At 71.1% G+C, this 57,671-nt stretch carries 50 protein-coding genes and 1 rRNA gene (1 of these 51 running past the window's edge); 16 read left to right on the forward strand and 35 right to left on the reverse strand.

The genetic code is table 11. From position 1 onward, the window contains the following. From FCN18_RS26950 to argC, 11 genes are all read right to left on the reverse strand, one after another. Window positions 1–297, reverse strand: a 16S ribosomal RNA gene (locus FCN18_RS26950); the annotation flags it as partial. 394 nt (window positions 298–691) lie between these two features. Further along, complete coding sequence (tyrS, locus tag FCN18_RS26955; protein ID WP_137096430.1) at window positions 692–1,966, reverse strand: tyrosine--tRNA ligase; 1,275 nt, start codon at window positions 1,964–1,966, stop codon at window positions 692–694. Window positions 1,967–1,993: 27 nt separating this feature from the next. After that, window positions 1,994–2,620, reverse strand: a complete 627-nt coding sequence (locus tag FCN18_RS26960; RefSeq protein WP_112272123.1) for a DNA-3-methyladenine glycosylase — start codon at window positions 2,618–2,620, stop codon at window positions 1,994–1,996. A gap of 97 nt (window positions 2,621–2,717) precedes the next feature. Beyond that, the gene (gene argH, locus FCN18_RS26965; protein WP_206077993.1) at window positions 2,718–4,115 is read right to left on the reverse strand and encodes an argininosuccinate lyase; all 1,398 of its coding nucleotides are present in this window, start codon (window positions 4,113–4,115) and stop codon (window positions 2,718–2,720) included. A gap of 51 nt (window positions 4,116–4,166) precedes the next feature. Next, window positions 4,167–5,369, reverse strand: coding sequence for an argininosuccinate synthase (locus FCN18_RS26970; RefSeq protein WP_112272127.1), 1,203 nt, complete (start codon window positions 5,367–5,369; stop codon window positions 4,167–4,169). Continuing rightward, entirely contained in the window at window positions 5,362–5,880 is a 519-nt protein-coding gene (locus FCN18_RS26975) for an arginine repressor (protein ID WP_110339725.1), read from the reverse strand. Before FCN18_RS26975 ends, FCN18_RS26970 begins: the two co-directional genes overlap by 8 nt. Next, entirely contained in the window at window positions 5,877–6,806 is a 930-nt protein-coding gene (argF, locus tag FCN18_RS26980; RefSeq protein WP_112272129.1) for an ornithine carbamoyltransferase, read from the reverse strand. The genes FCN18_RS26975 and argF overlap by 4 nt, the downstream gene beginning before the upstream one ends. 1 nt (window position 6,807) lies before the next feature. Next, complete coding sequence (locus FCN18_RS26985) at window positions 6,808–8,001, reverse strand: acetylornithine transaminase (protein WP_112272131.1); 1,194 nt, start codon at window positions 7,999–8,001, stop codon at window positions 6,808–6,810. Next, on the reverse strand, window positions 8,001–8,933 hold the full coding sequence (gene argB / locus FCN18_RS26990) for an acetylglutamate kinase (RefSeq protein ID WP_112272133.1): 933 nt from the start codon (window positions 8,931–8,933) through the stop codon (window positions 8,001–8,003). Before argB ends, FCN18_RS26985 begins: the two co-directional genes overlap by 1 nt. Then, window positions 8,930–10,081, reverse strand: a complete 1,152-nt coding sequence (gene argJ / locus FCN18_RS26995; RefSeq protein ID WP_137096432.1) for a bifunctional glutamate N-acetyltransferase/amino-acid acetyltransferase ArgJ — start codon at window positions 10,079–10,081, stop codon at window positions 8,930–8,932. Before argJ ends, argB begins: the two co-directional genes overlap by 4 nt. Next, entirely contained in the window at window positions 10,078–11,106 is a 1,029-nt protein-coding gene (gene argC / locus FCN18_RS27000) for an N-acetyl-gamma-glutamyl-phosphate reductase (RefSeq protein ID WP_113642630.1), read from the reverse strand. Before argC ends, argJ begins: the two co-directional genes overlap by 4 nt. Before the next feature lie 205 nt (window positions 11,107–11,311). On the opposite strand from argC, the gene FCN18_RS27005 reads away from it, so the two are divergent. Next, window positions 11,312–12,004 carry a DNA alkylation repair protein gene (locus tag FCN18_RS27005; protein ID WP_112272136.1) on the forward strand — a complete coding sequence of 231 codons (693 nt, stop codon included), beginning with the start codon at window positions 11,312–11,314 and terminating at the stop codon, window positions 12,002–12,004. A 255-nt stretch (window positions 12,005–12,259) separates the two neighbouring features. Here FCN18_RS27005 and pheT read toward each other — a convergent pair whose 3' ends face one another. From pheT to infC, 6 genes are all read right to left on the reverse strand, one after another. Next, complete coding sequence (gene pheT, locus FCN18_RS27010; protein ID WP_137096433.1) at window positions 12,260–14,833, reverse strand: phenylalanine--tRNA ligase subunit beta; 2,574 nt, start codon at window positions 14,831–14,833, stop codon at window positions 12,260–12,262. A gap of 71 nt (window positions 14,834–14,904) precedes the next feature. Continuing rightward, window positions 14,905–15,972, reverse strand: a complete 1,068-nt coding sequence (gene pheS, locus FCN18_RS27015; RefSeq protein ID WP_112272138.1) for a phenylalanine--tRNA ligase subunit alpha — start codon at window positions 15,970–15,972, stop codon at window positions 14,905–14,907. 116 nt (window positions 15,973–16,088) lie between these two features. Further along, window positions 16,089–16,862: a TrmH family RNA methyltransferase gene (locus tag FCN18_RS27020; RefSeq protein ID WP_199542819.1), complete on the reverse strand. Its 774-nt coding sequence runs from the start codon at window positions 16,860–16,862 to the stop codon at window positions 16,089–16,091. A gap of 32 nt (window positions 16,863–16,894) precedes the next feature. After that, complete coding sequence (gene rplT / locus FCN18_RS27025; RefSeq protein WP_110339742.1) at window positions 16,895–17,272, reverse strand: 50S ribosomal protein L20; 378 nt, start codon at window positions 17,270–17,272, stop codon at window positions 16,895–16,897. 67 nt (window positions 17,273–17,339) lie between these two features. Then, window positions 17,340–17,534, reverse strand: a complete 195-nt coding sequence (gene rpmI / locus FCN18_RS27030) for a 50S ribosomal protein L35 (protein ID WP_110339744.1) — start codon at window positions 17,532–17,534, stop codon at window positions 17,340–17,342. A 73-nt stretch (window positions 17,535–17,607) separates the two neighbouring features. Then, window positions 17,608–18,222, reverse strand: coding sequence for a translation initiation factor IF-3 (gene infC, locus FCN18_RS27035; RefSeq protein WP_112272140.1), 615 nt, complete (start codon window positions 18,220–18,222; stop codon window positions 17,608–17,610). A gap of 231 nt (window positions 18,223–18,453) precedes the next feature. Between infC and FCN18_RS27040 the strand changes: the two genes are divergently transcribed. Then, window positions 18,454–18,813, forward strand: coding sequence for a DUF1844 domain-containing protein (locus FCN18_RS27040; protein WP_112272142.1), 360 nt, complete (start codon window positions 18,454–18,456; stop codon window positions 18,811–18,813). Window position 18,814: 1 nt separating this feature from the next. Here FCN18_RS27040 and FCN18_RS27045 read toward each other — a convergent pair whose 3' ends face one another. From FCN18_RS27045 to FCN18_RS27055, 3 genes are read right to left on the reverse strand one after another with little or no spacing between them, the layout of a single operon-like run. Further along, a complete protein-coding gene (locus tag FCN18_RS27045; protein ID WP_112272144.1) occupies window positions 18,815–19,198 on the reverse strand; it encodes a RidA family protein in 384 nt (127 codons plus the stop codon). Beyond that, on the reverse strand, window positions 19,195–19,962 hold the full coding sequence (locus FCN18_RS27050; RefSeq protein ID WP_112272146.1) for an IclR family transcriptional regulator: 768 nt from the start codon (window positions 19,960–19,962) through the stop codon (window positions 19,195–19,197). The genes FCN18_RS27045 and FCN18_RS27050 overlap by 4 nt, the downstream gene beginning before the upstream one ends. Next, window positions 19,959–20,927, reverse strand: a complete 969-nt coding sequence (locus FCN18_RS27055; RefSeq protein WP_267285375.1) for a sugar kinase — start codon at window positions 20,925–20,927, stop codon at window positions 19,959–19,961. The genes FCN18_RS27050 and FCN18_RS27055 overlap by 4 nt, the downstream gene beginning before the upstream one ends. An 88-nt stretch (window positions 20,928–21,015) precedes the next feature. On the opposite strand from FCN18_RS27055, the gene FCN18_RS27060 reads away from it, so the two are divergent. The 3 genes from FCN18_RS27060 to FCN18_RS27070 are packed head-to-tail and all read left to right on the forward strand — an operon-like array spanning window position 21,016 to window position 25,331. Next, window positions 21,016–22,323, forward strand: a complete 1,308-nt coding sequence (locus tag FCN18_RS27060) for an amino acid deaminase (RefSeq protein WP_137096434.1) — start codon at window positions 21,016–21,018, stop codon at window positions 22,321–22,323. A 9-nt stretch (window positions 22,324–22,332) separates the two neighbouring features. Continuing rightward, window positions 22,333–23,928: an N-acyl-D-amino-acid deacylase family protein gene (locus FCN18_RS27065; RefSeq protein WP_137096435.1), complete on the forward strand. Its 1,596-nt coding sequence runs from the start codon at window positions 22,333–22,335 to the stop codon at window positions 23,926–23,928. Then, entirely contained in the window at window positions 23,925–25,331 is a 1,407-nt protein-coding gene (locus FCN18_RS27070) for a GntP family permease (protein ID WP_137096436.1), read from the forward strand. Before FCN18_RS27065 ends, FCN18_RS27070 begins: the two co-directional genes overlap by 4 nt. Window positions 25,332–25,335: 4 nt before the next feature. Here the strand turns inward: FCN18_RS27070 and FCN18_RS27075 are convergent, their stop codons facing one another. Next, the gene (locus FCN18_RS27075; RefSeq protein WP_112272153.1) at window positions 25,336–26,010 is read right to left on the reverse strand and encodes a response regulator; all 675 of its coding nucleotides are present in this window, start codon (window positions 26,008–26,010) and stop codon (window positions 25,336–25,338) included. 37 nt (window positions 26,011–26,047) lie between these two features. After that, a complete protein-coding gene (locus tag FCN18_RS27080) occupies window positions 26,048–27,655 on the reverse strand; it encodes an ATP-binding protein (RefSeq protein WP_407675793.1) in 1,608 nt (535 codons plus the stop codon). Between the two features lie 163 nt (window positions 27,656–27,818). Here FCN18_RS27080 and FCN18_RS27085 point away from each other — a divergent pair, with 163 nt between their 5' ends. Further along, window positions 27,819–29,135, forward strand: coding sequence for a cation:dicarboxylate symporter family transporter (locus FCN18_RS27085; protein WP_112273157.1), 1,317 nt, complete (start codon window positions 27,819–27,821; stop codon window positions 29,133–29,135). A 136-nt stretch (window positions 29,136–29,271) separates the two neighbouring features. On the opposite strand, the gene FCN18_RS27090 is transcribed toward FCN18_RS27085, so the two are convergent. From FCN18_RS27090 to FCN18_RS27100, 3 genes are all read right to left on the reverse strand, one after another. Continuing rightward, a complete protein-coding gene (locus FCN18_RS27090) occupies window positions 29,272–29,715 on the reverse strand; it encodes an SRPBCC family protein (RefSeq protein ID WP_112272155.1) in 444 nt (147 codons plus the stop codon). Between the two features lie 40 nt (window positions 29,716–29,755). Further along, window positions 29,756–32,611: an excinuclease ABC subunit UvrA gene (uvrA, locus tag FCN18_RS27095; protein ID WP_113642615.1), complete on the reverse strand. Its 2,856-nt coding sequence runs from the start codon at window positions 32,609–32,611 to the stop codon at window positions 29,756–29,758. A 65-nt stretch (window positions 32,612–32,676) separates the two neighbouring features. Continuing rightward, a complete protein-coding gene (locus tag FCN18_RS27100; RefSeq protein ID WP_112272159.1) occupies window positions 32,677–33,876 on the reverse strand; it encodes an acyltransferase family protein in 1,200 nt (399 codons plus the stop codon). 98 nt (window positions 33,877–33,974) lie between these two features. On the opposite strand from FCN18_RS27100, the gene FCN18_RS27105 reads away from it, so the two are divergent. Further along, entirely contained in the window at window positions 33,975–34,652 is a 678-nt protein-coding gene (locus FCN18_RS27105; protein ID WP_112272161.1) for an MBL fold metallo-hydrolase, read from the forward strand. Window positions 34,653–35,141: 489 nt separating this feature from the next. Here the strand turns inward: FCN18_RS27105 and FCN18_RS27115 are convergent, their stop codons facing one another. Both FCN18_RS27115 and FCN18_RS27120 read right to left on the reverse strand, forming a co-directional pair. After that, a complete protein-coding gene (locus FCN18_RS27115) occupies window positions 35,142–35,402 on the reverse strand; it encodes a hypothetical protein (RefSeq protein ID WP_206077990.1) in 261 nt (86 codons plus the stop codon). Between the two features lie 9 nt (window positions 35,403–35,411). Beyond that, window positions 35,412–37,628: a terpene synthase family protein gene (locus tag FCN18_RS27120; protein ID WP_137096437.1), complete on the reverse strand. Its 2,217-nt coding sequence runs from the start codon at window positions 37,626–37,628 to the stop codon at window positions 35,412–35,414. Between the two features lie 211 nt (window positions 37,629–37,839). Between FCN18_RS27120 and FCN18_RS27125 the strand changes: the two genes are divergently transcribed. After that, window positions 37,840–39,072 (forward strand): M14 family metallopeptidase, encoded by a 1,233-nt coding sequence (locus tag FCN18_RS27125; RefSeq protein ID WP_137096438.1) that lies wholly within the window; start codon window positions 37,840–37,842, stop codon window positions 39,070–39,072. Window positions 39,073–39,075: 3 nt separating this feature from the next. Here FCN18_RS27125 and FCN18_RS27130 read toward each other — a convergent pair whose 3' ends face one another. The 4 genes from FCN18_RS27130 to FCN18_RS27150 all read right to left on the reverse strand — a co-directional run bounded on the left by FCN18_RS27130 (window position 39,076) and on the right by FCN18_RS27150 (window position 42,636). Beyond that, window positions 39,076–39,498 (reverse strand): pyridoxamine 5'-phosphate oxidase family protein, encoded by a 423-nt coding sequence (locus FCN18_RS27130; RefSeq protein WP_206077991.1) that lies wholly within the window; start codon window positions 39,496–39,498, stop codon window positions 39,076–39,078. Window positions 39,499–39,581: 83 nt separating this feature from the next. Further along, complete coding sequence (locus tag FCN18_RS40305; RefSeq protein WP_228714151.1) at window positions 39,582–41,438, reverse strand: SRPBCC domain-containing protein; 1,857 nt, start codon at window positions 41,436–41,438, stop codon at window positions 39,582–39,584. Then, complete coding sequence (locus FCN18_RS27145; protein ID WP_112272168.1) at window positions 41,435–41,764, reverse strand: ArsR/SmtB family transcription factor; 330 nt, start codon at window positions 41,762–41,764, stop codon at window positions 41,435–41,437. The genes FCN18_RS40305 and FCN18_RS27145 overlap by 4 nt, the downstream gene beginning before the upstream one ends. 116 nt (window positions 41,765–41,880) lie before the next feature. Further along, window positions 41,881–42,636 carry an ABC transporter permease gene (locus FCN18_RS27150; RefSeq protein ID WP_112272170.1) on the reverse strand — a complete coding sequence of 252 codons (756 nt, stop codon included), beginning with the start codon at window positions 42,634–42,636 and terminating at the stop codon, window positions 41,881–41,883. Window positions 42,637–42,676: 40 nt separating this feature from the next. On the opposite strand from FCN18_RS27150, the gene FCN18_RS27155 reads away from it, so the two are divergent. Continuing rightward, window positions 42,677–43,351: a histidine phosphatase family protein gene (locus tag FCN18_RS27155; protein ID WP_112272172.1), complete on the forward strand. Its 675-nt coding sequence runs from the start codon at window positions 42,677–42,679 to the stop codon at window positions 43,349–43,351. A 191-nt stretch (window positions 43,352–43,542) separates the two neighbouring features. Here the strand turns inward: FCN18_RS27155 and FCN18_RS27160 are convergent, their stop codons facing one another. Next, a complete protein-coding gene (locus FCN18_RS27160; RefSeq protein ID WP_137096440.1) occupies window positions 43,543–44,799 on the reverse strand; it encodes a dihydrolipoamide acetyltransferase family protein in 1,257 nt (418 codons plus the stop codon). Window positions 44,800–44,835: 36 nt separating this feature from the next. Further along, window positions 44,836–47,013 carry an alpha-ketoacid dehydrogenase subunit alpha/beta gene (locus tag FCN18_RS27165; RefSeq protein WP_137096441.1) on the reverse strand — a complete coding sequence of 726 codons (2,178 nt, stop codon included), beginning with the start codon at window positions 47,011–47,013 and terminating at the stop codon, window positions 44,836–44,838. A gap of 164 nt (window positions 47,014–47,177) precedes the next feature. Between FCN18_RS27165 and FCN18_RS27170 the strand changes: the two genes are divergently transcribed. From FCN18_RS27170 to FCN18_RS27185, 4 genes are all read left to right on the forward strand, one after another. Then, a complete protein-coding gene (locus FCN18_RS27170; RefSeq protein ID WP_137096442.1) occupies window positions 47,178–47,873 on the forward strand; it encodes an AraC family transcriptional regulator in 696 nt (231 codons plus the stop codon). A 47-nt stretch (window positions 47,874–47,920) separates the two neighbouring features. Beyond that, window positions 47,921–48,817: a hypothetical protein gene (locus tag FCN18_RS27175; RefSeq protein WP_137096443.1), complete on the forward strand. Its 897-nt coding sequence runs from the start codon at window positions 47,921–47,923 to the stop codon at window positions 48,815–48,817. Between the two features lie 159 nt (window positions 48,818–48,976). Continuing rightward, complete coding sequence (locus tag FCN18_RS27180) at window positions 48,977–49,561, forward strand: MerR family transcriptional regulator (RefSeq protein WP_112273160.1); 585 nt, start codon at window positions 48,977–48,979, stop codon at window positions 49,559–49,561. Between the two features lie 40 nt (window positions 49,562–49,601). After that, window positions 49,602–50,255: an RES family NAD+ phosphorylase gene (locus FCN18_RS27185; protein ID WP_112272182.1), complete on the forward strand. Its 654-nt coding sequence runs from the start codon at window positions 49,602–49,604 to the stop codon at window positions 50,253–50,255. On the opposite strand, the gene FCN18_RS27190 is transcribed toward FCN18_RS27185, so the two are convergent. After that, window positions 50,248–52,185, reverse strand: coding sequence for a S9 family peptidase (locus FCN18_RS27190; protein ID WP_137096444.1), 1,938 nt, complete (start codon window positions 52,183–52,185; stop codon window positions 50,248–50,250). The genes FCN18_RS27185 and FCN18_RS27190 overlap by 8 nt on opposite strands. Before the next feature lie 37 nt (window positions 52,186–52,222). After that, the gene (locus FCN18_RS27195) at window positions 52,223–53,290 is read right to left on the reverse strand and encodes a TerC family protein (protein ID WP_112272186.1); all 1,068 of its coding nucleotides are present in this window, start codon (window positions 53,288–53,290) and stop codon (window positions 52,223–52,225) included. Window positions 53,291–53,541: 251 nt separating this feature from the next. Here FCN18_RS27195 and FCN18_RS27200 point away from each other — a divergent pair, with 251 nt between their 5' ends. The 3 genes in view from FCN18_RS27200 to FCN18_RS27210 are tightly spaced (at most 9 nt apart) and all read left to right on the forward strand, a layout consistent with a single transcriptional unit that may run on beyond the window. Then, on the forward strand, window positions 53,542–56,478 hold the full coding sequence (locus tag FCN18_RS27200) for an alpha/beta fold hydrolase (RefSeq protein WP_206077992.1): 2,937 nt from the start codon (window positions 53,542–53,544) through the stop codon (window positions 56,476–56,478). Next, window positions 56,475–57,437 carry an ABC transporter permease gene (locus FCN18_RS27205; protein ID WP_113641369.1) on the forward strand — a complete coding sequence of 321 codons (963 nt, stop codon included), beginning with the start codon at window positions 56,475–56,477 and terminating at the stop codon, window positions 57,435–57,437. The genes FCN18_RS27200 and FCN18_RS27205 overlap by 4 nt, the downstream gene beginning before the upstream one ends. A gap of 9 nt (window positions 57,438–57,446) precedes the next feature. Continuing rightward, window positions 57,447–57,671 carry the start of an enoyl-CoA hydratase/isomerase family protein gene (locus tag FCN18_RS27210; protein ID WP_112272190.1) on the forward strand. The gene runs 534 nt beyond the window's last position, so 225 of the gene's 759 nt are visible here — the first part of the coding sequence; its start codon is at window positions 57,447–57,449; its stop codon lies beyond the right edge, outside the window.

Here is a 57,671-nt window from a genome sequence, read left to right on the forward strand (position 1 = left end):
CTCTCAGGCCGGCTACCCGTCACCGCCTTGGTAGGCCATCACCCCACCAACAAGCTGATAGGCCGCGGGCCCATCCCATACCGCCAAAGCTTTCCACCACCACAGATGCCTGCAATGGTCCTATCCGGTATTAGACCCAGTTTCCCAGGCTTATCCCAGAGTACAGGGCAGATTACCCACGTGTTACTCACCCGTTCGCCACTCATCCACCCAGCAAGCTGAGCTTCAGCGTTCGACTTGCATGTGTTAAGCACGCCGCCAGCGTTCGTCCTGAGCCAGGATCAAACTCTCCAACAATGCTGTCAAAGAAACCTGGCTATCAAACAACAATAGCCTCAAAGAAACCCACAAAAAAAGGGGCAAAACTATCAAAGACTACAAGCTCACAAACACACTGTTGAGTTCTCAAACAACACGATGTTGTATTTCCAGCTGTCCGGAGCATAAACAAACCCCGCCGTAAACCTTGCGGTTCATCTTGGGGGCTTGTCGCTCCGATCGAGGAACACCCACTCTACCACAACAGCGGGAGCTTGGTTCGTATTCCCCGGCCTGGTAACCCGCGCCCTGTGGTCTCCCACCGGCCCGGTCTCCCCGGCAACGAAGAAAAGATTACACCCCCCGGAACACCCCTCGAACAGGGGGGTCCCTGAACCGCGTATTCGCAGCTCAGGGACCCCCCTGGCCCGGCTCAGCGCAGGACGCGCACGCCGGCGAGGTTCCGCTTGCCCCGGCGCACCACGAGCCAGCGCCCGTGCAACGCGTCCGACCCACCGGGCCGCCAGTCCTCGGCGGTGATCTTGGTGTTGTTCACGTACGCGCCGCCCTCCTTCACCGTGCGGCGCGCGGCGCCCTTGCTGTCCACCAGGCCGCCCGCCACGAGCAGGTCGACGATCGTCGGCTCTTCCGCGAGCTTGACCTCCCCGGTGGGGATCTCGGCCAGCGCGGCGTTGAGCGTCGGCTCGTCCAGCTCGCCGAGCTCGCCCCTGCCGAAGAGAGCCTGGCTCGCCGCGATCACCTGACGCGTCTGCTCCTCGCCGTGCACGAGGTCCGTCAGCTCCTGCGCCAGCCTGCGCTGGGCGAGGCGAGCGGCCGGACGCTCAGCGGTGGCCGTCTCCAGCTCCGCGATCTCGTCCCTGCTCAGGAACGTCAGCAGCTTGAGGTACTCCACGACGCTCGCGTCGGGCAGGTTGAGGAAGTACTGGTACCAGGCGTACGGAGTGGTCATCTCCGGATCCAGCCAGACGTTGCCGCCGCCGGTGGACTTCCCCAGCTTGCGCCCCTCGGAGTCGGTCACCAGCGGAGTGGTCACCGCGTGCACCTGCGCGCCGTGCACCCGTCGCACCAGGTCGACCCCCGCGACGATGTTGCCCCACTGGTCGGATCCGCCGATCTGCAGTTTGACCCCGTGCCGCTCGTACAGCTCCCGGTAGTCGGTCGCCTGCAGCAACATGTAGCTGAACTCCGTGTAGGAGATCCCGTCGCCCTCGAGCCTGCGCTTGACGGTCTCGCGCGCCAGCATCGTGTTGACGGAGAAGTGCTTGCCGACGTCACGCAGGAACACGGGCACCGACATCGCGCCGAGCCAGTCGAGGTTGTTGACCTCGATGGGCGGCAGGTCCGCGTGGCCGAAGTCCACGAACTTCGCGAGCTGCCCGCGCAGCCGCTCGGCCCACTCCCGGACCGTCTCCTCGGAGTTCAGCGTGCGCTCACCGACATCGCGGGGGTCGCCGATCAGCCCGGTGCCCCCGCCCGCGAGCAGCACCGGCCGGTGCCCGGCGTTCTGGAAACGCCGCAGCACCAGCATCTGCACGAGGTGGCCGGCGTGCAGGCTCGGGGCGGTCGGGTCGAACCCGATATAGACCGCCAGCGGACCCGCGTCGAGATCGCGCCGCAGCGCGCCGAGGTCGGTGGACTGCGTGATCAGCCCTCGCCAGGCCAGCTCGTCAAGAATGTGCTCACTCACGCACCGGATTTTCCCCCACGCCCCGGTTCACCCCTCAGCCCGGGCACGAACCCGGCCGCCCCGCCGGTAGGTGCTGACCGCGGGCGACCCGTCGATCCAGAACCGCCAGGGGATGTCCATCGCCGCGGCCACCCCCACCCGGGGGCCGGTGCGGATCCGCTCCGGTGGCACGCGCGGACCGTCGAGCAGGCGCACGGACGCCTCCGGATCGGTGAGGTCGATACCGTTGTGGGCCCGGTCGACACCGAGCACGGACGTGAGCACAGCGGGGCCTTTCGCGACGGCCCCGTTGCCCCTCGCGGTCGGGCGGCGCGCCCTGGCCAGCTCGGTGCCCTCCAGCACTTCTCCGGCCCGCAGCAGCACCGCACCCGGCTGCCCGTCGGTGAGCCCGACGATGTTGGCGCAGAAGTGCATGCCGTAGACGAAGTACACGTACAGGTGCCCCGCCGGACCCCACATCACGTCGTTGCGCGGCGTGCGGCCCCGATAGCAGTGCGAGGCCGGGTCGTCGAGCCCGCGGTATGCCTCGACCTCGGCCAGCCGCACCCGCACGGTGCCCTGCTCGCCACGCGACTCCAGCACGCAGCCCAGCAGCCGCCGGGCGAGGTCGACGGGATCGATGGCGAGCTCGTCGCGCGTGAGCTGACGGCTCATCGCGGCACGGGCCCACGGGTCGGGAACGGCACGACTCCCCCAGCAGTGTCGGTCGGAAAGGCCAACCACCACTCTAGGAGCCCGCCGAGGTGGTCGATCACCCTGTCGCCCACGCCCGGTGCCCGGCCAGCCGCGCGACGAGCCGGTCGCGCTGCTCGGCGACCCGCGCCGGCGCCGTGCCGCCACGGGCGTCCCGCGAGGCCACGGAGCCCTCGACGGTAAGGACCTCGCGCACACTCGGCGTGAGAGCCGGGTGGATCTTCGCCAGCTCGTCGTCGGTCAGCTCGTCGAGTCCGGCGTCACGGCCCTCCGCGACCCGCACACACTCGCCCGCCACCTCGTGCGCGTCGCGGAACGGCACGCCCTGCCGCACGAGCCACTCGGCGATGTCAGTGGCGAGCGTGAACCCGGCCGGTGCCAGCTCGGCCAGGCGCTCGGTGTGGAAGGTGAGCGTGCCGAGCATCCCGGCGATCGCGGGGAACAGCAGCTCGAGCTGCTCGACGGAGTCGAAGACCGGCTCCTTGTCCTCCTGCAGGTCCCGGTTGTAGGCGAGCGGTTGCGCCTTGAGCGTCGCGAGCAGCCCGGTGAGGTTGCCGATCAGCCTGCCCGACTTGCCCCTCGTCAACTCCGCGACGTCCGGGTTCTTCTTCTGCGGCATGATCGAGCTGCCCGTGGCCCACGCGTCGTCGAGCGTGACGTAGCCGAACTCGGCCGTGTTCCAGATGATGACCTCCTCGGCGATCCGCGAGAGGTTCACCGAGAGCATCGCCACCGCGAACGCGAACTCGGCGGCGAAGTCGCGCGAGGCGGTGCCGTCGATCGAGTTCTCCACCGACGTGGTGAAACCCAGCTCCTCGGCCACGGCGTCGGGGTCGAGACCGAGCGAGGAGCCCGCCAGCGCGCCGGAGCCGTACGGCGACTCCGCGGCGCGGACGTCCCAGTCACGCAGCCTGCCGACATCGCGCAGCAGCGACTGCGCGTGGGCCAGCAGGTGGTGCGCCAGCAGAACGGGCTGCGCGTGCTGAAGGTGCGTACGGCCCGGCAGGACCGCGTCCGGGTACCGGTCCGCCTGCGCGACCAGCGCGTCGACGACGTCGAGCGTGCCCGTGACCACGCGGCGTGCCGCGTCCCGCAGCCACATCCGGAACAGCGTGGCCACCTGGTCGTTGCGCGAGCGGCCGGCGCGCAGCTTGCCGCCGAGCTCCGCGCCGGCGCGTTCCAGCAGACCGCGTTCGAGGGCCGTGTGCACGTCCTCGTCCGCGATGGTCGGCGTGAACGCGCCGGACGCGACGTCGTCGGCCAGCGTGCCGAGCGCGGCGAGCATCGCTTCCAGCTCGTCGCCGGTGAGCAGCCCCGCCCGGTGCAGCACGCGGGCGTGCGCCCGGGAGCCGGCGATGTCGTAGGGCGCCAGTCGCCAGTCGAAGTGGGTCGAGGCGGAGAGCGCCGCCATCGCTTCGGCAGGGCCGCTCGCGAACCGCCCGCCCCACAGGGCCACCGGCTGTCCGCTGTCCTTCTCGGTCACGCTGTCACTCTCTGTCGGAAACGGTCAGTTCTTGCTCTGCTGGCGCTTCGCCGCGATCTTGCTGGGCAGGCCCCACAGCTGCACGAAACCCTTCGCCAGCGACTGGTCGAAGGTGTCGCCCTCGTCGTAGGTCGCCAGGTTGAAGTCGTACAGCGACTCGTCGCTGCGCCGACCCGTCACGGTCGCGGTGCCGCCGTGCAGCACCATGCGGATCTCACCGGTCACGTGCTCCTGCGTCTTCGCGACGAAGCCGTCCAGCGCGTCCTTCAGCGGCGAGAACCACAGGCCGTCGTACACCAGCTCGCCCCAGCGCTGCTCGACCTGCCGCTTGAACCGGGCCAGGTCGCGCTCGACGGTGACGTTCTCCAGCTCCTGGTGCGCGGTGATCAGCGCGATCGCGCCCGGCGCCTCGTACACCTCGCGGCTCTTGATGCCCACCAGCCGGTCCTCGACCATGTCGAGCCTGCCGATGCCGTGCGCGCCGGCGCGGGTGTTGAGCTCCTTGATGGCCTCGAGCATCGTGACCGGCTTGCCGTCGATGGCCACCGGCACGCCCTTGTCGAACGTGATCACCAGCTCGTCGGGCGCCTGGAAGTGGACCGTCGGGTCCTGGGTGTAGGAGTAGACCTCCTTCGGCGGCGCGTTCCACAGGTCCTCGAGGATGCCCGTCTCCACCGCGCGGCCCCACACGTTCTGGTCGATCGAGAACGGCGACTTCTTGGTGACGTCGATGGGCAGGTCGCGCTCCTCGGCGTAGGCGATCGCCTTCTCCCGCGTCCACGCGAAGTCCCGCACCGGGGCGAGCACGTCGAGGTCCGGCGCGAGCGCGCCGATGCCGACCTCGAATCGCACCTGGTCGTTGCCCTTGCCGGTGCAGCCATGCGCGACGGTGGTGGCGCCGTGGTACTTGGCGGCCTCGGCGAGGTGCTTGACGATCACCGGCCGCGACAACGCCGACACCAGCGGGTACCGGTCCATGTACAGCGCGTTGGCCTGCAGCGCGGGCAGGCAGTACTGGTCGGCGAACTCGTCGCGCGCGTCGGCGACGACGGCCTCGACGGCGCCGCAGTCCAGCGCCCGCTTGCGAATGGTCTCGAGGTCCTCGCCGCCCTGGCCGAGGTCGACGGCCACCGCCACCACCTCGGCGCCGGTCTCCTCGGCGATCCAGCCGATCGCCACCGAGGTGTCGAGCCCGCCCGAGTACGCGAGCACCACCCGGTCAGTCATGGTTGTTCTCCTCACTACCGTTTACGTCCGAAGTAGACGATCGCTGCGCCATCGCGGCGAAGCGGCCTGCCAGGTCCTTGCCCGACAGCGGTTCCCTGGCGATCACCGCCACCGTGTCGTCGCCCGCGATCGAGCCGACGACCTCCTCCAACGCCGCCCTGTCGATCGCGCTGGCCAGGAACTGCGCGGCCCCCGGCGGGGTCCGCAGCACCATGAGGTTGCCCGAGGCGTCCACCGAGACCATCAGCTCGGCCAGCAGCCGCGACAACCGGGACGTACCGCCCTGCACGCCCCGCACCGGGCTGCCGTCCTCGGGGATCACGTACACCGGCGCACCGGAGTCCGCACCCCTCAGCTTCACCGCACCCAGCTCGTCGAGGTCCCTGGACAAGGTAGCCTGCGTGACCTCGATGCCCTCGGCGGCCAGCAGTTTCGCGAGCTCTGTCTGGCTGCGGATGGCCATCGTGGACACCAGCTCGGTGATCCTGGCCTGGCGCGCCGCTCGACTCATCGTCGGTCCACCTGGTCGAGCAGCCAGACGAGCAGCGCCTTCTGCGCGTGCAGGCGGTTCTCCGCCTCGTCCCACACCGCGCTCGCCGGGCCGTCGAGCACCTCGTCGGTGATCTCCCAGCCCCGGTGAGCGGGCAGGTCGTGCAACACGATCGTGTCCTCGCCGGTACGGGCCAGTAGCTCGGCGTTGACCTGGTACGGCCGGAACGGCAGCACCCGGTCCTTCCCGTCGTTCTCCTGGCCCATCGACGTCCACGCGTCCGTGGTCACCACGTCGGCGCCGTCCACCGCGGCGTGCGGGTCGGTGAACACCTTCGCGCTGCCGCCCGTCTCCGCCGCCCGCTTGGCCACCGCGTCGAGCACCCACGGCGCCGGATGGAAGCCCTCCGGCGCCGCGACCCGCACGTGCAGCCCCGCCGTGACACCGCCGAGCAGCAGCGAGTGGGCCATGTTGTTGGCCGCGTCACCGAGGTAGGTCAGGGTCAGCCCGGCGAGGGTGCCCTTGCGCTCCCGGATCGTCTGCAGGTCGGCGAGGATCTGGCACGGGTGGAACTCGTCGGTGAGCGCGTTGACCACCGGCACGCTCGCCACCGACGCGAAGGAGTCGATGCGGGCCTGCGCGAACGTGCGCCACACCACCACGTCGACGTAGCGCGACAGCACCCGCGCGGTGTCCTCGATGGTCTCCTCGCGGCCGAGCTGCATGCTCCGCCCGTCGACCACCACCGGGTGCCCGCCGAGCTGCGCGATGCCGACCTCGAACGAGAACCGGGTCCGCGTCGAGTTCTTCTCGAAGATCACGGCGACGGCCTTCGGGCCCGCCAAAGTGTCCCGGTAGGGCTGCTTCTTCAGCTCGTCGGCGAGGTCGAGAACCTGGAGCTGTTCCTCGGGGCTCAGGTCGTCGTCGCGGAGGAAGTGGCGAGGCATGTCAGTCGGTGTCCTTCGTGGTGGTGGAGTCGAGCGCGCCGGGCAGCGCGGCCAGGAACTCGTCGGCCTGCTCGTTGCTGAAGATCAGTGGTGGGGCGAGCCGGATGACGTCGGGCTGGATCGGGTTGATCAGCAGGCCCGCCCGCTGCGCCGCGGCGGCGACCTTGGCCGACACCTGCTCGCGCAGCAGGATACCGATCAGCAGGCCCGAGCCCCGGACCCCGCCGATCAGCGGATGGCCGAGCTTCTCGACGCCGGCCGCGATCTCCTTGCCGAGGCCGGATGCGTGTTCGAGCAGCCCGTCGGCGGCGATCGTGTCCAGCACCGCGAGCCCGGCAGCGCAGCACACCGGGTTGCCGCCGAACGTCGTGCCGTGCTGACCCGGCTCGAACAGCGACGCGGCCTGCCCGACGGCGATGCACGCGCCCAGCGGCAGGCCGCCGCCGAGGCCCTTCGCCAGCGTGATGACGTCCGGGACGATGCCGGCCCGGTGGAACGCGAACCAGCTGCCCAGCCTGCCGATGCCCGTCTGCACCTCGTCCACCACCAGCAGCGCGCCGTGCTTCGCCGTGATCGCACGGGCGGCCTGCAGGTAGCCCTCCGGAGGGACGACAACGCCGTTCTCCCCCTGGACGGGCTCGACGACGAACGCGGCGGTCTCACCGTCGACGGCGGCCTCCAGCGCGGCGACGTCACCGAAGGGAATGTGCTCGACGCCCGGCACCAGCGGCTCGAACGGCGTGCGCTTGCCAGGCTGGCCGGTGAGCGACAACGCGCCCATCGTCCGGCCGTGGAAGCCGCCCTCGGTGGCGATCACCTTCGTACGGCCGGTGCGCCGGGTCAGTTTGAGCGCGGCCTCGACCGCCTCCGCCCCGGAGTTGCAGAACAGCACCCGGCCGTCACCGTCCACACCGGACAGATCGAGCAGCCGCTCGGCCAGCTTGAGCGCGGGCTCGTTGATGTAGAGATTGGATGTGTGACCGATCGTGGAGATCTGCCGCGTCACGGCCTCCACCACCGCGGGGTGCGCGTGGCCGAGCGCGTTCACGGCGATGCCGGTGAGCAGGTCGAGGTAGCGGTTGCCGTCGGCGTCCCACACCACGGCGCCCTCACCGCGCTCCAGCGACAGTTGCGGGGTGCCGTAGTTGTTCATCATCGCGGCCTGCCACCGCTGCTGCTTGTCCTGGTTGGACACTACGCTCCCCCTGTCTCCTGCGGCAGGACCATCGTGCCGATGCCCCGCGACGTGAAAACTTCGAGCAGTACCGAGTGCGCGATCCGCCCGTCGATCACGTGCGCCCTGCGGACACCGCCGTTGATCGCCCGCAGGCACGCCTCCATCTTCGGGATCATCCCGCTCGCGAGGCTCGGCAGCATTTCCTTGAGCCGGTCGGCCTCGATGCGGTCGATCAGCGACGAGCGGTCGGGCCAGTTGGCGTAGAGGCCCTCGACGTCGGTGAGCACCACGAGCTTCTCCGCGCCGAGCGCCGCCGCGAGCGCACCCGCGGCCGTGTCGGCGTTGACGTTGTGCACCACGCCGTCGACGTCCGGCGCCACGGTGGACACCACCGGGATGCGGCCCGCGTTCACGATGTCGAGCACGGCGTCCGGGTTGACGCTCGCGACCTCGCCAACGAGCCCGACGTCCACCTGCTCGCCGTCGACCGTTGCGTGCTTGCGCTCGGCGGTGAACAACCTGCCGTCCTCGCCGGAGATGCCGACCGCGTACGGCCCGTGCGCGTTGATGAGGCCCACCAGCTCGCGGCTGACCTGGCCCACCAGCACCATCCGGACCACGTCCATCGTCTCGGGGGTGGTGACGCGCAGGCCGCCCTTGAACTCGCCCTCGATACCCAGCCTGCCGAGCATCGCGGTGATCTGCGGGCCACCGCCGTGCACGACCACCGGCCGCAGCCCGGCGATGCGCAGGAACACCATGTCCTGCGCGAACGCCCGCTTGAGGTCGTCGTCGATCATGGCGTTGCCGCCGTACTTGATCACCACGGTCGCGCCGTGGAACCGCTGCAGCCACGGCAGCGCCTCGATCAGCACGCCGGCCTTCTCGGCCGCCGTCGCCAGCCGCTCGTCGGCGGGGACCAGTGATTCCGCGCTGTTGCCGCCCGTCATGTCGAGTACGCCGAGTTCTCGTGCACGTACGCGTGCGTCAGGTCGTTGGTCCAGATCGTCGCCTTCTCGGTGCCCGCCTTGAGGTCGACGACCACGCTCACCTCGCGCCCGGTCAGGTCGACCTTGTCGCGGGGCTCGCCCGGCTGGCCGTCCTTGCAGATCCACACGCCGTTGAACGCCACGTCGAGCGCGTCGGGCTCGAAGGCCGCGCTGGTGGTGCCGACGGAGGCGAGGATGCGGCCCCAGTTCGGGTCCTTGCCGAAGACGGCGGTCTTGAAGAGGTTGCTGCGCGCGATGGCGCGGCCCACCTCGACGGCGTCGTCCTCGGTCGCGGCGTTGACGACCTCGATGGCGATGTCGTGATCGGCGCCCTCGGCGTCGCCGAGCAGCTGCTGGGCGAGGTCGTGGCAGACCTCGGTGAGCCGTGCGGTGAACTCGGCCTCGTCCGGCGACGCCCCGGAGGCGCCACTGCACATGAGCAGCACGGTGTCGTTGGTGGACATGCAGCCGTCGGAGTCGAGCCGGTCGAAGGTCACCCGCGTGGCGGCTCGCAGCGCGCGGTCGGCTGTGTCGGCCTCCACCTGCGCGTCGGTGGTGACGACCACGAGCATCGTGGCGAGCGCGGGCGCGAGCATGCCTGCGCCCTTCGCCATGCCGCCGATGCTCCAGCCGCCGCCCTCGCGCAGGGCCTCCTTGCTGCGGGTGTCGGTGGTCATGATCGCCTCGGCCGCGGCGGGTCCTCCCGCCGCGGAGAGCCCGGCTGCGGCCTCGGTGATGCCGGCCATGAGCTTGTCGGCCTGCAGCTGCTCGCCGATGAGGCCGGTGGAGCACACGACGACGTCGATCGCGCCGATGCCGAGCTTGTCGGCCACCAGCTCCGCCGAGGCGTGCGTGTTCTGGAAGCCTTCGGGGCCGGTGTAGCAGTTGGCTCCGCCTGAGTTGAGGACGACAGCCCTGGCCTTGCGGCCCTGCATCACCTGTTCGCTCCAGAGCACCGGGTTGGCCTTGCAGCGGTTGGTGGTGAACACGGCGGCGGCGACGTCGGAGGGTCCGTCGTTGACGACGAGGGCGACGTCGGGCTTGCCGCTGGCCTTGAGGCCCGCGGTGACCCCGGCGGCACGGAAGCCCTGGGGGGAGGTGATCGTCATGGCGCGACTCCTACGGCCGGAAGTCCCGTGGTCTCGGGCAGCCCGAGCGCGATGTTCATGGACTGGACGGCACCGCCCGCGGTGCCCTTGGTGAGGTTGTCTATGGCGGCAACCACGACGAGGCGGCCCGCGTCGGCGTCGACGGCCACCTGCAGCTGCACGTTGTTGGAGCCGACCGTCGCCGCGGTGGTGGGCCAGCTTCCCTCGGGCAGCAGCTGCACGAACGGCTCGGCGTCGTACGCCTTCTCGTAGGCGGCCCTGACGGCGGCGAGGTCGGTGTCGGCCGTGAGCGGGGCGCTCGCGGTGGTGAGGATGCCGCGCGGCATGGGCGCGAGCACCGGCGTGAACGACACGGTCACGCGCTCACCCGCGACGAGGCCGAGGTTCTGGGCGAACTCCGGGGTGTGCCGGTGGGCGCCGCCGACACCGTAGGCGCTGGCCGAGCCCATCACCTCGGAGCCGAGCAGGTGCGGCTTGAGGCTCTTGCCAGCGCCCGACGTGCCGGTGACGGCGACGACCGTGACCTCGGGCTTGACGAGCCCCTCCGCGAACGCGGGCACGAGGGCGAGCGTGCCGCCGGTCGGGAAGCACCCGGGGACGGCGACGCGCTTGGCTCCCTGGAGCTTCTCGCGGGCGCCGGGCAGCTCGGGCAGGCCGTAGGGCCACGTGCCCGCGTGGTCTCCGCCGTACCAGCGCTGCCAGTCGGCCGCCTCGGTGAGGCGGTGGTCGGCGCCGAGGTCCACCACGAGCACGTCCGGACCGAGCTGGGCCGCGAGCTGGGCTGAGTGCCCGTGCGGCAGCGCGAGGAAGACCACGTCGTGGCCGGCGAGCTTCTCGGGGGTCGTCTCAGCGACGACCCGGTCCGCGAGCGGCACCAGGTGCGGCTGATGCCCCCGCAGCGGCGTGCCCGCACTGCTCGCGGCGGTCAGTGCGCCGATCTCGATGTCCGGGTGGGCGAGCAGCAGGCGGAGGAGCTCCCCGCCCGCGTATCCGGTGGCACCGGCCACCGCAACCTTCACCGTCATGCGAATGATTATGCATGATGACGCAATATCAATCAAACGGGTTCCCGTGAGCCCGCGGTGACGGCTCCGTTCGCGCCGGTTCGCGGCAGAGGGGCCGTTCTTGTCGGTGCCCGGTCCTACGGTCGCAGGAGATCAACGGCAACGACAGGTGGGGGCATGATGACCGGGCACGCGGACCGAAGCCGGTGGGAGAGGCGGGCTGACGATGACGCATCCGTTGGTACGAGCCGTGCGGGACGGGCTAGCCGAGCTGGCCGACCCTGCCAAGGCTCCCGACATGCGGCGGTACATGAAGTCGGAGCTGCCGTTCCGTGGGGTGCCCAAGCCCGCCAGGGAGATCCTCGGGCGCAGGCTGTTCGCGGAGCATCCACTGCCCGACGTGCCGGTGTGGGAGTCGGTGGTCCGGCAGCTGTGGGACGAGGCGGCACACCGGGAGGAGCGGTACCTGGCCATCGACCTCACGGGGCACCGCGCCTACGCCCGCTGGCAGACGCCGGAGCGGCTGCCGCTGTACGAGCACCTGATCGTCACCGGGGCGTGGTGGGACTACGTGGACGAGATCGCGATCCGCCGCGTCGGTCCCATCCTGCGGGCCGACCCGGCGACGGTGTCACCGCTGATGCGCGCGTGGGCCCACGACGGCGACCGGTGGAAGCGCCGCACCGCGGTGATCTGCCAGGTGGGGTCCAAGGAGGCCACCGACCCGGACCTGCTCGCGCACTGCGCGGAGGCAAACGTGGGTGACCCGGACTTCTTCCTGCGCAAGGGCATCGGGTGGGCGCTCCGCCAGTACGCCCGCACCGACCCGGACTGGGTCCGCGCGTTCGTCGCCGACCATCCGGGGCTGTCCCCACTCTCGCGGAAGGAGGCACTCAAGCATCTGAGCACCACCGCGTAGCGGCACGAGCCCCGGCGACCGCCTCGCCGCGGGCGCGGCCTCAGCCGCGGGCGCGGCCTCAGCCGCAGGCGCGGCGTCAGCCGCAGGCACGGCACCAACCACGGGCGCGGCACCAACCGCAGGCGCGGCGTCGGCCGCAGGCACGGCACCAACCACGGGCGCGGCCTCAACCGCAGGCACGGCACCAACCACGGGCGCGGCACCAACCGCAGGCACGGCGTCAACCACGGGGGCGGCGTCAGCCGCCGTGCCCACTCAGCCGCGGAGGACGGCGCCGAACCGCTCCGCCGCGGCGGCGACGGCGGCATCGCGGGCTTGCGTCGCCTCCTCGACGGTGAGGGTCCGGTCGGGTGCGCGGAAGCGCAGCTTGTACGCCAGCGAGCGCTTGCCCTCGCCCACCTGCTCGCCCGTGTAGGTGTCGAACAGGGTGACGTCCTCGATCAGCTCGCCCGCGCCCTCGCGCAGCGAGGCGGCCAGGTCGGCGGACGGCACCTCGGCGTCGGTCACCAGCGCCACGTCCAGCAGCACGGGTGGGAACGGCGAGATCGACGGCGCGGGCCGTGAGTCCCGCAGCGGCACGGCGTCGAGGTCGAGCTCCATGGCCACGGTGCGCTTGGGCAGGCCGAGCGCCTCGACGACCTTGGGGTGCAGCTCACCGGCGTGGCCGACCGCGACGTCGCCGACCAGGAGGCGGGCGCAGCGGCCCGGGTGCCACGGCGGCAGGTCGGCGGCCTCGGTATGCAGCTCGACACCGCCCGCCTCGGCGATGGTGCGGGCGGCCTGCACGGCGTCGGCCCAGTTCGCGGTCTCGCCGTCGCCCCACCAGCCGGAGCGGCGGCGCTGGCCGGTGAGCACCACGGCGACGTGCTGGGGCTGGTCGGGCACGGCCCGCTCCAGCGCGGCCAGGTCCTCATCGCTGGGGCGAGCCGCGACGCCGGGGTCGGGCGCGGCGGCGCGGCCCTCGCCGGGCAGCACCACCTGGCCGATGTGGAAGAGCGCGAGGTCACGGAACCCGCGGGAGATGTTGCGCTGCAGCGTCTCCAGCAGACCGGGCAGAAGGGAGGTCGCCAGCTGGTTCTTGTCCGCCTCGAGCGGGTTGCGAACGGTCAGGCCGCGCCTGCGAGCGTCGTCGGCGGGCAGCCCGAACGCGTCCCAGACCGAGGCCGGGACGAAGGGGAAGGGCAGCACCTCGACATAGCCTGCCTCGGCGAGCGCACGGGACACCGTTCGACGGCGCCGCTGCGTCTCGGTGAGGCCACGGCCCGCGGGTGCGGGCGGCAGCGTGGACGGGATGCTGTCGTAGCCCTCGAGCCGCAGCACCTCCTCCACGAGGTCGGCGGGCTGCGCCAGGTCGCCGCGCCAGCTCGGCGGCACGGCCGTGACGAGCGCGGTGCCGTCGTCGCCGGTGCCGACGGCCACCTTGCAGCCGATCTGCGTGAGGCGGCTGACGGTCACGCCGCGCTCGTAGCGCACGCCGGCGACCCGGTCGGGCAGGTTGATCGGCATCGTGATGGCCGGCGTCGGCGGGACCTCGCCCACGTCGGTGCGGCCGGGCCGGATGCTGCCTTCGCCGTACTGGCGCAGCAGCCGGGCGGCGCGCTCCACGGCGACCGCGCACAGCTGCGGGTCGGTGAAGCGCTCGAACCGCTTCGCCGCCTCGGAGAAGAGCTTGTGCCTGCGCGCGGTGCGGCTGATCGACGGCGGGTCCCAGTGCGCGGCCTCGAGCAGCACGTCGGTGCTGTCCGTGCTGATCTCGGTGCTCGCGCCGCCCATGGTGCCCGCCAGCGAGATGACGCCGCTGTCGTCGGCGATCACCACGTCATCGGGGTCCAGCGCGCGCTCGGCGTCGTCCAGCGTGACGAGCTTCTCGCCCTGCCGGGCCCTGCGCACCACCAGGTCGCCCTTGATGGAGCCGGTGTCGAACGCGTGCAGCGGGTGGCCCAGCTCGAGCATCACGTAGTTGGTGACGTCGACGGCCAGTGAGATGGAGCGCATGCCGGACAGCAGCAGCCTGCGCCGCATCCACCACGGCGTCGGGGCGCCGGCGTCGAGACCCGTCACGCGGCGCAGCACGAAACGGCGGCAGCCCTCCGGATCCTCGATGTGCACGGGCCAGGCCTCGCCCTCGGCCTCGGGCACCTCGATCTTGGCGGGGTCACCGAGCGGCACGTCGAGCGCACAGGCCAGCTCGCGGGACAGTCCGCGGATCGACAGCGCGTAGCCGCGGTCCGGCGTCGGAGCCAGCTCCAGGACGGTGTCGTCGAGGTCGAGCACCTCGCGGGCGTCGTCGCCGGGGCTCGCGGTGCCCGAGGGCAGCACGAGAATGCCGGTGTGGTCCTCGCCGAGGCCCAGCTCCCTGGCCGAGCAGATCATGCCCTCGCTGACGCGGCCGTAGGTCTTGCGTGCCGAGATCGTGAAGTCGCCGGGCAGCACGGCACCCGGGAGCGCGACCACCACGAGATCGCCCTCGGCGAAGTTGCTGGCTCCGCAGATGATCCCGTTGGTGCGCGGGCGGGTCGGGTCGACCTCCTCGGCGTCCTCACCGGCGGCGGCGTCAGCGGTGTCGTCGTCGGAGTCGGCGTCGTCGTCCGCCTCGTCCAGGTCTGCGTCACCGACCTCCACCCGGCAGTACCGGATGGGCTTCTTGAACTCGGTGAGCTCCTCGATCTCGACCACGCGGCCGATCACGAGCGGACCGGTGACCGTGCCGAGCGGCTCGACGCCCTCGACCTCGATGCCGATGCGCACAAACGCGTCGACCAGCGCCTCGGTGGTCACGTCGTCGCTGAGCTCGAGGTGCTCCTTCAGCCAGCTGACGGGGACTCGCACTACGCCACTCCTTCTTGCGGGACACCGGCACCCGGTCGGCGCGCATGACCGGCTTCGCGATTGTCAGCCATTCACGCCTCCGTCCCGAAGGGAAGGGTGAACCGCACGTCGCCCTCCACCATGTCGCGCATGTCGGGGATGCCGTTGCGGAACTGCAGCGTCCGCTCGAGGCCCATCCCGAACGCGAAGCCCGAGTACACCTCCGGATCGACGCCACAGGCACGCAGCACGTTGGGGTTGACCATGCCGCAGCCGCCCCACTCGACCCAGCCCGCGCCGCCCTTCTTCTCCGGGAACCACACGTCCACCTCGGCCGAGGGCTCCGTGAACGGGAAGAAGTGCGGGCGGAACCGCGTGCCGGACTCCTCACCGAAGATCGCCCTCGCGAACGCGTCGAGCGTGCCCTTGAGGTGTGCCATCGTGATGCCCTTGTCCACGGCTAGCCCCTCGACCTGATGGAAGACGGGAGTGTGCGTGGAATCGAGCTCGTCGGTGCGGAACGTCCGGCCGGGGCAGACGATGTAGACCGGCAGGTCACGGTGCAGCAGCGCCCTCGCCTGCACGGGCGAGGTGTGCGTGCGCAGCACGAGGTTCGAGTCGTCGTCGCCGACGTAGAACGTGTCCTGCAGCTGCCGCGCGGGGTGGTCCTTGCCGAAGTTCAGCGCGTCGAAGTTGAACCACTCGGCCTCGAGCTCTGGGCCTTCGGCGACCTCGTAGCCCATTCCGACGAAGACGTCCGCGACGCGCTCGGCGATGGTGGTGATCGGGTGCCGGGCACCCCGGGGCACCCGGTCCCACGGCAGGGTGACGTCGACGGCTTCGTCCCGCAGCACGCGCTCGTCCCGCTCGGCCTGCAGCGCGGCGAGCCGGGCGTCGTAGGCGGCCTGGACGGTCTGCCTGGCCTCGTTCACCCGCTTGCCTGCCTCGGCTTTCCGCTCCTTGGGCAGCGAACCGATCTCGCGGCGGGCGAGCGACAGCGGCGCCTGGTCGCCCAGGTGGGCCGGCTTCACCCCGGCCAGCGCGTCCAGGTCCGCGGCGGCGGCGAACTCCTCCTCGGCCGCCTTGACGGCGGCATCGAGCTTCTCGGAGGCGAGCGGGTCCACCTGCGGGGACTCTTGCTTGTCGAAGGCTTCGGACATGGCTCCTCGGCGTCCGCAGACGGTTCTGGAAGCACCACGCAGGCGCGAGCGAACGTGGGCAGAAGGACGTTAAGATTCTAGGTGATCCGGGTTGGCGGCCCGGCGGTCACCCTCGGTCAGGGCTCGTTCCGCAACGCGCTCGCGTAGAGACAGACGGCGGCCGCGGTGGCCAGGTTGAGGCTCTCGGCCTTGCCGTAGATCGGCACCTTCACGACGGCGTCGGCCGAGGCCAGCACGTCCTCGGGCAGCCCGTGCGCCTCGTTGCCGAACAGCCACGCCGTCGGCGCGGCCAGGCCAGGCGCCGAGCGCAGGTCGTGGTCCGCGTAGCCGTGCGCGGCGACGGTGCGCAGCCCCGCCCGTGAGCACGCGGCCAGCACTGCGGCGACGTCGCGGTCCCTGGCGACAGGGAGGTGGAAGAGGCTGCCGGTGGAGGCGCGGACGCACTTGCCGTTGTGCACGTCCACCGCGTCGCCCGCGAAGATCACCGCGTCGGCGCCCGCCGCGTCCGCGGCGCGGAGCACGGTGCCCGCGTTGCCGGGGTCGGCGATGCCGACCAGCACGGCGACCAGGCGTGGCGTCCCGGCCAGCGCGATGTCCACTCCGACGGTGACGGTGTCGCACACGGCCACGAGGCCCTGCGGCGACACGGTCTCCGACAGCAGCTCGGCCGCCCGCTGGTTGATCGGCGACACCCGGGGTGCCTGTTCGAGCAGGTCCGGGTGCCTGGCCGCGGCGGCCTCCGTGGCGAACAGCTCGTGCACCCGCCCGTACCGCAGCGCCTCGCGAACGGACTGTGCGCCCTCGGCGAGGAAGCGGCCCGCCTCTTCGCGGCCGGACCGGGTCGTCAGGCGCCGAGCGGCAACGACCCGGGGCGTCCGGTGCGTGAACACCGTGACCTCCCCGGGTCGGTCGTCACCGGCGATCAGGCCGACTTCTTCTCTTCGGTGTTGACGTTCTGCTTCGCGAGCTCGGCGAGCGAGGCGAACGCAGCGGCGTCGTTGACGGCGAGCTCGGCCAGGATCTTGCGGTCGACCTCGACACCGGCGGCCTTGAGGCCCTGGATGAACCGGTTGTAGGTGATGCCGTTCTGCCTGGCGGCGGCGTTGATGCGGGTGATCCACAGCTGCCGGAAGTCGCCCTTGCGGGCACGACGGTCCCGGTAGGCGTAGTTGAGCGAGTGGAGCGTCTGCTCCTTGGCCTTGCGGTACAGCCGCGAACGCTGACCGCGGTAGCCGCTGGCCAGTTCGAGAGTTGCGCGACGCTTCTTCTGGGCGTTCACCGCCCGCTTGACGCGTGCCACGGGTCCATCCTGTCGTTCAGGGGGCGCGCCCGGGCGCCCCGGTGGTTACGGCGGGTTCGTCGGGAGGTCAGCGACCGAGCAGCTTCTTGATGCGCTTGACGTCGGCGGCGGCGACCTCCGTGGTGCCCTCGAGACGGCGCGTGACCCGGCTGGACTTCTTCTCCATCAGGTGGCGACGGCCCGCCTTCTGGCGGCGGATCTTGCCGGTGCCCGTGACCCGGACACGCTTCGACATCCCGCTGTGAGTCTTGTTCTTCGGCATTCTTTCCTCTTTCAGACGGCAGCACACCGAGAACCGGTGTGCTGCTGTGCGTGCTCTCGGCCGACGCTGGCCGTCACGACTCGGCGGACTCGGTCTCCTTGGCCGCCTTCGACTTTGCCTTAGCGTTCTTGTGCGGCGCCAGCACCATGATCATGTTGCGGCCGTCCTGCTTCGGCGACGACTCCACGAAGCCCAGCTCGGCGACATCGTCGGCGAGCTTCTGCAGGAGCCGGAATCCCAGCTCGGGCCGCGACTGCTCCCGTCCGCGGAACATGATCGTCACCTTGACCTTGTTGCCGGCCGCGAGGAAGCGGGACACGTGGCCCTTCTTCGTCTCGTAGTCGTGCTGGTCGATCTTGGGACGCAGCTTCTGTTCCTTGATGACAGTCAGCTGCTGGTTCCGGCGGGACTCGCGGGCCTTCTGCGCGCTCTCGTACTTGAACTTGCCGAAGTCCATGAGCTTGGCCACTGGCGGCCGTGCCTGCGGGGCCACCTCGACGAGGTCGAGGTCGGCCTCCTGGGCGAGCCGCAGCGCGTCCTCGATGCGGACGATGCCGACCTGCTCACCGTTCGGTCCCACGAGGCGAACCTCGGGAACACGGATGCGCTCGTTGATGCGCGTCTCGGAGCTGATGGGGCCTCCTTGGTCCAAATGTCGCTGTTCTCGTTTCGACCCTGGTGCCCACATACCACGGGCCCCGGTCACACGTACTCTTCGTACTGGTGTGCGGGGCCCTCGATCCGATCGGTGCCTGGTCGTACCAGGCGTTCCGCCTGCGCCGATACGGATGAACCGCTCGTACGCCGCGGGACCGGACCCGGCCGCCTCGTCGTGCTGGCGGCGACTCGGGTGGGAGCGGGGCTCCACTTGCGGCCCCCGATCGCTCGGAGGCTGGTCGCTCGTGGAAGGGTACCAGACGTGGTGGACAACGCTTCTCAGCAGCCCGAAAATTCCCCGGAGGACCGCGAGCTCCGGGACATCCCGAGCGTCGAGGTCATCAGCAGGGCCGCCGTCATGCTGCTCTCCGCCGCCGCCGAACGGCTCGGTCTCGCCGACCCCGACCCCGAAACGAGCCCGCACCGCGACCTCGACGAGGCCCGGAGGCTGATCACCGCCCTGGCCGGGCTGGTCACCGCCTCCGGCGAGTACCTCGGCCTGCACGCCGCGCCGCTGCGCGACGGCCTGCAGTCCCTCCAGAAGGCGTTCCGGGAGGCCTCCGCGGTGCCGGACGCACCTGGCCAGGGTCCGGGCGAGAAGTACACCGGCCCGGTTTACTGAACTACCCGTCGAGCACGGCCAGCGCGTCGATCTCCACGAGCAGGCCCTCGGGCAGGCCCACGTACACGGTCGTGCGGGCGGGGTACGGCTCGGGGATGAGCGCGTTGTACGTCTCGTTCAGCTCGGCGAAGTGCGCGGTGTCGGTGAGGTAGACGCGCATCATCACGACGTCGGTCATGCTCGCGCCCGCCTCGGCGAGCACAGCCTCGAGGTTGGCGAACACCTGCCGGGTCTGCTCGGCGACGCCGCCGGGCACGACCGTCCCGGTGGCCGGGTCGATGCCCACCTGACCCGCGAGCTGCAGGATGTTGCCCTTGCGCTTCGCCTGCGAGTACGCGGCGACGGGCTTGGGGGCGGCATCCGTGCTGATCGCACCGTTCGTCATCGGCTGGTTCCTCCCTGTTCGTTCCTCGACCATCCACATCGGATGGACGCTTCCTCCGCGGCCGCCAGCAGGTCGGGGACCAGTGCCAGCAGGCCGTCGATGTCGAGCAGCACCGTGGGCACGGACAGCGACAGCGCGGCGAGCACCTCGCCGCGGGCTCCGCGCACCGGTGCCGCGATGCAGTGGATGAAGTCCTCGTGCTCGGTGGCGTCGAGGGCGTACCCACGTTCGGCCACGCGCTCCAGCTCGGCGAGGTAGGAGTCGGCGTCGGTGATGGTGTTCGCCGTGAGCGCCGGGTAGCCGAGCGAGCGGGCGAGCTCGTCGCGCCGGGCCGGGGGCAGCGCGGCGGCCAGCACTTTGCCGACAGCCGTGCAGTGCAGCGGCGCGCGCTTGCCGACGCGCGAGTACATGCGCACCGCGTGGTGTCCCTCGAACTTGTCGATGTAGACGACCTCGCCGTCCTCGAAGCTCGCGAGGTGCACGGTGTGGCCGGTGCGCTCGTTGAGCGCGGCCAGTGCGGGTTCGGCGCCGCGCCGCACGTCGCGCTGTTCGAGCGACCGGTTGGCGAGGTCGAACAGCGCGCTGCCGAGCCGGTAGTGCCGCGCGCCCTCGCGGTGCACGAAATGGTGCGACTCGAGCGTGCGCAGCAGCCGCAGGACGGTGGACTTGTGCACACCGATCTCCTCTGCGAGCTGGTCGAGCGTCTTCGGCTCGCCGGCCAGGGCGGCGACGAGCGTGAGCGCGCGGTCGAGGCTCTGGCTCATCCGCGCACCTCCCCGACGGTCAGCCGCGCCGCCGCCCACTCCGGCTCGGCGGCGCGCAGCAGCGTGGCCACGACGTCGGGGGGCAGCGGCGTGCTCACGTCGTCCCTGGTCAGCAGGGTCGCTGCGGCCTGGAGGTGCCCGGCGCGCAGACTGGTGCGGGCATCCTCGCCGCGGAGTGTGGCCGCGAGGAAGCCCGCCGCGAAGGCGTCGCCGGCACCGACGGGCTCCACCACGTCGACGGCGAGAGCGGGCTCGAACACCGGCGCCCGCCCGCGTTCCAGCAGCGTGGCGCCGCGCTCGCCGTGCTTGACCACCACCGTGGCCGGCTCGGGCAGCAGCGCGCGCAGGCGCGCGGGCTCACCGGTCCCCCACACCTGCTCGGCCTCGTCCTCGCCGGTCAGCACGAGGTCGGCGAGCGCGGCGAGGCCGGCGACCTCGCCGGGATCGCGGCCCGCCCACAGCGTCGGCCGCCAGTTGACGTCGAACGACACCAGGCGGTTTCCGCGCGGCGCTTCGAGAAGCGCGCGGACGAGCTCGTGGCAGGCGGGTGAGAGGGCCGGGGTGATGCCGGAGAGATGCACCAGCCGCACGACGGAAAGGTCCACTGTGGACAGCAATTCGGGACCCATCGCGGACGCGGCCGAGCCCGCGCGGTAGTAGCGCATGACGGTGCCGGAGTCGCCGTTCTCCTTGACGTAGAGGCCGGTCCGGCGCGCGGGATCGGTGCGGACGCGGCTGACGTCGACCCCCTCGGCGGCGAGCTCCGCGAGTAGCGCCCTGCCGAAGGCGTCGTCGCCGACCGCTCCCGCGAAGGCGCTCGGCACACCCAGCGCGGCCAGCGCGCGGGCCACGTTGGACTCGGCGCCGCCGACGGTCCGGCGCCACGTGCGCACCTCGTGGGCGGGCCCCGGCTCGGCGGGCACGAACACCGCCATCGCCTCGCCGACGCACAGCACCTCGACCACGTGTCCCCTCCGAATCCGGCCGTTGACCCCGCTGCGGGAGCGATGCTACACCTTTCGAATGCGTTCTACGCAATGAGCATTGCACATTATGCAACATGAGCCTGCGACGCTGGACACCTCCGCACTGCGCGCCCTCGGCGAGGAGCCGCTCGGCTGGCGGTTCAAGGCGCTGCCCTCGGCGTGGGAGGGCCGCCCGCTCGCCGAGGCCGCCGCGAGCGGTGCGAGGCTGTTCGACGACGGGTTCGTCGGCCCGATCGTGGTGCTCGACGCGGCGGCGCTGGAGCACAACATGCGCGCGATGGCGGACTGGTGCGCCACGCACGGCGTCGCGCTCGCCCCGCACGGCAAGACCACGATGGCGCCGCAGCTGTTCGCCCGGCAGCTGGAGCACGGCGCGTGGGGTATCACCGCCGCCAACGCCAGTCAGCTGCGTGTCTACCGCGCGTTCGGCGTCTCGCGGGTGCTGCTGGCCAACCAGCTCGTGGACCCGGCCGCCCTGCGCTGGCTGGCCGCGGAGCTCGACCGCGACCCGGGGTTCGAGTTCTGTTGCTGGGCCGATTCCGTGCGCGGCGTCCAGCTGATGACCGAGGCGCTGGCCGGCACCCCCCGGCCCGTCGACGTGCTCGTGGAGCTGGGCGCGAGCGGCGGGCGCACCGGCGTGCGCGACCGGGAGACCGCGCTCGCCGTCGCCGCGGCGGTGCGCGACAGCCCGGTGCTGCGGCTGCGCGGCGCGGGTGGCTACGAGGGCGCGCTCGCCCACGACACCGGCGCGGAGGCGCTGGCCCGCATCACGTCCTATGTGGACGATCTGCGCGCGCTGACCGCCTCGCTCGCCGAGGGCGGCTACACCACCGAGGACGAACCGCTGATCGTCACGGCGGGCGGCAGCGCCTACTTCGATCTCGTGGCCGAAGGACTCGCCAGCGGCTGGGGATCAGGCCTCTCCGTGCTACCCATCCTGCGCAGCGGCGCCTACCTCACCCACGACGACGGCTTCTACCGCACGATGTCGCCGCTCGGCGCCGCGCCACGGGTCGAGGGCACACCCTTCAGGCCGGCGCTCCGGGCCTGGGCGCAGGTGACGTCCCGGCCCGAACCGGATCTGGCCCTGCTGACCCTCGGCAAACGCGACGCGTCGTTCGACGAGGGCCTGCCCGAGCCACAGCTGCACCGTCCGCGCGGCGGCGGCCTGCGGGAGCTGACCGGCCACCCGGTGAGCAAGCTCAACGACCAGCACGCGTTCGTGGCGCTGCCGCCGGGCTCACCGTTGGAGGTCGGCGACTGGGTGGGGCTCGGGCTCTCGCATCCCTGCACGGTGTTCGACAAGTGGCCGGTAGTCCCCGTGGTCGGCGAGGACGGAGAGACCGTGGTCGACCTGGTCCGCACCTACTTCTAGGAGGCCGAGATGGACACCGTCCTTCGTGGCGCGCGCATCGCCGACGGCACCGGCGGCGAACCGTACGAGGGCGACGTCGGCATCGCCGAGGGCCGCGTCGCCGCACTCGGCGAGCCGGGGTCGCTCACCGGTTCCCGCGTGATCGACGGCACCGGGCTGGTGCTGGCGCCCGGGTTCATCGACATGCACGCGCACTCCGACCTCCAGGTGCTCGCCGAGCCGGGACACCTCGCCAAGATCTCGCAGGGCGTCACCACGGAGGTGCTCGGGCAGGACGGGCTCTCCTACGCTCCCGTCGACGACTCGACACTCGCCGCGCTGCGCGCCCAGCTGGCCGGGTGGAACGACGACCCGCCCGGCTTCGACTGGAACTGGCGCTCCGTCGGCGAGTACCTCGACCGGCTCGACGAGGGCATCGCGGTGAACGCCGCGTATCTCGTGCCACAGGGCTCCGTGCGGATGCTCGCCGTCGGCTTCGAGGACCGGCCGGCCACCGAGTCCGAACTGGACACGATGCGGGGGCTCGTCGCCGAGGGCATGGCGCAGGGCGCGTTCGGCCTGTCGTCGGGGCTCACCTACACGCCCGGCATGTACGCGGACACCGACGAGCTCGTGGCACTGTGCGAGGTCACCGCCGAGCACGGCGGGTACTACAGCCCGCACCACCGTAGCTACGGCGCGGGCGCGCTGGAGGCGTTCGGCGAGATGGTGGAGGTGTCGCGCCGCTCGGGCTGCCCGCTGCACCTGGCGCACGCGACGATGAACTTCTCCGTCAACAAGGGCAGGGCCCCTGAGCTGCTGGCATTGCTGGACGACGCGCTCGATGACGGCTGTGACATCACGCTCGACACCTATCCGTACCTGCCGGGCGCCACGTACCTCTCCGCGCTGCTGCCGAGCTGGGCCGCGGAGGGTGGCCTCGACGCGACGCTCGCGCGGCTGTCCGATCCGGACACGCGCGAGCGGATCCGCGCCGAGATGGAGGAGACCGGCTCCGACGGCGCGCACGGGGTGCCGATCGACTGGGACGCCATCGAGATCAACGGCGTCCGCGCCCCGGCCAACGCGCATCTCGTCGGGCACAGCGTCGCCGCCTCGGCGACGGCGCAGGGCCGCGCGCCCAGCGACCTGTACTTCGACGTGCTGCGCTCCGAGCGGCTCGGCACGTCGTGCCTGATGCACGTGGGGCACGAGGAGAACGTCCGCGCGATCATGCGGCACCGCACGCACACCGGCGGCAGCGACGGCCTGCTCGTCGGCGACCGCCCGCATCCGAGGGCGTGGGGCACGTTCCCGCGCTATCTCGGCCGGTACGTGCGCGAGCTCGGGGTGCTCTCGCTCGCGGAGTGCGTCGCCCACCTGACCGGCAGGGCCGCCAGGAGGCTGCGGCTGCCCGACCGCGGGCTCGTCCGCGAGGGCTACGCCGCGGACCTGGTGCTGTTCGACCCGGAGACCGTCGCCGACACGGCGACGTTCGACCAGCCGAGGCAACAGGCCCAGGGCATTGCGTACGTGTTCGTCAACGGCGTCGCCGCGATCGACGACGGCCGTCCCACCGGAGCCCTCGCGGGCGGCTCCCTGCGCTCCTCCGGGAGGACCGTGTGACCGGATTCGTCGACTGGCTGCAGGAATCCACCGCGGGCCTGCTGACGCTGGCCACGGTGTCGATCGCCGTGCTACTGGTGCTGATCATCCGCGTGAAACTGGAGCCGTTCATCGCGCTCATCGTGGTGGGCCTGCTGACGGCGCTCGCGGCGGGCGTGCCCGTGGGCACGCTCGTCGGGTCGGCACAGGGCGCCTCGGACTCGCTGCTCGAGTCCGGTTTCGGCGGCGTGCTCGGGCACATCGCGGCCATCATCGGGCTCGGCACGCTGCTCGGCGCGGTGCTGGAGAAGTCGGGCGGGGCGCAGGTCCTCACCTCCGCGCTGCTGCGGGCGTTCGGCGAGAAACGCGCCCCGCTCGCGATGGGCGTCTCCGGGTTGATCTTCGGCGTCCCCGTGTTCTTCGACATCGGCATCTTCGTGCTGGCACCGCTGGTCTACGTCGCGGCGAAACAGGGCGGGCGCTCGATCCTGCTGTACTGCCTGCCGCTGCTCGCGGGGCTGTCGGTGACGCACGCGTTCCTGCCGCCGCACCCCGGACCCGTCGCCGCGGCGGGGCTGCTGGGCGTGGACCTCGGCTGGGTGATCCTCATGGGCGCCATCGCGTGCCTGCCCGCGTGGTTCCTCGGCGGGGTGCTGTTCTCATCGTGGATCGGCAAGCGCATCGACGTCCCCGTGCCGGAGGAGATGCTGGCGGCGTCGCGGCAGGAGGGCCCCGGCGCCGCGAAGGACGCGCCCTCGCTGCGGCTGGTCGCGCTGATCATCGCGGTGCCACTCGTGCTGATCCTGCTCGGCACGTTCGGCAGCATCCTGCTCGCCGAGGGCTCCCGGCTCTCCGGCGTCGCCACGTTCGTCGGCACGCCCGCCGTGGCGCTGACGATCACGGTGCTGCTGGCGTTCTGGCTGCTCGGCACGCGGCGCGGCATGACGGCGAAGGACCTCGCCGAGCTCTCCAGCGTCGCGCTGCGGCCGGTGGCGATGATCCTGCTCGTGGTGGGCGCCGGCGCGTTCTTCGGCACGGTGCTCGCGGAGACGGGCATCGGCGACGCGGTGGCGAACTCGCTCGACTCGGCGGGGCTGCCCGTGATCCTCGCCGCCTACGTGATCAGCTGCGGCATGCGCATCGCGCAGGGCTCGGCGACGGTCGCGATCGTGACCACCACCGGCATCATCGCGCCGACCGTGACCCAGCTCGGCTACTCGCAACCCCAGCTGGCGCTGCTCGTGGTGGCCATCGCGGCCGGGTCGATCATCGCCTCGCACGTCAACGACGGCGGGTTCTGGATCGTCTCGCGCTACTTCGGGATCTCGGTGCAGGACACCTTCAAGACGTGGACGGTGCTGGAGACGATCCTGTCGGTCGTGGCCTTCGCCGTGGCCGCGCTGCTGATGGTGTTCGTGTCGTGACGGCTCAGGAGACGGGCGAGTACCGGACCTCGGGCCGGCCGACGCTGCCGTAGTGGGGCTTGCGCTCGGCGAGGCCGTTGTCGGCGAGGTACTCCAGGTACCGCCGCGCCGTCACCCTGGATACCCCCGTCGCCGTGGCGACCGCGGCCGCCGAAAGGCCGTCACCCGTCTCGGCGAGCACAGCGCTGATCGCGTCGAGGGTGGCCCCGCTCATGCCCTTCGGCAGCGAGCCGTGGTCGGGCGTGCGCAGGGTCGCGAGCATCCGGTCGACGTCGGCCTGGCCGCTGACCTCGCCCGGCTTGGCGATGTGCTCGCGGAACCGGGCGTAGCGCTCCAGCTTGTCGCGCAGCGACGCGAAGGTGAACGGCTTCAGCAGGTACTGCACCACGCCCGCCGACACCGCTGCCCGCACCACCGCGAGGTCGCGCGCCGAGGTGACGGCGATGACGTCCACCTGCGTGCCCGCGGCCCGCAGCGCCTGGCACACGGCGAGGCCGTGGGTGTCTGGCAGGTAGAAGTCGAGGAGCACGAGGTCGACGTGGTGCCGCCCGCAGAAGCGCACCGCCTCGTTACCGGAGTGCACCACGCCGGCGACCGTGAAGCCGGCCACGCGCTCGACGTACTGCCGGTGTGCGTCGGCGGCGACGGGGTCGTCCTCCACCACGAGCACGTTGATCATCCGGTCACGTTCCTTCCCGCGGAACCGTAACAGCCGCTCACCGCAGCGGAATCCGAACCGTGAAGACGGCCCCGGGATCGTTGGTGACCTCGACGGTGCCCCCGTGCCTGCGCACCGCCTGCCCGACGAGCGCCAGCCCGAGGCCCCGGCCCGTCTCACCGCCGCCCGGCTTGGTGGACCAGCCCCTGCGGAAGATGTCCGACGCGGCGTCGTCGGCGATGCCCGGCCCGGTGTCGGCCACCCGCAGCAGCAGCTCGTGCTCGTCGGAACACACGGTCACGGTCACCCGGGGCGTGCGCTCGCCCGCCGTCTCGATCGCCGCGTCCACCGCGTTGTCGACGAGGTTGCCGACGATGGTCACCAGGTCGCGGGGGTCGATGTGCGGCGCGGTGTCCTGCATCGCGGTGTCCTCGGTGAGCACCAGCTCCACGCCCCGCTCGCTGGCCTCGCTCGACTTGCCGAGCAGCAGCGCGGCGAGCACCGGTTCCGCCACGGCGCCGACGACCCGGTCGGTGAGCTGCTGCGCGGTCTCCAGCTCCGCCGTGGCGAACTCGACCGCCTGCTCCACCTTGCCGAGCTCCACCAGCGACACCACCGCGTGCAGCCGGTTCGCGGACTCGTGTGCCTGCGAGCGCAGCGACTCGGCAAAGCCTCGCACAGTGTCCAGCTCGCCGGTGAGGCTCTGCAGCTCGGTGTGGTCCCGTAGCGTCACGACGTTGCCCATCCGGTCGCGCGATCGCACCGGCATCGTGTTGACGAGCAACACCCGTGTGTCGGTGACGTGCAGCTCGTCACTGGCCGGTTCGCTCGACACGAATGTCGAGACCAGCCCGGGCGCGAGCCCCAGCTTCCCGACGGGCTTGCCGCGCACGGTGTCCACGTCGTCGGGCAGGCCGAGCAGTTCGCGGGCCGCGTCGTTGCACAGCACCACGTGCCCGTCACGGCCGACGAGGACGAGCCCCTCGCGCACCGAGTGCAGGATCGCCTCGTAGTACTCGAACATCCGGCTCAGCTCCGCCGGCCCAACGCCCCGGGTCTGCCTGCGCAACCGCGCGCTCACGAGGTAACTGCCCGCGACACCGACCACGAGCACCCCGCCCGCGACCGCGAGCACCGGCGGCAGGCGCTCGCTCAGCTCCTTCGAGATCGATTCCACGGTGATGCCGACCGCGACCAGCCCCACCACGCTCCGGTCGTCGTCGAACACGGGCGCGACGGCGCGCACCGACGGGCCGAGCGTGCCCGTGTAGGTCTCGGTGAACAGCGTGCCGCGCAACGCGGGCCCGGTGTTGCCGATGAACCGCCTGCCGATCAGCGCCGGGTTCGGGTGCGTGTAGCGGATGCCGTCGCGGTTCATGATCGTGATGAAGTCGACGCCCGTGTCCGCCCTGACCCGCTCGGCGAAGGGCTGCAGCTCCGCGCTCGGCTCGGGTGCGGCCAGCGCGTCGCGCACCCCGGGCGAGTCGGCCAGCGTCGCGGCCACCGAAACGACCTCCTCCGCGGCCTTGTCGTCGGTCGCCTGCGCGGCGTCGAGGTAGGCGAGCGCGGCCCCGCCGCCGACGAGCAGGCCCACCAGCACGAGCTGCAACACGAGCAGCTGACGGGCGAGACTCCAGCGCCGGGCGGAGGAAAGGGACGACGGCACGCGCACCGCCACATGACATCACAGTCGCGGCGAACGAAATGAACACAACCGTGACCCTCACGCGGCCGGTGCCGATAGTCGTCCTGACGCAAACCGACCCGAGGAGGCAACGATGCCTGAACCGTCCACGGCGGCAGGCCAGGCCCCGAAGCGCCGCGACCGGATGCACTACCTCTACCTCGCGGTGATCGCGGCGGTGGTGCTCGGCGTGATCGTCGGGTTCGCCTTTCCCGACCTCGCCGCGGAGCTCAAGCCGCTCGGCAGCGGCTTCGTGTCCCTGATCAAGATGATGATCAGCCCAATCATCTTCTGCACGATCGTGCTCGGCATCGGCTCAGTGGCAAAGGCCGCGAAGGTCGGCAAGGTCGGCCTGCTCGCACTCTGCTACTTCCTGCTCATGTCCACGTTCGCGCTGGCGATCGGGCTCGTGGTGGGCAACATCCTGCACCCCGGTGAGGGCATGCGGCTCGACCCCGCGGACGCCGCGGCCGTACAGGAGCAGGCAGCCGAGGGCGGCGAGGGCACCGTCGACTTCCTGCTCGGCATCATCCCCGAGACACTGGTGTCGGCGTTCACCGAGGGCTCGGTGCTCCAGACGCTGCTCGTCGCGCTGCTGGCCGGGTTCGCGCTGCAGAAGATGGGCGGCGCCGGCCAGCCGATCCTGCGCGGCATCGAGCACATCCAGCGGCTCGTGTTCCGCATCCTGGCGATGATCATGTGGGCCGCACCGGTCGGCGCGTTCGGCGCGATCGCGGCCGTGGTCGGGGAGACCGGCTGGGAGGCGCTGCGCAGCCTCGCCGTGATCATGATCGGCTTCTACCTGACGTGCCTGGTGTTCGTGTTCGCCGTGCTGGGCGCGGTGCTGTGGTTCGGCGCGCGGATCAACGTGTTCAAGCTGCTCGGCTACCTCGGCCGCGAGTTCCTGCTGATCGTGTCCACGTCGTCGTCGGAGTCTGCGCTGCCGAGGCTCATCGCGAAGATGGAGCACCTCGGAGTCAGCAGGCCGGTTGTCGGCATCACGGTGCCGACGGGCTACTCGTTCAACCTCGACGGCACCGCGATCTACCTCACGATGGCGACCCTGTTCATCGCGACCGCGCAGGGCAGCCCGCTGGGCGTCGGCGAGCAGATCTCGCTGCTGGTGTTCATGATCATCGCGTCGAAGGGCGCGGCGGGCGTCAGCGGCGCCGGCATCGCGACACTGGCCGGTGGGCTGCAGTCGCACCGCCCCGAGCTGGTCGACGGCGTCGGCTTCATCCTCGGCATCGACCGGTTCATGTCCGAGGCCCGCGCGCTGACCAACTTCGCGGGCAACGCCATCGCGACGGTCGTGATCGGCTCGCTGACGAAGGAGTTCGACCGGGAACAGGCGCATCGCGTGTTCTCCGGACAGGACCCGTTCAACGAGGCTACGCTGGTGGATGATGATCATAAGCCCACGGCCGAGAGGGAACCGGTGAGGGAACCGGCGCCCGTCTAGAGCTGTCCGGGCCGGCGTAGCTCCACATCCCCCGGCCGGCCCGGTGGAATCCCAGCACACTGGGGTTCGACCGACCGCCAGGTCTCGCCCGTGATCGCGGGCCGGACCTGGCGGTCCACGCGTTTCCGGGGTCTGGTCATCGGCCCAGCAGGGACCGCAGGCCATACAGGCCCCGGCGCATCATCACCGCGTGGTTGACGCGGAACACCGGGTGGGCGACGGGCGAAAGCGCCCGGAGCAACGCCTTGCGCACCACCACCTGCTGGGCGATCTCGAGCCGCGTGCCCTCGCTGTGCTCCCGGACCAGGCCGGTGAGCGAACCCTCCAGGTCACCGCTGAGCGCGACGCCGAGCCGCCCCGCGCGCTCGTCCTCCTCCACCCGCGTCAGCCGTAGCCGCAGCGCGAACGGCAGGGTGGCGCGGCACACGACCTCGGCGGTGCTGTCGTCGACCCGGGTCACCGATCGCACGTCCGGCCACCACGCCGGATAGCTCCCGAGGTCGACGAGCGTGGCGAAGACGGCTGGTGCGGGAGCCCGGATCGTCCAGTCGGTGCGGAACCGGTATCGGGTCAGCGGCACGCTTCCAGTATGCCGCCGACCCCGCCGTGGTTCAGTCCGCTCAGGCCAGCACCGGCTTGAGGAACTGGCCCGTGTAGCTCTCCTCGGTGTCCGCGACCTGCTCCGGAGTGCCCTCGGCGACGACCATGCCGCCGCCGGACCCGCCCTCGGGGCCCATGTCCACGATCCAGTCCGACGTCTTGATCACGTCTAGGTTGTGCTCGATCACGATCACCGTGTTGCCCTTGTCGACCAACCCGTTGATCACGCCGAGCAGCTTCGAGATGTCCTCGAAGTGCAGGCCGGTGGTGGGCTCGTCCAGCACGTAGACGGTCTTGCCGGTGGAGCGCTTCTGGAGCTCGCTGGCGAGCTTCACGCGCTGCGCCTCGCCACCGGACAGCGTCGGCGCGGGCTGGCCGAGCCGGACGTAACCGAGGCCGACGTCCACGAGCGTCTGCAGGTGCCGGTGGATGGCCTTGATCGGCTCGAAGAACTCGGCGGCCTCCTCGATCGGCATGTCCAGCACGTCGGAGACCGTCTTGCCCTTGTAGTGCACCTCGAGCGTCTCGCGGTTGTAGCGGGCACCCTTGCAGACCTCGCATGGCACGTAGACGTCCGGCAGGAAGTTCATCTCGATCTTGATGGTGCCGTCGCCCGCGCACGCCTCGCACCGGCCGCCCTTGACGTTGAACGAGAACCGGCCCGGCTGATAGCCGCGGACCTTGGCCTCCGTGGTGGCGGCGAACAGCTTGCGCACGTGGTCCCACACGCCTGTGTAGGTGGCCGGGTTGGAGCGCGGCGTCCGCCCGATCGGCGACTGGTCCACGCGCACGAGCTTGTCCACGTGGTCCAGGCCGCGCACCCGCGTGTGCCTGCCGGGCACCTGGCGCGCGTTGTTGAGCTTGTTGGCGAGCACCGTGGCGAGGATGTCGTTGACCAGCGTCGACTTGCCCGAGCCCGAGACCCCGGTGACGGAGATGAGGCAACCCAGCGGGAACGACACGTCGATGCCGCGCAGGTTGTGCTCGCGCGCGCCCACGACCGTCAGCTGGCGCTTCCTGTCCACCGGCCGCCGGATCGCGGGCACCTCGATGCCGCGCCTGCCGGAGAGGTAGGCGCCGGTGAGCGACTCCTTGTTGCGCAACAACTTCTTGTACGGTCCGCTGTGGACGATCTTCCCGCCGTGCTCGCCCGCGCCAGGGCCGATGTCGACCACCCAGTCGCTCGAGCGGATCGTGTCCTCGTCGTGCTCCACGACGATCAGCGTGTTGCCGAGGTCACGCAGCCTGGTCAGCGTCTCGATGAGCCGGTGGTTGTCGCGCTGGTGCAGGCCGATCGACGGCTCGTCCAGCACGTAGAGCACGCCCACGAGCCCGGAGCCGATCTGCGTCGCCAGCCGGATGCGCTGCGCCTCGCCACCGGACAGCGTGCCCGCGGCGCGGTCGAGCGAGAGGTAGTCGAGACCGACGTCGAGCAGGAAGCGCAGCCGGGCCTGGATCTCCTTGAGCACGGCGCCCGCGATCATCGCCTCGCGGGGACCCAGCTCCAGGTCGTCGAGGAACTCCGACGCTTCCGCCACCGACAGCGCGCAGACCTCGGCGATGGAGCGCTCCCCCTGCTCGGCGTGGGCGAGCGTGACCGCGAGGATCTCGGGCTTGAGCCGGCTGCCCTGACACGCGGGGCACGGCACCTCGCGCATGTAGCCCTCGTACCGCTCGCGCGCGTAGTCGGACTCGGTCTGCTCGTGGCGCCGCTCCAGGAACGGGATGACGCCCTCGAAGTTCGCGTAGTACGAGCGCTGCCTGCCGTAGCGGTTGCGGTAGCGGACGTGCACCTGCTCGTCCACACCGTGCAGCACGGCCTTCTGCGCCTTGGCCGGCAGCTTGCGCCACGGCTGGTCCATGCGGAAGCCGATGGTCTCCGCCAGCGACTCCAGCAGCCGCTCGAAGTACTCGGCGCTCTGCCCGCCCGCCCACGGGGCGATGGCGCCCTCGGCCAGCGACAGCTCGTCGTCGGGCACCACCAGCTCGGGGTCGACCTCCTTGCGCACACCGATGCCGGTGCACTCGGGGCACGCGCCGTAGGGCGAGTTGAACGAGAACGAGCGTGGCTCCAGATCCTCGATCGCCAGCGGGTGGCCGTTGGGGCAGGCCAGGTTCTCGGAGAAGCCGCGGATGCGGTGCGGGTCCTGCTCCGGCAGGTCCACGAACTCCAGCTCGACCAGCCCGTCGGCGAGCCGCAGAGCCGTCTCGACCGAGTCGGTGAGCCGCTGCTTCGCGCTGGCCTTGACCGTGAGCCGGTCGATCACCACCGCGATGTCGTGCTTCTCCTGCTTCTTCAGCTTCGGCGGGTCGGTGAGCGAGTACACCGTGCCGTCCACGCGGGCGCGCGCGTAGCCCTGCTGCTGGAGGTTGGCGAACAGGTCGACGTACTCGCCCTTGCGGCCGCGCACCACCGGCGCGAGCACCTGGAACCGGACGCCCTGCTCCATGTCGAGCACCTGGTCGACGATCTGCTGCGGCGTCTGCTTGCTGATCGGCTCGCCGCACTGCGGGCAGTGGGGCTTGCCCGCGCGGGCGTAGAGCAGGCGCAGGTAGTCGTAGACCTCGGTGATCGTGCCCACCGTCGAGCGCGGGTTGCGCGAGGTGGACTTCTGGTCGATCGAGACCGCGGGCGAAAGGCCCTCGATGAAGTCGACGTCCGGCTTGTCCATCTGGCCGAGGAACTGGCGGGCGTAGGCGGACAGCGACTCCACGTACCGACGCTGGCCCTCCGCGAAGATCGTGTCGAACGCGAGGCTCGACTTGCCAGAGCCCGAGAGGCCGGTGAACACGATCATGCTGTCTCGCGGCAGGTCGATGTCGACACCGCGCAGGTTGTGCTCGCGGGCGCCGCGAACTACGAGGCGATCAGCCACCCGAAGGTCCCTTCACTGGTCTGTGGAGTGCCGGGCGTCGAAGCTGACACTCGGCCGCCACCATGCTAGGTCGCACCACCGACAGAAACCGCCGGCTCGGAATCCGGCCGGACCGGTGCCGCGAGGGCGGGCCCCCTCCTGCCGGGGCGCGAACCGGTGAGCACACGGTACGCCGGTCGTTCGACGAGGACGGTCACGAGCCAGCCCAGCACGACCGCGAACGCGACCACCAGCACCAAGCGTAACCACCACGCCGAAAGACCCGCCTCCGAGAGGACCCTGGCGAGCTGGTAGCCCAGCGCCTGGTGGACCAGGTAGACGCCGAAGCTGATGCCGCTCAGCCACGCGACCGGCCTGCGCAGGCGCCGCAGCCCCGGCAGGTCCCAGTCGGGACCCCTTGCCGCGAGGCACATCAGTCCGAGCATGACTGTGAACCCCGCCACGGACTCCGGCCGGGGCTCGCTCGTCCGGAACGCGTGCAGCACGATCACGGTGAGCAGCATCCCCGCGAGGTGAGGGGTGGAGAGCCTGCGCCGCTGCCACAGCCAGATCGCGAGGCCGACCGCGAACAGATGCGCGTAGAAGAGGCCGCTCGCCGTCGGCAGCACTCCGATGACCAGGCTCAGCACGGGCGACGCCGCGGCGATCGCGAGCACGGTCCACAGCGCGGTGTGCGGCCGCACCCGGTGGTGGAGCCGGGCGCGCCAGAGCAGCGCCGCGCCCGCGAACGCGAGCACCTGGATCGGCATCGTCCACCACGAGCCGTCGATGCGGTGGTACGGGTCGGGGTTCCACAGGTGCAGCAGCGTCCCGTGGAGCAGGAGATCGTTGAGGTCGGGGACGTGCCACGGCGGCAGCGTGCCGGGTGCGGGCTCGTCGGGCACGGCCGGCGGCGCGAACAGCAGGCCGAACCAGCCGGGCCGGTGCTCCCAGCCGTTGAACCCGACCACCAGCAGGCGCGCGGAGACGTAGGTGACCGCCAGCGCGAAGAAGTACGCGGGCAGGATCCGCGCGAGCCGGGCCCGGAACCACGTGCCCGCGTCGCTCCGGCGCAGCGTCGGGCCGATGAAGTAGCCCGAGAGCACGAGCAGGGTGACTGTGCCGAACGGCACGTTGAGGGAGAAGGGATAGGGCTCGATGCCCGGCACACCGGCGGCCACCCCGGTGACGTGACCGGTCACCACAAAGGTGATGGCGATCACCCGGATGAGGTCCCAGCTGAGCCGCCGCGACGACGCGCGGTGAGGCCGCGGGGAGCTCGTCACGAATTTTCCTCGTTGCCGGTGATCTTGTTCAGCGCACACTAACGGGCTGTGCGGGCGCGCCCTCGATCGGGGCGCGATCACCTACTACCGTGTGCCGGGTGAACGTCGTTGAGGAGTACACCGGCCACGTCGAGCCGGGGGGCGACGCCGCCCGGCGCACGCTCGACGCGCTGACCATCACCAAGCTCTCGGTCGGCCCCATGGACAACAACGCCTACCTGCTGGTCTGCCGGGCCACGAACGAGGCGCTGCTGATCGACGCGGCCAACGACTCGGAGCGGATCTCCGACCTCATCGGGCACGGTCCCGACCGCCCGGCGCTGCGCAAGATCGTCACGACCCACCAGCACCCGGACCACTGGCAGGCGCTGGGCGCGGTCGCCGGCGCCAACGGTTCCTACACGGCGGCCCACCCCGCGGACGCGGACCCCCTGCCGGTGCCCCCGGACTACCTGCTCGAGCACGGCGACACCATCACCGTGGGCGACTGCACCCTGGAGGTCATCCACCTGCGCGGCCACACCCCGGGCTCGCTGGCGCTGCTGTACCGCGACCCGGCGGGAGTGCCGCACCTGTTCACCGGCGACTCGCTGTTCCCCGGCGGGGTCGGCAAGACGAACTCGCCGGAGGACTTCACGTCGCTGCTGAACGACGTCGAGGAACGGATCTTCGGGCAACTGCCGGACGAGACGTGGTTCTACCCGGGCCACGGCGACGACTCGACCCTGGGCGCGGAGCGCCCGAAGCTGGCGGAGTGGCGCGAACGCGGCTGGTGAGGACTGCGCGGTCGGGAGCCGGCTGGGCGCTACGGGCCCCGCCTCCCCGCCAGCCGGACGAACGGGTCCGAGCCCGCTCGATGAGGCGACCGCTCACACGGCGACGACGTGGACCATGCTTTCCAGACCCTTGAAGTCGTTCGCGTTACGCGTGTAGAGGGCAGTCCACGGGAAGACGCGATCGCGGCGATCATCAGATCAAGGCGGCGAGGCCGTGGACCCCGGTTCGCGGCGAGGAACAGCGCGACCAGTGTTCCGTACCGGGCGGCCGCCTCACCGTCGAACGGCAACGGAACGAATTCGACGATGGCGGCACCGAGCTGCTCGTTGCGAGCCGCGCGGACAGCGGGGTCCTTCGCCCTCGCCACACCGTGGTGCAGCTCAGCCATGGTGACCGCCGTGAGTTCCGGGACCTTCGGCAACACCGCGGGGTCGAGCTGATCGAGGTCTATCTAAGTACAGGTGTCCAGCACACCTGCTTCGTGACGCTCAGCCACGGCTTCGATCCCACGGATCGTCCCCGCCCGCCCGATCATCGTCACCGAAGGAGGCATCGGCTTCCTCGCGCAGCTGCGCGACATCGACGCGCGGCAATCGTCGGTGTCGTTCGACCAGTTCCTCGGCGGTGAACCGACGCCTGCGCGTTACCGGGCGCAGCTCGGCGACCTCTTCGAGCGCGATGCCGTCCATCTCAGCCGACGGAAGATCGAGTATGTCAGCGAGCAGATCGGCAGCCGGCTCACCGACCATCCGGCACCCTCAGCCCGCTCGCCGCGCCAGTGAGCGGATCGTGCCCGTGCCAGGGCCTGACGGGAGGAACGCGAACACCGTCGACGGGATCGCCGATTCCCGCAGCCTGCGCAGTTCCGGTTCTTGGTAGCGCACACACTTGTCGTGCCACTCCCGGATTCCCGCCATCCAGTCCTTCAGGCCGTCCGCGTGGCGCGTGAGGATCTCCCGCACCGATGCGTCGACGTCGTGCTCCTCGAACAGCGCGGGCAGGCCCTCCGCGACAAGGGTTTCGAACTGCCTCATGCGCTGTTCCATCAGCTTCGCCACGAGGTCGCGGGCGCGGACGCGGTCGGTGTTCAGGAACTTCTCCACCACCAGCACCATGTTGTGCACCTCGCCCTCGTACTCGACTTCCTTCTGGTACGAGTACAGGTCGTTGGTGAAGCACGCGTAGTCCTGCGCCGACGTTTCCAGCTCCCGCAGCACACTCGTCTGATACAGGTGCGCGGGCACCTCGTCGGCGTGCGCGAGCCGCGCGAGCCCGATCGTCATGTCCGAGCCGAACGTCCTGCGCCGCATCTCGACGTAGTCCACTGGGTCCGGGATCCGGTTCTGCGCCTGGTTCCGCAACTCCCAGAGCCAGCTCGCCGTCATGTCCTCCACCGCCGTGCGGAACTGCCTGCGCGCGAACTCCGGCATCGGGCCCGCTGTGCGCCGCCACAGGTCCGCGAGCCCGCGTTCGAGCGCGTTCGCCGGTTCCGGGGTCTCGCCCGCGTCGAGCGGCATGAACACGGACAGCCGGTCGTTGCACGCCTTCGCCGCCGCGAGGTGGCGGCCCGCGCCGAACACGACCGGGAAGTAGTCGTCGCCGTAGGTGCCCCAGGCGAGCCAGTCCGACGAGAGGTACAGCTGCTCGGGGCTCGCGTCGGCGTGGATCATCGACGCGCAGTGCGCCAGGTCCAAGCCGCGGAACCGGCGCTCGTCCCACACGCCGCCCGCCTCGACGCCGGGCACGGAGTCGAACATGCCCATCCGGCGCGCCCAGCCGACCGCGTACTCCCTGGCGTCGTCGAGGTGGGGACTCATGCGGAACGGGTACGGCAGGTACAGCTCGGGCAGCGGCAACGGCCCGGTGGGCGTGAACGGCACGTGCGAGTGGGCGCTGACCCTCGGCCGCACGCCGGGCGCGAGGTTGATCCCCGACGTGCCGAGTCCACTGGGCCCGAGCCCGGCGCCGCCCGGCACCTCCTCGTTCATGTACCTGCTCGACATGGCGTGCCACTCGTGCCCGCCCGCCTGCCAGTCCTGCAACCCCTTCGCGTAGGCGAGCACCGCGGTCTGCTCGTGCGGGGCCGCGCCGTGCTCGGCCAGCAGCGCCGGGATCTCGGTGACGGCCGTGTTCTCGAACTGCTGCAGCCGTGAGGTGAGCAGGTCGTTGACCAGCTCGGCCGCCTCCTGGGTGGAGCAGTCCAGGAACCGCTCGAACACGAGCACCGCGTTGGAGTTCTCGCCTTCCTCCTGCACCTCGCGCTGGTAGGAGAACAGGTCGTTGCGCAGGTGCACGGCGTCGGCGAACGTGTCGGTGAGCACCTGCAGCGGCCGGGTTCCCGCGAGCCCCGGCGGGATCTCCGCGCGGGCGGCGTACTCGATGAGGTTCGCCGACCACGGCGCCCCGCCGACCCGCCGCCGCATCTGGATGTACTCGATGGGGTTGGCGATCCGGCCGCGGTCGATGTTGTCCAGCTCCCACATCGACTCGACCATGAGGTTGTGCGTGCTGGTGCGGAACCTCCGCCGCCAGGCGGGTGACATCGCGGGCACGGTCCGCTCCCACAGATCCCTCAGCCCGGCCTCGGCCGGGTTCACCGGTTCCGGCGGCTCCTCGCCGTCCTCGGTCATGAACAGCTCGAGCCGATCGAGGTAGGTCTTCGCGCCGTCGAGGTCGCGGGAGTACTTGAACTGTTCGAGGAAGTGGTCGTCGAAGAAGAACACCCAGACGTACCAGTCGGTGATCAGGTCGAGCGCGGGCCCGTCGCAGTCGGGATGGGTGTACGCGCACATGAGCGCGTAGTCCATTGCGGCCAGGTCGTCATCCGTCCACACGAGACCGCCGCCGGGTTTCCCGGTGTCGAGCATGCCCATCCGTCGCGCCCACTCCGTGCTGTGCGCCCTGGTTCCCTCCAGGTTCGGGTTGATCCGCGCGGGATAGGGCAGGTAGAAGTCCGGCAGCGTGAATGCCTGCATGAGCGTTCCAACTCCCTCGGGGCCGACTGCGGTGCTGCGCTCGCCCTCGACGCTGACAGCCCGCCGTCACGGCGGGCTACGTCCGCGAGGGGGAACCGGCGGAACCGTCGGAGGAACCGGAGCGGACACGCTGCGTAGCCCACGGCGCGGTGAGTCGTTTCCAACTTTCGATGGGTTGCCGTCAACGCTTCACGGCCACCAGCCTGAGTGCATGGGTTCGACACGCCGCGTGCCGGCCGCACTCGCCGGTCTGGTCCTCCTGCTCACCGTCACCGCGCCCGCGAGCGCCGGGGAGTCGCCCTCGTCGGTGTACGAAGTGGACACGGCGAACGCCGCGCAGCGCACGGAGATCGCCGCCACGGGCGTGGACGTGCTCGGCGCACGGGACGGCACGCTGACGTTCGTCGCCGACCCCCAGCAGGCCGAGGAGCTGCGCGCGGACGGGTTCCGGATTCAGCGCGTCGGCGAGGCACCCACCCGGGTGGCCGACGCGGCCGCGCCCGCCGACTTCCCCGCGGGCGACGAGGGCTACCACACCTACGCCGAGGTGACAGCCGAGCTGGATCAGGCCACGCGCGACCACGGTCACATCGCGCAGCTCTCCAGCGCGGGCGAGTCGTTCGAGGGCCGCGCGCTGCACGTGCTGAAGATCAGCGACAACGCGGCGCAGGACGAGGACGAGCCCGAGGTGCTGTTCACCTGCAACCAGCACGCGCGCGAGCACCTGACCACGGAGATGTGCCTGCGCATCGTCCAGCGTTTCACCGACGGCTACGGCAGTGACGCGAAGGTCACCGAGTTCGTCGACAGCCGCGAGATCTACGTGATCCCGACCGTGAACCCCGACGGCGCCGAGTACGACATCAGCGGCGGCCAGTACCAGGGCTGGCGCAAGAACCGCCAGGGACAGGGCACCGACGTCAACCGCAACTGGGGCTACCGGTGGGGGTGCTGCGGCGGGTCGAGCGACGACCCCGCCGACGAGACGTACCGCGGCACGGAGGCGTTCTCCTCCCCCGAGGCGAAGGCGGTGGCCTCGTTCGTCGACTCCCGCGTGGTCGGCGGCACACAGCAGATCACCGCGCACATCGACTTCCACACCTACTCCGAGCTCATCCTCTGGCCCTACGGCCACACCACGGACGACACCGCGGAGGGAATGAGCCCGGAGCAGGCGAAGCGGTTCTCCGACGTCGGCACCGAGATGGCGAGCAGCAACGGGTACACGCCCCAGCAGTCCAGCGATCTCTACGTCACCGACGGTTCGATCAACGACTGGATGTGGGGCGAGCACCAGATCCTGAGCTTCACCTTCGAGATGTACCCCGCGGACGGGAGCGGTCTCGACGGCTTCTACCCGCCCGACGAGCAGATCGGCCCGCAGACCCAGCGCAACGACGGCGCGGTGGACATCCTGCTGCGCGAGGCGGGCGAGACCAGCTGAGTCCTACTCGGACTTGCCGGCCTTGCTCTGGTCGTTGCTGAGCCACTTCTCCGGGCGCATCCGCACCAGGATCGAGCTGTCGCCGAGAGCGCCGTCTACGTAGGCGACCGCGTCGGCCTCCGGGAGATACCGGCGGGTGATCGCGAGCGCCTGCTCCCGCGTGGGCGGCTCGTCGATACCGACGACGGGTCCCTCGGCGGTGACGTAGCGGTAGGGCCACTCCTCCGACTGCGCGACGAGGCTGAACCGGCCCGCCTTACGGATGTTGCGATCCTTGACGGTGTCGCGATCCATCCAGAGCAGCACCTCGCCGTCCACGTAGTCGTACCAGATCGGCACGGCGAGCGGCGCGCGTCCGTCCCGCTCCACCGCGAGAACCCCGACGTGCACCCCGGACAGGAACTTCTCCCGCTCGGCTGCGGTCATCACCAATGACATTCCGGTTGTCCCTTCGGCTCCCCATAGCTGGTCATCGTCGCCAACACGGGGAGCCGGGGAAACATTCCGCCTCAGGAGTACGCGCTCGCGAGTTGCTCCGCCCGGTCGAACGGCGACCAGTCGACCTCGCGGCCGTCCAGCTGCGCGACCATCACCTCCAGGCCCGCGTGCCACCCGGCGCCGGCCGGGGCGAGGATGTCGCGGTCGCCGACGACGTTGGTGAACACCACGTGGCAGCCGCCGTCGCCGTCAGGAGACAGCTCCCAGCGCAGAGTCTCCTCACCCCACGTGAACTCCAGCAGCTTCGGTGGATCTGCGCGCAGCACTTCGCCCTCGGTGACGTGTCCGGCGTCCGTGCCGTAGCGGCGCACCTGCTCGGGAGTGACGGCGAACCGCAGCCGCGCGCCGGGGCGCAGGTCGAACTCCACGACGGCGGGGAACCACGAGCGCAGGTGCTCCTGCTCGGTGATCGCCCGCCAGACCTTCTCGGGCGCGTGCCGCACGTGCCGCTCGAAGCGCAGCGCGTACCGCCCGTCGCCGGTCTCGTGCACGGTGCCCAGCTCCAGCTCGGTGGCGTAGCCTCGGCGAAGCCGCTCCGTGCGCTCGGCGGGCCACGGGCAGCGAACGTCGCCGTACAGCGCGGCGAAGAACAGCTCCAGGTGCGTCTGCCACGCCGCGAGCGCGGTCGCGCGCAGCTCGGCGAGCCGGGCCGGCACGGTCTGCGTCAGCACGAGCCGCGTGCCGACGGGCTCCTGCTCGCGCAACTCGAACCGCACGCGTCCTGCGGGCGCACCGCCGTGCAGCCAGGTGTACTCCACGACACGGCCCGCTTCGGCGACGGTCACCTCGCCCGGATCGAGGTAGCCGTGCGTGAACCGCACCGGAACCGGCCCGCCCGCCTCGGGCTCGTCGCCCTCGGCCAGTGTCCGCCAGACCGCGGCGGGCGGCTGGACGAGATCGCGCTCGAACCACAGCTCGCACCCGTCGTCCCGCGTGCGCACCTCACCGCGGCCGAGGCCGAACTCCTCGACGTAGCGCTCCGCGCGGGCGAGGAACTCCGGTTCGGGCGCGGGACGTCCGTCGAGCCGCGCGCCCAGCAGGTCGAGGCACGCGTCCCAGCCGGGGGCCTGGCGCGCCACCGAGGGCACGTCGCCGGTGGTGCCGCTTCCGCTGAGCGTGTGGCTGAACAGCAACCGGCAGCCCGCTCCATCGGGCACCAGCTCGAAGCGCAGCACCGAGTCCGCCCACCGGAAGGCGTAGACCTTCGGCGGGTCGAACTCCAGCACCTCGCCCTCGGCGAACGCGCCGCCGAGGTCGTGGCGTTCCTCGCCGAAGCGGAACCGCATCGCCGCGCCGATCGCGGGCTCGGTCTCGATCGAGGCGGGGAACCAATGCGCCGACTCGGCGGGGTCGGTGACCGCGCGCCACACCTTCTGCGGCGCGTGCGTGAGCCGCCTTTCGAAGCGCAGTACGGGTTTCCCGGCGACAACGTCCATTGTGCCCAGTGGATCGAGTTCGCCGAGCGTGGCGCCGAGCGCGTCGAGACAACCCAGCCAGCCCTGGTGCATCTGCTCGGCCCACTCGTCGTCGGCGAAGAGGTGCCGGAACGTCAGCAGGCAGCCGGCCCCGTCGGGTTCCAGGTCGAACCGCGCGTGGTGGGTGCCGGTCTCGGCGTCGAACTCGTCGAACGCGAACACCGACGCCTCGGCCAGTTCGGTGATCACCGCGCGGACCTCGGTGCCCTCCTCGTCGCGGAACCGGATCGCCCCGCCGACCCGCAGGTCCAGCTCGACCGCTGTCAGGGGGTACCACCGGCTCAGGTGCTCCGGTTCGGTGAGGGCTCGCCACACCTTCTCGGGCGGATGCCGCAGCCTGCGCTCGAACCGCAGCTCCCAGCGGTCGCCCACCCGTCGCGCCACGTCGTTCACCGGTCGTCCTTTCGCTCGTCGTCGGGCATCGCGTCGAGGTGCCGCTCCAGCGCGTCGAGCCTGCCAGCCCAGAACCGCCGGTAGGGCGTGAGCCAGGCGTCGATCTCCAGCAGGGGCTCGGGGCGCAGGCGGTACCAGCGGCGCTGGGCGTCGTGCCGGACGTCGACGAGCCCGGCCTCACGCAGCACCTTGAGGTGCTTGGAGACGGCTGGCTGGGTCAGCGTCAGCCGCTCCACGAGGTCGCCCACCACACGTTCCCCATCGCGTAGCAGGTCGAGGATCTCCCTGCGCCGCGGCTCGGCGAGGATCTCGAACGTTGTTGCCACCCGAGTAATATAACCAAAGGGGCATATAGAGGCAATGGGTTGGTGCCTGTTACCCACTGCAGTGAAGGCCACCCTGCCTGCGTTGAACGCAGTGAAGGTGGCCTTCACTGCAGTGCTCAGGTGCCCCGCCAGTCGGCGTGGAGCCTGCGGCACGCCACGAGCTCCACGGCGAGCAGCACGCCCACGGCCTCAGCCGCCAGCAGCCCGATCAGCACCAGCAGCTGGGTCACCCCGGCCTGCACGGGCCCCGCGCCGCCGAGCAGCACGCCGACGAACGCGCCGGGCAACGTCACCAGCCCGACCGTGCGCGTCTGGTCCAGCGGCGGGATGAGCGCGTGACCGGCGGAGGGACGGCAGATCTCCAGCGCGGCGGCCCGCTGCGGCAGCCCGAGCGCGAGCGCGGCCTCGTACTCGCCGTAGCGAGTCCGCAGCTCGTCGACGGCGCGGCGCGCGGCCTGCGCGGTCGCCGTCATCGTCCCGCCGATCACGATGCCCGCGATGGGCACCACCGCGATCGGCCGCAACGGAACCACACCCGACGCCAGCACCAGCCCCAGTACGGGCACCACCCCGCCGCCGAGCGCGAGCGCCACCCACGCCACGTTCCGCGGCGCCCCGATCCGCCGGGCCGCCGTCACGACGGCGACCGTGAACATCAGCAGCACGAAGCCCGCCGTGAGCCAGCCCGAGCGCAGCACCGCCACGATCACGAACGAGACCGCGGCGAGCTGCACGACCGCGCGTATGCCCGCCACCACCACGTCCCGCCATGAACCGAGCCCGCCGAGCCACACCACCACCGCCGCGAGCGCGAGCAGCAGCGCCAGCACGACGGCCAGCGCGGGACCGGCGACGACAGCTCCATCAGCCACGAGAGAGATCGTCGCCCATCCCGGCACTAACCTCGACACCGTGACGCACAACGAGCCCGCCGAGCCCGAGTACCCGCAGTCTCGTTTCCAGCCGCCGCCCGGTGCCGCCCGGATCCTGCTGATCCGGCACGGCGCGTCAGCCGCGGCCCGCGAGAGCGAGCCGTTCCCGCTGGTCGGCGGCCAGGGCGACCCGCCACTCGCGCCGGACGGTCACGAACAGGCGAAGCGGGTGTGCGACCGGCTCGCGGACGAGCCGATCGCGGCGCTCTACGTCACCACCCTGCGCCGAACCGTCGAGACGGCGGCGCCGCTCGCTGAACGCCTCGGCCTCAGGCCGTCCGTGGAGGAGGACCTGCGCGAGGTGCATCTCGGCGAGTGGGAGGGTGGCCTGTTCCGCAAGCACATCGCGGAGGGCCACCCGGTGGCGCGCAGGCTCGCCGAGGAGCAGCGCTGGGACGTGATCCCGGGCGCGGAGTCCAACGACGCGTTCGCGGCGAGGGTCGGCGGCGCGCTGAACCGGCTCGCGGCCGCGCACCCGGACGAGCAGATCGCGGTGTTCACCCACGGCGGCGTGATCGGCCAGGCCATGGCGCTGGCGAGCGGAGCCCAGCCACTGGCCTTCGCGGCCGCCGAGAACGGCTCGATCTCGGAGCTGGTGGTAACCGGGGAGCACTGGCTGGTGCGCCGATTCAACGACCAGGCGCACCTGGACTAGTGCCCCCGCCGGAAGTTCGCCACATGATTCGGCGGCCCAGCTTCCCGCCGGCTGCGTTGCCGGTCCGCCCAAGTACGGCCCAGTACGAGGACGAACCGGCGCCTTGCCAGCGGAAACCTGGATCCACCGACTCAAGCAACAGACTCCCGGCGGAGGGCACTAGCTCGCATTTCAACCGTCTCCGTGGTTCCTCACGCGAGGATGCGGATCGGGTTCTCCAGGAGGGCGCGGAACTCGGCGAGCCACCGGGCGGCGACGACGCCGTCGACGGGCCGGTGGTCCACCGACAGCGTTACGGTCATCGTCTTGCGGATCGCCACCTCACCCTCGACGGCGACGACGTCGTCCCGGACGGCGCCGACCGCGAGGATGGCCGAGTGGGGCGGGTTGATGATCGCCGCGAACTCCTCGACGTCGAACATGCCGAGGTTCGAAACGGTGATCGAACCACCCTCAAGGTCCCGTTGCGTTAGCGCGCCGTCCTTGGCCTTGCGGGCCTGCTCCCGGATCTCGGCCGCGATCGCCGACACCGACTTGTGAGCGCAGTCGCGGATCACCGGCGTGACCAGCCCGCCGTCCGTGGCCACCGCGACGGCGACGTCCACGCCCGCGAGCCGGTGCACCGACTCCGGCGTCCACACCACGTTCATGTCGGGCACGAGCTCGTGGGCCTTGGCCACCGCCTTCACGACGAGGTCGTTGACCGAGACCTTCGAGGAGCCGTCGAGCTCCGCCCTCAGCTCGGTGAGCCGGTCGACGAAGCAGCGGGCGCGCACGTAGAAGTGCGGGGCGGTCCGCTTGCTCTCCGTCAGCCTCGCCGCGATGGCCCTGCGCATCCGCGTGTGCGGCACCTCGTCGAACTCGGCACGCACCGGCGGCGCGCCGTTCACCGCGGGATCCACGACCGGCGCCGGGTCCGTCGTCACGGCCACGGGAGCAGCCGCGCTCTCGGCGGTTTCAGCGGCCTTCATCGCGGCCACCACGTCCTTGCGCACGATCCGGCCGCCGGGCCCGGTGCCGTGCAGGTCCCGCAGCCGCAGCCCCGCCTCCTTCGCCATCTTGCGCGCGAGGGGGCTGGCGAAGATCCGCTCCGTCGTCGCCGCCGACCGCTGCCGCGGTACCTCCCGCGCGGGCGCCTCCTCGACGGGCGCCGGCTCGGTCCCGACCCCGAGCCGCGCGAGCTCGGCGTCCACATCGGACACCTTCTCGTCGACACCGGCGACCACCGCGATCGGGTTGCCGACCTCCGCCCGCACCGACGCCCCGGCGAGGATCCGCAGCAGCCTGCCTTCGGCCTCGGCGGTGATCTCGACCTGCGCCTTCTCCGTCTCGATCACGACGAGCGGGTCGCCTTCCCGGAAGGTCGCCCCTTCGTCGATGCACCAGTTCGACACGACTGCGTCGGCGGACGCCGCGGCAACCGCCGGCATGTTGAGGAGTTCGGCCACGTCGCTTCCCTCGAGTAAATCGGTTACGGGACGGCGTTACTGCGCGATCTTGGTCAGCGTCTCGACCACGTCCGGCGCGCGCGCGATGGCCGCCTGCTCGAGCACCTTGCTGATGCTCGGCGCCGCCTCACCGCCGTGCACGCGCTGCACCGGCTGGTCGAGCCAGTCGAAGAGCCGGCGCTGGATCTCGTCGGCGAGCCAGGCTCCGTAGGACGTCCCGGCGGCGCCCTGCTCGACAATCACGACGTTGTTCGTCTTGCGCACGCTCTCGCCGATCGTGTCCCAGTCGAGGCTCGCTCGGTCGAGCCACCGCAGGTCCACCACCTCGACGTCGATGCCGTCGAGCTGTCCCGCGGCCTCCAGCACGACGTTCGTCATGGCCGAGTAGGTGAGCACCGTGAGGTCGGTGCCGGGGCGCTTGACGCTCGCCCTGCCGACGGGCAGGCAGTAGTCGAGATCGTCGGCTGGCCCGGGGCCGACGGCCTTGTACAGGTCGACGTGCTCGATCACCAGCACCGGGTCGTCGCAGGTGAGCGCGCTGTTCATCAGGCCCACGTAGTCGAAGGGCGTCGACGGCGCGACGATGCGCCAGCCCACGGCGGTGGCGAAGATGCCGGCGGGGTCCATGGAGTGCTGCGAGCCGTACCCCGCGCCCATGGCGATCTTCGTCCGCAGCACGAGCGGCACTTCGATGTCGCCGCCGAACATGTGCCGCACTTTGCCGATCTGGTTGAAGACCTGGTCGGCCGCCACCCAGACGAAGTCCGCGTACATGAGCTCGACGACCGGCCGGAACCGGTTGTCGACCGCGATCCCACCCGCGAGCCCCGCGAACGCGTTCTCGCAGATCGGCGTCCCCAGCACCCGGCCGGGGAACGCCGCCGCGAGCCCCTTGGTGGCGCCGTTGGTGCCGCCGCCGAGCTTGTGGACGTCCTCACCGAGCACCACGATCCGGTCGTCGGTGAGCATCCGCCGATGCATCACCTCGGGGATGACCTCCATGAACCTGCGCTGGACGACCTCGCCGTCGAACGCCTCGTCGTCGACGACCCGCGCACCCTCGAACTCCTTGAGGTCGCTGCGGATCCCCACGTCGACGAACTCCGGGTCGGGCCACAGCGCGGGCCTGATGCGCTGCTCCCCCCGCTTCCCGCCGGGCAGGGGCTCCAGCAGCGCGGCACCGATCTCCTTGAGCGCGTCCTTCGCCTGGCCGAGGAACTTCTCGCAACCCGCCTCGGTCAGCAGCTCGCGCTCGGCGAGCCGCCGGATCATCGCATCGAGCGGGTCGCGCGCCTTCCACTCGGCCTCCTCGTCCTTCGTCCGGTAGCCGAAGGCACTGCCGGGGAAGGGCCCGTTCTGGTGGAAGTACCGGTAGACGTCGGCCTCGATCAGGGTCGGCCCGTGGCCCGCGCGCATGTGCTCCACGGCCTGCACCATCGCGAGGTGGACGGCGAGCGGGTCCATGCCGTCGACGCGCCAGCTGCGGATGCCGAAGCCGGGCCCCCTCGCCGAAAGCCGGCTCTCCCCTGTCGCCTCCTCGACCGTCGTCGCCACGGCGTACTGGTTGTTCTCGATGAAGAAGCACACCGGCAGCCGCCACGCCGCCGCGAGGTTGAACGTCTCGAGTGCGGCGCCGATGTTGACCGCGCCGTCGCCGAGAAACGTGACCGAGACGGCGTCGTCCCCGGCCTGCCTGCTCGCCCAGGCGAACCCGGCGGCCTGCGGCACCGCACCGCCCACGATCGCGTTGGTGCCCATCGCCCCGGCCTCGCGCCAGCGCAGGTGCATGGAGCCACCCCGGCCACGGCAGTAGCCCTCCGCCAGGCCGCAGATCTCGGCGAGGGTGCGGCGCAGCATCGCCTTCAGGTCCGGCCGCAACGTCTCCTCGGGGTCGACGCCGTCCGGGGCGAGGTAGCCGAGCGCCTTGGACAGGAACTGGTGATGTCCCCGGTGTGAGCCGTTGATCGTGTCGGCGGGCCGCAGCGCGAGCACGGCGCCAGCGGCGCCGCCCTCCTGCCCGATGCTGGAGTGCGCGGGTCCGTGCACCAGGCCCTTCCTGGCGAGGTCGAGGACGTATTCCTCGAAGACCCGGATGAGGGCGACGTGGACGAACAGGGTCTTGAGCAGGGCCGGATCGGCCTGCCGCCAGTCCTCGTCGGTCGCCCTCAGCTCTTGCCAGCCGGAGGCCGCGTGCAGCTCCGTGTACTCGGGCATCGCTCTCCTCCACCGAACAGCGTCACAGCGTCTCAGCGCGACGTTTCGCTACACGAATCTATAGTTTCAAATTACAGTAGCGACGCCCTGTACGTCCCGCAAGGGACCGCCCGGACGGCACTTCCCATCCCGTGACCGTCGGACCCCGCAGGCATCATGAAGGCATGTACCGCGAGAGCCCCGCGCCCGCGCACCTGCGCGACGCCGTGCGCTGCCTTTGGCGCAGCAGGGTGACGCCGGGCAAGCGGATCGTGCCGGACGGCTGCGTCGACCTGATGGTGGCGGGCGAGCGGGTGTTCGTCGCCGGACCGGACACCCGGCACTGGGACACGGAGCTGCCCGGCGGCACCCTCGTGCACGGCATCCGTTTCCGGCCGGGGCACGCTCCGCGCGCGCTCGGCGTGGCGGCCGCGGAGCTGACCGACCAGCGGGTGACGCTCGCGGACCTGTGGGGCACGCGTGGAGCGGTCGTCACCGACCTGCTGCTGCACCGGCCCACCGCGCTCGGCGACGTCGTCGCGGGCCGGCTGTCCGCCGAGCGCGACCCGCTGCTGGAGACGCTGCTCGCCCGCCTCGACGGCGGCGTCGCACGGGTGTCGGAGGCGCTCCACGGGCTCGGCGTCGGCGAACGCCAGCTGCGCCGCCGGTTCACCCTCGCCGTCGGCTACGGGCCCGCCACCTACCTGCGCGTCGCCCGCTTGCAGCGTGCCATCGCGGGCAGCCACGCGGCCGCCGACCTCGCCTCGCTCGCGGCCACGGCCGGATACGCCGACCAGGCGCACCTCTCCCGTGACTGCCGCGACCTCACCGGCTCCACCCCGCGTGCCTACTTCCGGCTCACCGGCGCGCGGGCGGCGTGACCGTTCCGTTCAAGACCCCGGGCGCGCCGTCCTGCCATGCTCACGACATGAGCACACCGCCACTCGAGCGCGCCCGCGCCTTCCTGCTGACCCACGCCAGACTGCTGGAACGCCGCCTCGCCGAGCTGTGGCTCGGCACGCCGACCCCGGCGACGGCGTACGCGGTGCTCGATGCGCTCGCGGCCTACCGCAACCCCGACGGCGGGCTCGGGCACGCCCTCGAACCAGACGCGCGCGGGCCGGAGAGCCAGCCGCTCGCCGTCGACTTCGCACTCGAGGCCGTCGAGCAGGTGCTGGACTCGCCCACCGGCGCCGACCCGGCGGTCCGCGCGAGGGTCGCGGAGTTCGCCGCGAGCCTCGTGCCCTACCTGGAGTCGGTGGCCGCACCCTCCGGCGGGCTGCCGATCGTGCTGCCCTCGATCGCCGCGTACCCCAGGGCCTCGCACTGGGGTGACGGGCGGTTCCCGCCCGGGCTCAACCCGACGGCGGGCATTGTCACGCGCCTGCGCCGCGCGGGAGCGAAAGGAGCGTGGCTCGACGCCGCCGACGACTTCTGCCGCGCCGAGATCGACCAGCTCACCGACCTCGACGGGCACAGCGCGCTGAACGTGCTCCACTTCCTCGTCCACGCCCCCGACCAGGACTGGGCCGCAGGCCACCGCGCGGAGATCGGCGGCCGCCTCGGCGACCTGCCCCATTTCCATCTCCACCCGGGCGAGGGCTACGGGCTCACCCCGCTCGATCTGGCCCCGCTGCCGGAGGACCCGCTGCGTGAGCTGGTCCCCGCCGACGCCATCGCCGCCCACCTCACGGCGCTCGCGGGGGCCCAGCAGCCCGACGGCGGCTGGCCGGTCTCGTGGGAGCCGCCGGGACCGGCGTCGCTGCTGGAGTGGCGCGGCGTCGTGACGCTCAAGGCCGCGCGCGTGCTGGCCGCGAACCCCTGACGAAGCGGACCCTGGACGTCTCCGGAGGCGAGGGGCAGACTGAGACGATCGTCTACCGCAGGTGTTTGACCATGTGCGTTCGGTATTAATGACGGTGAGATCTCGCACAAATAGGACCGAGGAGCGCACGAACCCGCACAGGCGGGCTAGTCTATGCGCATGTCTGTCGCGCTAGAGAACGTCCTCGCCAAGGCCGGCCTCCGGGTCAGCTCGTCGCAGTTCTTGGCACTGGTGGAGGAGGCGGCACGACGACTTTCCCCGCCGAACCCGGAGCCGGCGCACTACTTCTCCGCCGAGCAGCAGGAGGCGCTCAGCGACGTGGGGCTGGACCTCGCCTCGCACCGCCAGGGCGAGACCGACTACCGCGCCCGCAGCGTGGCCGAGCACGCCGTGCTCGCCGACTCGGCCCTCACGGTGCTCGAGGCGGCCCGCAGGCTCGGCGTCGACGACAGCAGGATCAGGCACCGTCTCAAGGAACGCAGGCTCACCGGCTGGAAGGACCAGGGCGGCTGGCGCCTGCCCGCGTGGCAGTTCACCGCCACGAGCGTCCTGCCGGGCATCGAGACCGTGCTGCGTGCCGTGCCCGAGGACGCGCCCGCGCTCGTCGTCGCGGCGTTCATGAGCACCCCGCAGTCCGACCTGGTGATCAACGGCAAGCCCGCCACGCCTCGGCAATGGCTGCTCGCCGCGGGCGATCCGGAGCCCGTCGCGCAGCTCGCGACCACGCTCGGCACCCCGGCCTGAACACACAGCGAGAGCACGAGGAGACGGTTAGTCACGCTCCATGGCAAGGCTGCCACTACCACCCGCGCGCGCGGTGCTGCTCAACGAGCTGCGCAGGAACGAGGACATCGTCGCGGTGCACCCGGCCACCCGCCTGGTCCGGATCTTCACCGCACGCGGCAACCACCCGCAGCGCTGGGACACCTTCCGCTACACCGGCCCGCTGCCGCACGGCCGCTTCGACCCGCAGCAGCCGCGGCACGGCGAGCCCGTGCACGACCCGCACAACGGCGTCCTCTACTTCGGACTCTCCGTGCGCACGAGCATCGCGGAGGTGTACCAGACCACGTCCACTGTGGATCGCAAGACGCGTGGCCCGCACCTGGTGGTCGTCCGGCCGTCGCGGACCCTTCGCCTGCTCGACCTCTCCGGCCTGTGGCCCACGCGGGTCGGCGCCTCGCAGGAGATCTCCAGCGGCCCGAAGAAGATCACCCAGGCCTGGGCGAGGGCCGTGCGTGCGGCGTTCGGCGACCTCGACGGCCTCTGGTACCGCTCGTCGATGGACTCCGGCGCACCGGCCATCTGCCTGTGGGACCCGCCCTCGGGTGGCGCGCTGCCGTCGTCGCCCGACGTGCTGCTGCCGCTTGACCACCCGGGTCTCGACGTACCGCTCAGCCGTGTCTGCCAGGAGCTGAACTACCTGATGCTCAACTGACCGGCAGGTGCCGGCTCCACCAGTCGAGCACTGCCTCGAAACGCTGCAGGCGGTGCCTGGGCTTGCCGGAGCGGGTCAGCTCGTGGCCTTCGCCGGGGAACAGCAGGAACTCGGTCTCCGTGCCGTTCTTCCTGAGCGCCACGAACATCCGCTGTGCCTGCTCGAGGGGGCAGCGCCAGTCCTGTTCGGAATGCACTACGGCGAACGGGATCCGGATGTCGGCGGCGTAGGTGAGCGGGCTGCGCCTGCGCTGTTCCTCCGGATCGGCGCCCACGTAGTTCTCGGTGAAGAACCAGCCGATGTCGGAGCTGCCGGAGAAGGAGTCCCACGCGTTGACGGCCCGCTCGCTCCACGCGGCGCGGAACCGCTCGCCGTGGTGCGACGCGAGCCAGCCGGTCATGAACCCGCCGTAGGATCCGCCCATGACGCCGACCCGCCCGGAGTCCACATCGGAGCGTTCCAGCGCCGCGTCGAGCAGGGCCAGCAGGTCGTCTGCGTCGACAGTGCCGAGCGCCCCGATGACGGCGCGCCCGTGGCTTTCGCCGTAGCTCGCCGACCCCCGCGGGTTGGCGAGCACCACGGCGTAGCCGGCCGATGCGTACACCTGCGCCTCGTCGAAGAGACTCCACTCGTAGGGCGCGAACGGTCCGCCGTGTATGACGAGCAGCACGGGGTGCGGGCCCTCACCATCGGGCAACACGAGCCAGCCGTGCACGGGGTATCCGTCGGGCGCGGTGGCGGTGATCTCCTCGGCGGGCCGGATGCCGCTGTCGCGCAGCGGCGCGGAGAAGTCGGTCAGCGGACGCGCCTCGCCGCCGGTCAGCAGCACGACCTCGCCCGCGTCGGCGGGCCCGGCCTGCACGAGGACGATCGTGTCCCCGTCGACGGCGAAGCCACGCACGGCGGCACGCTCACCGGCGAGCAGCTTGAGCCCGGACAGCTCGACGCGGTCACCGTCGCGCGGCACCGAGCGCAACTCCGCCGCGCCGCGGTTGCGCACCACCACGAGCACACCGTCCTCGTACGGAGCGGGCTCGCCCACCGGGGCGCAGTCGACGGTCTCCGTGTCGGTCAGCCTCCTCGGCTCCTCGCCGGAGGCGGCGGCCCACAGGCCGGTGTTGCGGGCGACCTCGGAAAGCCCCTCGAACTCGAAGCCGTAGTAGAAGATCGTGCCGTCGGCGGCGACGGAGGGGTGCGCGGCGGTGCCCCTGGTGCGCACCGCGAGCACCGGGTCGCCGCCCTCGGCCGGGACCGCGTACAGGTCGGTGTGCAGCGTCTCGGTGCGGTCCCAGTCGCGCGGGGCGACGACGAGCACCGACTCGCCGTCGGGTGTCCACGCCGGATCGGAGACGTCGGCCTCGCCCGCGGTCAGCGGTGAGGACTCCGGCTCGGGCGCGGACGCGTCCACCACGAACAGGCGCTTCGGCCGGTCGCGGACAAATCCGATGTCGTCGATGCGGTAGTCGAACCGCGTGATGCGGCGCGGAGCCTCCTCGGCAGGCTCGGGGGCGTCGTCCTCGCCGGGCAGAGGGGTGCCGTAGCGGCCGGGCTCCGGCACGCGCGCGGTGAACGCGATGCGCCGCGAGTCGGGTGCCCACACCGGTGCGTCCACGCCGAGGGGAAGCTCGGTGAGCCTGCGCGCCTCGCCGCCCGAGACGGGCATGACGTGCAGCTGAGGGCGGGAGAGCGGCCCGGACCTGCCGGTGCCGCGAAGGAAGGCGACCCACTGACCGTCCGGCGAGACGGCGGGTGCGCTGTCGCGCTCTCCGTGGGTCCAGGGGGTGTCGGCGCCGTCCGGCCCGATCCGGCGCAGCGAACTCCGGTAGGAGTTGCCTGCCAGATCGGGCCGAGACAGCGCGACCAGGATCAGGTCGCCGGCGAGTGCCGGCCTGCCGGGAACGGCGAGCAGTTCGAGGTCAACGGGACGCACGGCCCCGACACTACCCGATCCTTAGCAGAACTAACGGTTATTTCTCGGTCCGCGAACCGGCTTCCTGCTCCGTGTGGTCCTGACCCTCGAGCTCGTCCTCGCGCTTCGCCCGCTGCTCGGGCGCCTCGGCCTTCAGGTTCATGCCCCCGGCGCTCGCGGCCTCGGGGTCACGCTTGGCCTTGCGCAGGCTGAGCAGCGTGGTGGCGGTCAGGACCGCCACGATGAAGCCGAGCGACATCCAGTTGTTGATCTCCAGCCAGGCCGGGGTCACGTGGTACTCGTGCAGCGCGTGCAGCACGAGCTTGAGTCCGATGAACCCGAGGATGATCGCCAGACCGTAGGACAGGTAGACGAGCTTGTTGACCAGACCGCCGAGCAGGAAGTACAGCTGCCGCAGCCCCATCAGCGCGAAGGCGTTGGCGGCGAACACCAGGTAGGCGTCCTGCGTGATACCGAAGATCGCGGGGATCGAGTCGACGGCGAACAGCAGGTCGGCGCTGCCGATCGCGATGATCACCACGAACATCGGCGTGATGTAGCGCTTGCCGTCCTTCTTGACGAACGAGTGGTGACCCACGTAGTCGTCGGTCACCGGGAAGATCTTGCGAACCCAGCGCGTGACGGCGTTCTCGTGGTACTCCTCGTGCGCGCCGCTGTCGCGGACCATGCTGACGGCCGTCCACACGAGAATGGCGCCGAAGAGGAAGAAGATCCACACGAACTGCGCGATCAGCGCGGCACCGACCGCGATGAACGCACCGCGCATCACCAGCGCGATGAGAATACCGATCAGCAGGACCCGGTGCTGGTGGATCGCCGGGACCTTGAACGACGACATGATCACCATGAAGATGAACAGGTTGTCGACCGACAGCGAGTACTCGGTGATGTACCCGGTGAAGAACTCGACCCCAGGATCGTGCCCACCGAACACCCACACCCCGATGCCGAAGAGCACGGCGCACGAGACGTAGAAAGTCACCCAGCGGGCGGCCTCGCCTGTCGTGACCTCGTGCGGCTTGCGGTCGACGATCACGAGGTCGATCGCGATCAGGACGAGCAGCCCGCCAATGGTGGCGAGCCACAGCCAAAAGGGCACCGTCATCTAAAGAATCCTCCGGTTAGCGGAATAGTGGCCACTACCCGGAGGTCTCTCCCACCGGACGCACCGGCCGACGGCGCCGGGTGCCCCAAGGGACAGCCGTGTTGACGACGCCGTCGCGAAGGAATACTTCCCTCCACAACGCCTCCATCATCGCGGGTCGCAGTCCGGAAAGCCAGCCACGATCACGCACGTCACCTTGCTTGCATGCGTAACTTCGGTCACATCGGGCAACCCTGTGAACCTAGCGCGGGATGCCCCGCGGACGTTCTCAGCAAACGCACCATAATGTGAACGCCGTGCCCCGAACACTCGAGCTACGCGGCCGTCGCGGCCGCCTGCTGACGATCTTTCTCGTGGCCGCGGTGCTGGCCACGGGCGGCGCGGTCTGGCTGACCAGCGGCGACGAGCCCGCCCGGTTCCACACCCAGGACGCGACCATCGACGTCGCCGCGGCGCCCGGCTCACCCGAACGAGTCCAGCTCGACGTGACGCTGTACCTGCCCGAGCGGACGCCGGCACCAGCCGTGCTGCTGCCGCACGGCTTCGGCGGAGACAAGACGAGCGTGAGCCGCGACGCGGGCGAGCTCGCCGAGCGCGGCTTCGTGGTGCTGACCTACTCGGCCCGCGGCTTCGGGCACAGCACAGGGCAGATCTCGCTGAACGACCCCGACTACGAGGTGGCCGACGCCGCCCGCCTGGTCGACCACCTGGCGAGCCTGCCCGAGGTGCTCATGGACTCCGACGGCGACCCGCGCGTCGCCGTCACCGGCGCCTCCTACGGTGGCGCGCTCGCGCTGATGCTGGCGGGCACGGACCGGCGGATCGACGCGATCGCGCCGGTGATCACCTACAACGACCTCGCGCAGGCACTGCTGCCCAACGCCGCGACCAGGGACGACGTCCAGGCGGGCACGCCGTCACCGGGCGCGTTCGGCGACGACGGTGTCCTCAAGCGGGCGTGGGCGGGCACGCTCTTCGCCGCGGGCCTCGGCGTCCCCTCCACCTCCGGTGGCACCGGTCCCGACGCCGTCGAGCCCGGTGACGAGGTGGACAACGACGACGTCGGCACCGGTCCGGCCTCGGCGGGGGCATCGGCCCCGGCCGCCTCGGGCGGCGCGCGGCAGCCCCCGGTCGCCGCGCCGCAGTCGGGCACGTGCGGCCGGTTCACCCAGGCCGTGTGCGCCGCCTACACCGACGTGGCCACCGACGGGCGCGCCTCCGACCGCACGGTCGAGCTGCTGCGCCGCCTCTCCCCCGCCTCGGTCACCGGCGACATCACCGTGCCGACGCTGCTGGTGCAGGGTGAGAACGACACGCTGTTCGGGCTCGACCAGGCCGACGCCAACGCCCGGCAGATCACCGAGGCCGGGGGCACGGTCTCCACGATCTGGTACACGGGCGGCCACGACGGCGGCGGGCCGGGACCGCAGCTGCGCGGCAAGATCGCCGACTTTCTCAGCTTCCACCTCACCGGCGAGGGCGAGGATCCCGGAACGCCGTTCACCTACGACGTGCAGGGCGCGCTGCGGGCCAACGGCGCGCCGTCCGTGCGCAGCGTGCAGGCGGCCGCGTACCCGGGGCTGACCTCGGGCACCACCGAGCGCCGCGCCATCGAGCTCGCCGGAGATGAGCAGACGGTCGTACGCCCACCGGGCGGTACGCCCGCCGCGGTCAGCGGCATCCCCGGCCTCAACCGGGTGGTGGCGGGCTCCTCGCGGTTGTCCGGCCTGTTCTCGGTGGACCCGCCCGGCCAGTCGGCGGTGTTCGCGTCGCGGCCCGCCGGCTCGCAGCTGCTGCTCGCCGGCGCCTCGACCGTGCGGCTGCGCGTGTCGGCCGACGGCCCGGTGCCCGACGGCGGAGCGGTGCTCTTCGCCAAGCTCTACGACGTCAGCCCCGACGGCAGCCGGACGTTGCCGGGCAGCGCGATCGCCCCGATCCGCATCCCGGACCTGCCCGCCGACGGGTCACCGGCCGAGATCACGGTGACCCTGCCCGGCGTGGTGCGGCCCATCGAGGCGGGCCACTCGCTGCAGCTCGTGGTCGGCACCACCGACCAGGCCTACGCCACCCCCACCGAGCCCGCCGCGTTCAACATCTCACTGGTCGAGGGCTCGCCGCTGTCGGTACCGGTGGTGCCGGGCAACACGGTGACGTCCGGCTGGCCGGTCGGGCAGCTGCTCGGCATCGCGGGCACTCTCCTCGCCGCCGCGCTGGTGGCCGTCGTGGCCGCGCTGCGCCGCAAGCGCTCGCACAGGGTGGACCCGGAGCTCGCCGAGACACCGATGGTGATCGAGGGGCTCACGAAGTCGTACCCCGGCGGGCTCACCGCCGTGGACGACCTCTCCTTCCGCGTCGAACCGGGTCAGGTGCTCGGCCTGCTCGGCCCCAACGGCGCCGGCAAGACCACGACGCTGCGCATGCTGATGGGCCTGATCACGCCCACGAAGGGCGAGATCAGGGTGTTCGGCTACCGCGTCACGCCCGGAGCTCCGGTGCTCTCCCGCATCGGCTCGTTCGTCGAGGGCTCCGGCTTCCTGCCGCACCTGTCCGGCGAGGCCAACCTGCGGCTGTACTGGCAGGCCACCGGGCGGCCCGAGGAGAAGGCCCACTTCAGCGAGGCGCTGGAGATCGCAGGCCTCGGTGACGCCGTCCACCGCCGGGTGCGCACCTACAGCCAGGGCATGCGGCAGCGGCTCGCGATCGCGCAGGCGATGCTCGGCCTGCCAGAGCTGCTCGTACTCGATGAGCCCACCAACGGGCTCGACCCGCCGCAGATCCACCAGATGCGGGAGGTGCTGCGGCGCTACGCGGCGACCGGGCGCACGGTCGTCGTGTCCAGCCACCTGCTCGCCGAGGTGGAGCAGACCTGCACGCACGTGGTCGTCATGCACCGCGGGCGGCTCGTGGCCTCGGGCGAGGTGCACGAGATCGTCGCCGCGGGCGGCGAGGCGACGTTCCGGGTGGACAACCCGGAGGCGGCGGCCGAGGCGCTGCGCGCCGTCGGCGGAGTGTCCGGTGTGGACATCGAGGGCACGCTCGTGCACGCCGACCTCGACGGGCTCGCCCGCTCCGAGGCCGTCGCGGCGCTCGTGCGGGCCGGGGTGTCCGTGGAGCAGGCGGGGCCGAGGCGGCGCCTGGAAGACGCGTTCCTGCAACTGGTCGGGGAAGGTGGTGAGGGCAGCTCATGAGCAAGGCGAGCAAGCCCGCCGAGGAGAACGCGCGCCTCGACCACGGCGTGCACACCGACCCGGCGGCGCTGGACGAGCTGACCGACGCGGCCAGCAGCGAGACGACCGAGGTCGGCGCCGACGGTGCCGTCGCGGGGTACAGGGCGAGCCGCACCCTGCGGCTCGGCGTCGAGCTGCGCAGGCAGCTGCGCAGGCGGCGCACCCAGCTCGTGCTCGGGTTCGTGGCGCTGCTGCCGTTCATCCTCGTCGTGGCGTTCGAGATCGGCGACGCGAACCCGAACAACCGCTCGGGCGGCTTCATCGACCTGGCCACGGCGAGCGCGCCGAACTTCGTGGTGCTCGCGATGTTCGTGTCGGGTTCGTTCCTGCTGCCGATGATCGTGGCGCTCTACTTCGGGGACACCATCGCGAGCGAGTCGTCGTGGTCGAGCCTGAAGTACCTGCTCGCGATCCCGGTGCCGCGCCATCGGCTGCTGCGGCAGAAGGCGATCACCTCGGCGCTGCTGTCGGCGCTGACGCTCGCGGTGCTTCCGGTGGTGTCGCTGCTCGTCGGCGTGCTCTGGTACGGAGCGGGAGACGCGATCAGCCCGACGGGAGACTCGATCTCGTTCGGGCAGAGCGTGGTGGCCATCCTGCTCGGCACCGTCTACATCATGATCCAGCTGGCGTGGGTCGCCGGTCTCGGGCTGCTGCTGAGCGTGTCGACCGAGGCTCCGCTCGGCGCGGTCGGCGGCGCGGTGCTGGTGTCGATCCTTTCCCAGATCCTCGACCAGATCACCGCGCTCGGTGACCTGAGGGACTTCCTGCCCACGCATTTCTCGTTCGCGTGGATGGACCTGATCGCCACCGACATCGACTGGACGGAAATGGCCAGCGGCGCGCTCTCGGCGGCACTGTATGCGACGATCTTCGGTCTGCTGGCCGCACGCCGGTTCGCGACCAAGGACATCACGAGCTAGGGGGTCCGGATGCCGTCGATCCACCTCGAACCCGAGGGTGACATCGCCGTGCTGCGCATGGAGCACGGCAGGGCGAACGCGCTCGACATCGCGCTCTGCCGCGAGCTGAGCACACGGTTCGAGGAGGTTGCCGAGGCGGGCGGCTTCCGGGCCGTGGTGCTGACGGGCACCGGCGGCGTGTTCTCCGCCGGGGTGGACCTGAAGCAGATCGTCGAGGGCGGCGCCCGGTACGTG

This window comes from Prauserella endophytica, from assembly GCF_005146945.1.
Classification (GTDB): domain Bacteria; phylum Actinomycetota; class Actinomycetes; order Mycobacteriales; family Pseudonocardiaceae; genus Prauserella_A; species Prauserella_A endophytica.

What these genes read in the sequence shown, in the direction of transcription:
- FCN18_RS26960 (WP_112272123.1), bottom strand. Translation starts at nt 2,620, where the DNA reads ATGAGCCGTCAGCTCACGCGCGACGAGCTCGCCATCGATCCCGTCGAC.
- FCN18_RS26970 (WP_112272127.1), bottom strand. Translation starts at nt 5,369, where the DNA reads ATGACTGACCGGGTGGTGCTCGCGTACTCGGGCGGGCTCGACACCTCG.
- FCN18_RS26975 (WP_110339725.1), bottom strand. Translation starts at nt 5,880, where the DNA reads ATGAGTCGAGCGGCGCGCCAGGCCAGGATCACCGAGCTGGTGTCCACG.
- argF (WP_112272129.1), bottom strand. Translation starts at nt 6,806, where the DNA reads ATGCCTCGCCACTTCCTCCGCGACGACGACCTGAGCCCCGAGGAACAG.
- argB (WP_112272133.1), bottom strand. Translation starts at nt 8,933, where the DNA reads ATGACGGGCGGCAACAGCGCGGAATCACTGGTCCCCGCCGACGAGCGG.
- argJ (WP_137096432.1), bottom strand. Translation starts at nt 10,081, where the DNA reads ATGACGATCACCTCCCCCCAGGGCTTCCGTGCCGCCGGGGTCACCGCG.
- argC (WP_113642630.1), bottom strand. Translation starts at nt 11,106, where the DNA reads ATGACGGTGAAGGTTGCGGTGGCCGGTGCCACCGGATACGCGGGCGGG.
- FCN18_RS27005 (WP_112272136.1), top strand. Translation starts at nt 11,312, where the DNA reads ATGACGCATCCGTTGGTACGAGCCGTGCGGGACGGGCTAGCCGAGCTG.
- pheS (WP_112272138.1), bottom strand. Translation starts at nt 15,972, where the DNA reads ATGTCCGAAGCCTTCGACAAGCAAGAGTCCCCGCAGGTGGACCCGCTC.
- rpmI (WP_110339744.1), bottom strand. Translation starts at nt 17,534, where the DNA reads ATGCCGAAGAACAAGACTCACAGCGGGATGTCGAAGCGTGTCCGGGTC.
- infC (WP_112272140.1), bottom strand. Translation starts at nt 18,222, where the DNA reads ATGTGGGCACCAGGGTCGAAACGAGAACAGCGACATTTGGACCAAGGA.
- FCN18_RS27045 (WP_112272144.1), bottom strand. Translation starts at nt 19,198, where the DNA reads ATGACGAACGGTGCGATCAGCACGGATGCCGCCCCCAAGCCCGTCGCC.
- FCN18_RS27050 (WP_112272146.1), bottom strand. Translation starts at nt 19,962, where the DNA reads ATGAGCCAGAGCCTCGACCGCGCGCTCACGCTCGTCGCCGCCCTGGCC.
- FCN18_RS27060 (WP_137096434.1), top strand. Translation starts at nt 21,016, where the DNA reads ATGCAACATGAGCCTGCGACGCTGGACACCTCCGCACTGCGCGCCCTC.
- FCN18_RS27065 (WP_137096435.1), top strand. Translation starts at nt 22,333, where the DNA reads ATGGACACCGTCCTTCGTGGCGCGCGCATCGCCGACGGCACCGGCGGC.
- FCN18_RS27075 (WP_112272153.1), bottom strand. Translation starts at nt 26,010, where the DNA reads ATGATCAACGTGCTCGTGGTGGAGGACGACCCCGTCGCCGCCGACGCA.
- FCN18_RS27085 (WP_112273157.1), top strand. Translation starts at nt 27,819, where the DNA reads ATGCACTACCTCTACCTCGCGGTGATCGCGGCGGTGGTGCTCGGCGTG.
- FCN18_RS27115 (WP_206077990.1), bottom strand. Translation starts at nt 35,402, where the DNA reads ATGGTCGGTGAGCCGGCTGCCGATCTGCTCGCTGACATACTCGATCTT.
- FCN18_RS27120 (WP_137096437.1), bottom strand. Translation starts at nt 37,628, where the DNA reads ATGCAGGCATTCACGCTGCCGGACTTCTACCTGCCCTATCCCGCGCGG.
- FCN18_RS27125 (WP_137096438.1), top strand. Translation starts at nt 37,840, where the DNA reads ATGGGTTCGACACGCCGCGTGCCGGCCGCACTCGCCGGTCTGGTCCTC.
- FCN18_RS27130 (WP_206077991.1), bottom strand. Translation starts at nt 39,498, where the DNA reads ATGACCGCAGCCGAGCGGGAGAAGTTCCTGTCCGGGGTGCACGTCGGG.
- FCN18_RS27165 (WP_137096441.1), bottom strand. Translation starts at nt 47,013, where the DNA reads ATGCCCGAGTACACGGAGCTGCACGCGGCCTCCGGCTGGCAAGAGCTG.
- FCN18_RS27170 (WP_137096442.1), top strand. Translation starts at nt 47,178, where the DNA reads ATGTACCGCGAGAGCCCCGCGCCCGCGCACCTGCGCGACGCCGTGCGC.
- FCN18_RS27175 (WP_137096443.1), top strand. Translation starts at nt 47,921, where the DNA reads ATGAGCACACCGCCACTCGAGCGCGCCCGCGCCTTCCTGCTGACCCAC.
- FCN18_RS27180 (WP_112273160.1), top strand. Translation starts at nt 48,977, where the DNA reads ATGTCTGTCGCGCTAGAGAACGTCCTCGCCAAGGCCGGCCTCCGGGTC.
- FCN18_RS27185 (WP_112272182.1), top strand. Translation starts at nt 49,602, where the DNA reads ATGGCAAGGCTGCCACTACCACCCGCGCGCGCGGTGCTGCTCAACGAG.
- FCN18_RS27195 (WP_112272186.1), bottom strand. Translation starts at nt 53,290, where the DNA reads ATGACGGTGCCCTTTTGGCTGTGGCTCGCCACCATTGGCGGGCTGCTC.
- FCN18_RS27200 (WP_206077992.1), top strand. Translation starts at nt 53,542, where the DNA reads ATGCCCCGCGGACGTTCTCAGCAAACGCACCATAATGTGAACGCCGTG.
- FCN18_RS27205 (WP_113641369.1), top strand. Translation starts at nt 56,475, where the DNA reads ATGAGCAAGGCGAGCAAGCCCGCCGAGGAGAACGCGCGCCTCGACCAC.